The organism is Ochrobactrum sp. PL_is483 (genome assembly GCF_055816855.1).
Map to the genome: position 1 here is coordinate 1 of NZ_JBVPGS010000040.1, position 56,299 is coordinate 56,299.

The window sequence follows — 56,299 nt, forward strand, 5'->3', positions numbered from 1 at the left end:
TCCTGACAAAGACGCCAAAGGCAGCCAGCGCATGAGCGGCTGCAGCCGTTTGCAACGCCTCGCCAGTACAGTCACAAAACGCGACCCCCTCCCAAAAACAAAACCCGCCGAAAAATATCGACGGGTTTGTCAGCGGCCTGAAGCGCCGGTTTTCCGGCGCTTTTTGTTTGATGCAAGTGGCGGTCCATTAGGCTCTGGGATAAGAAGTGATCGGGATGGGGAGGGCAATATGAGTTTGATACACAACGAACGAACCAAGTTGCTGGCGAACAATCTTGATCGCCTTTCCACGGCGTTTCTCGCTGTCGGGGTTTTGGGCAAGACTTTTAATTTCACACCGGGGAGTGGACTGCTTGTGTCTTTTCTCGGCGTTGCAGCTTGGATTTTGCCGGCGATTGGCTTACATTTAGCGGCAAGGCGTGTTCTAGGGAGACTAAAGCCATGACGTCTGAAGTGTTCTTCTGGTATGTTTTCCCGTTGATCGTAGCGGCCGCTGCTTTTGGCTGGCTTTGGTACGACAAGCATTATAACGACCATTATCGCTGATCTGGCATAGCCTTATCAGAAGTCCGAGCGCCGGTTTTCCGGCGCTTTTTTGTTAGCGGTTGAGGCCGTTGGCGAGATTGCCGCGTATGTCGAGCAAGCGCGTGCGCAAATCTTGCAATTCATCGACAGGCTGACCAAGCGCGCAGAACACGTGCTCGGGAATGCTCTCAGCCTCCTTACGCAACTCCCGGCCCTCGTCGGTCAATGTAATGCGCACTTGCCGCTCGTCGCGGGTATCGCGCCGCCGTGCAATGCGTCCGGCAGCTTCAAGCCGCTTCAGCAACGGGGTCAGGGTTCCTGAATCCAGATTGAGTTTTGCGCCGATTTCCGAGACGGTCCGATCATCTTGTTCCCACAGCACGATCATGACCAGAAACTGCGGATAGGTGAGGTCAAGTTTGTTGAGGATGGGCTGATAGGCGCGCGACAGCGCATTCGCGGTCGAATAGATCGCAAAACAGACCATGTTGGATAGGTCGAGACTGGATTCCTGTTCGTCGCGCTTCATCGGGATAACTCCTTGGGAAATATATACATCAAGTGCAATCCAATTGTGCATCATATAATCGTGATATTATATTTCGCAAAATTAGATTGCGCGCAATTTAATAATCTGCAAGCTTGGTTGGGAAGATGAGCCAAAGGAGAAACCCAATGCCAATTCTGTATACCACCCAGTCCACAGCAACCGGCGGCCGTACCGGCAGCGCCAAAACCGCCGACGGACGGCTCAGCGTCGTTCTCGACACGCCGAAGGAACTCGGCGGCTCGGGCGGCGAGGGCACCAATCCCGAGCAGCTTTTCGCTTCCGGCTATGCGGCCTGCTTCCTCGGCGCGTTGAAGTTCGTTGCCGCAAAGGAAAAAGTTGCCATTTCAGCCGACAGCACGGTCACCGCGACGGTCGGTATCGGTCCGCGAGAAGATGGTACGGGATTCGGCCTCGATGTCGCGCTGCAAGTGGCCTTGCCGGGCGTAGACAAGGCGAAAGCAGAAGAGCTGGTTCAGGCAGCACACATTGTCTGCCCATATTCGCACGCAACACGCGGCAATATCGATGTTCGCCTGAGTGTGGCCTGACAGACATGGAAAAGGCGCCCGACGAGGGCGCCTTTTATGGTATTTTCCAAATTTTAGCAGGAAGCCATTTCGATGAACCCGGATATTCGCGAACTTCGCTCCACGTGTGAAAGAATGGAAGCGCGCTACCTTGCAAATCCAGTAATAAATACCTCATATCGCAGGCTTGCAGATCGCTTTGCCGCAGACCTCTCAGAAGAGCGAGACGTCTTGCTCAGCCGGTGCGCCGCTCTCATGGCGATCAAGTTCTTGAGGGATGATGGAGCGCTTTAAATCGCTCCCGTAAACGGCAGGCGACTACTCCGCCTGAGCTTCGATATTCTCCATGTCGTCGTCCGACAGGCCGAAATGATGACCGATCTCGTGAATCAGTACATGGGTGATGATATCGCCCAGCACTTCTTCATGTTCAGACCAGTAGTCGAGGATCGCGCGACGATAGAGCGTAATGCGGTTCGGGCCATCGCCGGTCTGAAGGCTGAAGCGTTCGCCGATGCCGCGACCTTCGAAGAGGCCGAGCAGGTCGAAAGGCGTTTCCAGCCCCATATCCTCGATGATCTGATCGTCGGGAAAGTCGGCGATCTGGATGATGATGTCGCCGCACAGCGCACGAAACTCCTGCGGCAGATGCGCAAGAGCTTCAATCGCGATGGATTCAATTTCGTCGAGCGAGGGCGAGAGTCGTCCCGCCCAGTCACCGCTTTGATCTTCTCGGGCCATTCCAGCCAATCGTGTCCTATTCAATGTCTCAGGCCACCGGGCTCTTGCAGGCCATATATAATGCTTTCAGTCATCATGCCCAGGGGCGCTGTTCGGCGCGTTTAGCCTCGAATGCGTCAATGCTGCCAGCCTTTTCCATGGTCAGGCCGATATCGTCGAGACCGTTGAGCAGGCAATGGCGCTTGAAATCATCAAGGTCGAAGGAAATGGTGCCACCATCGGGGCCGTGAATTTCCTTGGCTTCCAGATCGATGGTGAGGGTTGCATTGGCGCCGCGCGAAGCGTCGTCCATCAACTTGTCGAGGTCTTCCTGGGCGACCTTGATCGGCAGAATGCCGTTCTTGAAGCAGTTATTGTAGAAGATATCGGCGAACGAGGTCGAGATCACGCAGCGGATGCCGAAATCGAGCAAGGCCCATGGCGCATGCTCGCGCGAGGAGCCGCAGCCGAAATTGTCGCCTGCGACGAGGATCTGCGCGTTGCGGTAGCCCGGCTTGTTCAGGACGAAATCCGGGTTCTCCGTGCCGTCTTCGTTGAAGCGCATTTCGGCGAAAAGACCCTTGCTCAGGCCCGTGCGCTTGATCGTCTTCAGGTAATCCTTCGGAATGATCATATCCGTGTCGATATTGACGATCGGCAGGGGGGCAGCGACGCCTGTGAGCTTGGTGAACTTATCCATGTCCTGAACCTGTCGGTTGGGAATTTGCAATTTGCAAACTGGTTTACATCAGCTTGACCGAGAGTCAACGTTTGAGGCCGAAACTGCCCAATAGGTCGCAACTCCCGACCCGCCTTGCGAATTATCCGGCGCGCTTGCAAACGCGCCGGATCGTTCGACTGTCGGGTAATGCGCATAATCCTGTCTGTAAACGGCGTCAAGTTTTACGGATCATGCGTATGCGAGGCATTTTGAGTAATTATGCAACATTCAGTGCGACGCCGCCGCTCTCGCTGCCGGTCAGGCGGCGGGATTTGCCGTCGGTGCCGACCACGATCGTATAACGCCCCCGCCGCATTGAGAGGTTTGGCGACATAGCCACATCGATGGCAGGATCGAACCGCAAGGTGATACGCCACAATTCAGGCTTGATCGTTTCCTCGACTGCAATGATGCGGGCATCGAACGGCGTAGTGTGAAACATGCCGGTGATGCGCTGTCCGACGCGGTAGGGCGCGGTTTCGTCCGAAACGAAAGCGGGTTCCGCCTTGCTGCCATTGGCGGCAAGCGTGTTCCAGTCGCGTGTGCCGGACTGGCGTGCCACAAGGTCAAGCGCCTTGCCGTGGCTGATGGTGATGCCTTCCTCGCTCAGTGCCTGCCGCAGACGGCGGGCCTGATGCTTGAAGTCAACGTTATTGGTCCCAGCGATGATAGCTGTGGTCATTGTTTTCGCTCCTGGTTGTGAGCGGCGTTTTCATGAACGGGTGCCCGCATTGCCGTTTCTGCCGTCACCGGAACAGGAACGAGAAGTCAGAATGCTTTACCATGGCTTGGAAGCTGCGGGCGGCAGGTGCATTCAACCGAAGGCCGGAAAATAGGCGTGTCGACGCAGGATTTCAAGGCCCGGTCCGCAAGCGCTCTCTGTGCTTGCGCTGCCCGGCGGTTCAGTGCACAAATCGGGACATGAAAACCATTGCTCGTCCTCGCCGTTCCGTCCTGTTCGTTCCTGCCGTCAATGCACGGGCATTGGAAAAGTCGCTGACGCTTGCCGCCGATTGCGTGATCTATGATCTGGAAGATTCCGTTGCGCCGGAGGCAAAGGTTTTGGCGCGTGACGCGCTGTCGGCGCATTTTGCAAGCCATCCGAAGGCAGGTTTCGAACGCATCGTGCGGGTGAATACGGCGGAAACGCCATGGGGCAGGGACGATGTTGCGGCTGCGGCGAAAATGGGGGCGGATGCGATCCTCCTGCCCAAGGTCGAACGTCCGCAGGATATAATCGACGCGGCCAACCGGCTTGATCGTCACGATGCTGATCCCGCAGTTGGCGTCTGGGCGATGATCGAGACGGCAAGAGGCATTCTCAATGCCGACGAAATTGCGGTTCTCGGCCACCGTTCGGCGGTGCGGCTTGCCTGCTTTGTCGTCGGGCCGAACGATATTGCGCGGGAAACGGGCGTGCGCCCGCAACCGGGGCGACCCTATCTGATCCCCTGGCTGATGCAGATCATTCTTGCGGCGCGCGCCGGAGGGATCACTGTTCTCGACGGCGTTTATAATGATTTTCGCGACAGCGTTGGCTTCGAGGCGGAATGCGCGCAAGGTGCCGCCATGGGGTTCGACGGCAAGACGTTGATTCATCCCGGCCAGATCGAAGCGGCCAATCGCGCATTCTCGCCAACGGAAAGCGAATTGGCCTATGCCCGCGCCGTTGTTGATATTTTCGCCCAGCCCGAAAATGCCGGCAAGGGCGTCGTTTCGCTTGATGGGCAAATGGTTGAAAGACTGCATCTCGAAATGGCCGAGCGTTTGCTCGCCAAGGCGGGCGCAAAGTTATAACAGAGGAAGTACCAGCATGAAGTTATATCGTTTCATTACAGGCCCGGACGATTCCGCATTCTGCCATCGCGTCACGGCGGCCCTCAACAAGGGCTGGCAGCTCTATGGCTCGCCGACCTATGCCTTCAACGCCGCCACCGGCGTCATGCATTGCGGCCAGCCGGTGGTGAAGGAAGTCGACGGCGTTGATTACACGCCAGACATCAAGCTCGGCGAATACTGATGGCCGTGCGCCGCATCGTCGCCAATATCGCCGCCGGTGACCCGGCGGCGGCAAAGCGCTTCTATGGCGACTTGCTGGGCCTCGATGTGGCGATGGATTTCGGCTGGATCGTCACCTATGCCACCGATGCTGAGGCACGGGTACAGGTGAGCATCATGAGCGAAGGCGGGGCGGGCACGCCAGTGCCCGATCTTTCCATAGAGGTCGATGACGTCGACGCCGTGCTGGAACGCACCATCGCGCTGGGTTTCCCCGTCGAATACGGTCCGGCGGAAGAGGAATGGGGCGTACGCCGTTTCTTCACGCGTGACCCTTATGGGCGGCTCGTGAATATCCTGACTCACAAGAGTTGAAAAAGGCCGGTTTCCCGGCCTTTTTCCTTGTTCAGTTCAGTCCACGCTTTTCGATCATCGCGTCCGGTGTCGGCATCTTGCCGCGGAATGCCTTGTAAAGCTCTTCCGGGTCGCGGCTGCCGCCGGCGGCATAGATATGCAGCTTCAGTTTCGCTGCCAGTTCCGGGTTGAAGGCATCGCCGGTTTCCTCGAATGCGGAAAACGCGTCTGCGTCCAGCACCTCCGACCACATATAGGAATAGTAGCCCGCGGAATAACCGTCGCCCGAGAATACGTGGGTGAAGTGCGGCGTGCGATGACGCATGATGATTGCATCGGGCATGGAGAGCTTTTCCAGCGTCTTTACCTCGAAGGCGAGCGGATCAGCGATCTTTTCCGTGCCGGTGTGGAATGCCATGTCCACGAGCGCCGATGAGGTGAACTCGACCGTGTTGAACCCCGAATTGAAGGTGCGGGCGGCCAGTACCTTGTCCAACAGCGCCTTCGGCATGGCTTCTCCGGTGCGATAGTGCACGGCGTATTTTTCGAGAACCGCAGGAACAGTGAGCCAGTGTTCATAAAGCTGCGACGGCAGTTCCACGAAATCGCGGGAAACGGCGGTGCCAGCGACGGCTGGCCATGTCACGTCCGACAGAAGCCCATGCAGCGCATGGCCGAATTCGTGGAACAGCGTGCGTGCGTCGTCCAGCGAGAGCAGGGCAGGTTCACCGTCCTTTGGCTTGGCAAAGTTCATCACATTGTAGATGATCGGCTTCTGCCCGCCATCAAGCTTGTGACTTGATTGCAGGGAACTCATCCACGCGCCCGAACGCTTCGATGTCCGCGCGAAATAATCGCCAAGGAACAGGCCGCGTTCGCTGCCATCGGCGTTGAGCACCTGAAACACGCGCACATCGGGGTGCCATGCGGTAATGCCCGTCTTCTCCTCGAAGCGGACGCCGAACAGTCGACCTGCCACATCGAAAGCGGCTTCGATGATCTTTTCAAGCTGAAGATAGGGCTTCAGTTCCGCTTCATCGAAGGCAAAACGTTCGGCACGCAGCTTTTCCGTATAGAAGCGCCAGTCCCATGGCGCGACCTTGTGATTGCCGCCATCGGCTGCGATCAGACGCTCCAGCTCCACCTCTTCCTGGCGGGCTTTGGCGCGTGCCTTGTCCCAGACCGGTTCGAGAAGATCCATAACCGCCTTGGGCGTCTTGGCCATGGTGTCGTCAAGCTTGAAGGCGGCAAAGTTGGCGTAGCCGAGCAGCTGCGCCTTGCGCTCGCGCAGTTCCACCATTTCGCGCACGATTTCACGATTGTCGCTTTCACCGCCATTTTCACCGCGCTTCGCCCAGGCGTTGAACGCCTGTTCGCGCAAGCTTCGGTTCTGCGAGAATGACAGAAACGGCTCGACAATCGAGCGCGACAGCGTAACGGCCCATGCATCCGGCTTGCCGCGCTCGGCGGCAGCGCTCTGCATGGCGTTTTTCAGGAAATCGGGCAGACCGGCGAGGTCAGCCTCATCGGTGATGAACAGCGCCCAGCTCGATTCATCCTTCAGCACGTTCTGGCCGAAGCGGGCGCCAAGTCCGGCAAGCTTTTCATTGATGCCTGCGAGTTCCGTTTTGCCCGCTTCATCGAGCTTCGCACCTGACCGGACGAAACCTTTCCATGTCTTTTCAAGAACGCGCTTGGTCTCGGTGTCGAGGTCCAGCATGTCGCGGTTTTCATAAAGCGCGTCAATGCGGGCGAAAAGGGCAGGGTCCATCATGATGCGCGAATAATGACGCGACATTCTCGGCGCAATTTCGCGCTCCAGCGCCTGAATCGTGTTGTTGGTATGCGCGCCTGCACGCAGCCAGAAAATGGAGGAAACGCGGTCTAGCGCCTTGCCCGTCAATTGCAGCGCCTTCAGCGTATTGTCGATGGTTGGCGCGTCGCTCGCCCCGGCGATGACTTCCACTTCGGCAAGGTCTTCCGCCAGCGCCACATCGAAGGCGGGTGCGAAATCCTCGTCCCTGAACGCGGTGAAATCCGGCAGGCCCAGCGGTCCGCTCCAGTCTGTCAGCGCGTGATTGTGGGCGGTTTTGTCGGACATGATGAAGCTCCGGTTGAGATGGCATCGATATGCAGCAAATTAATAAGTCGTGACCCTATGCGCCGCCTTGCTACCAAGCAAGAGGGAAACCGTGGGAGCTAACTTGCGGGAAAACCGTTCCACATCGTCCGGCAGGGCTTGACTTTATGGGCGGCCAAGCGCAAATCACGCTCGCAGCCGGAATTCAGCGGCAGCATTTTCAACCGGAGTTTTATTCTCTTATGCCAAGCGACAGTCACAGTCGATTGTTTCAGCCGTCAAGGCAGTTCGTGATCTGATCGCTTGCGGTCGGCTTGCACGGTCTGCCTTTGACGGCGGATCGACAGAAAGGCAAGCCCCATGACCGGCCTTAAGACCGACAACAACTTCTCCCCGGAAGTACTCAATGTTGCCGACCTTCCTGCTGCTGCCATCGCAAGCCGCATTGCGGATATGCGTACCGGCGACGCAGTGGAACTCGTTAACGAACTCGATGCCGATGATGCAGTCGCCGTCATCGCCCAGCTTTCGCACGAAGATGCCATCCGCCTGCTCGATCAGCCGGAACTGCACCGTGCTACCGAAATCATCGCCACGCTCCCGCCCGGCCTCGTAAGTCTTTTGCTCGATGGCATGTCTGCGGACCGTGCAACCGACGTTTTTCAGGAACTGGAAGACGATGACCGCGCACGCCTGTTTCCCATTCTCGCGCCTGAGACCAAGGTCGCGCTGAAAAAGCTGATGGGCTATCCGCCGAATACGGCGGGTTCGCTCATGACTATCGAATTCATTGCCGTGCCTTCCAACTGGAATGTCGGCCAGACGCTGGAACATATCCGCAAGGTCGAGCGCACCCGCGAGACGGTTTATGCGATTTATGTGATTGATCCGGTCAGCCGCGTTCTGCTGGGCGTGGTCAGCCTGCGCCGCCTTATCATCCGCGAGCCGGACGAGCCGATCCTTTCGATTGCCCGCGATGACGAACCAATCACGATTTCGCCGCTGGCAAGCCGTGAGGAAGTGGCCCGGCTTTTCCGCAAGCATGACCTTCTGGCCGTGCCTGTGGTGGACGAAAGCCGCCACATCATCGGCATCGTGACCGTCGATGACGTGCTGGACGCCATGACCGAAGAGGCCAGCGAGGACGCTTACCGTTTCGGCGGTATGGAGGCGCTGGACAAGCCCTATATGCGCATCGGTTTCGGCGAGATGCTGAAAAAACGCGCTGGCTGGCTCGGCATCCTTTTCCTCGGCGAAATGCTGACCGCGAGCGCGATGCAGCATTTCGAGCTGGAGCTTGAAAAGGCGCTGGTGCTGACATTGTTCATCCCGCTCATCATGTCTTCGGGCGGCAATTCCGGCTCGCAGGCAACGTCCCTGATTATTCGTGCGCTTGCCTTGCAGGAAATCAGGCTCAAGGACTGGTGGCGCGTCGCCCTTCGCGAATTGCCAACGGGTCTGGCGCTCGGAAGCTTCCTCGGCGTCATCGGCATCATACGCATCGCCATCTGGCAGACGCTCGGCATCTATGACTACGGCGAACACTGGATTCTTGTGGCCGCAACCGTCGGCATGGCGCTGGTCTGCATCGTGACATTCGGCTCGCTGACCGGGTCCATGTTGCCGTTCATATTGCAAAGGCTCGGCTTCGATCCGGCCAGCGCATCGGCGCCTTTCGTTGCCACGCTGGTCGATGTGACCGGTCTTGTGATCTATTTCAGCGTCGCGCTGGTAATTTTGTCGGGCACGCTTTTATAACGGCCCGAATGCTTTCGGTGACAAAAAACTGACAGATTAGCCGTGTAAAAACGTAATGAAATCCGGGTTTTTCGGGTTAATTGGGGGGCAGTTTCGTGCTGCCCCTTTCTAAAAGGCAAAAAAACCTGTAAGAGCGCCGCATTGTTTTTCCGCGCGGGTCTGTTGGCGCGGCTCCCAACTCATATAGAAGTGATCTCCATATGGAATTGCGTAATATCGCTATTATCGCACACGTCGATCATGGCAAAACCACTCTGGTTGACGAACTTTTGAAACAGGCTGGCTCGTTCCGCGAGAACCAGCGTGTTGGTGAACGCATGATGGACTCCGGCGACATCGAGCGTGAGCGCGGCATCACCATTCTGGCCAAGGCGACTTCGGTTGTCTGGAAGAACACCCGCATCAACATTGTCGACACGCCCGGCCACGCCGATTTCGGCGGCGAGGTGGAGCGTATCCTGTCGATGGTGGACGGCGCGATCGTGCTGGTCGACTCTGCTGAAGGCCCGATGCCGCAGACGAAATTCGTCGTCGGCAAGGCGCTGAAAGTCGGCCTGAAGCCCATCGTCGCGATCAACAAGATCGACCGCCCGGATGGCCGCCATGAAGAAGTCGTCAACGAAGTGTTCGACCTCTTCGCCAATCTCGATGCGACCGACGAACAGCTCGACTTCCCGATTCTCTACGGTTCGGGCCGCAATGGCTGGATGGCGCTGAACCCGGACGGTCCGAAGGACGAAGGTCTGGCCCCGCTGTTCGACCTCGTGCTGAAGCACGTTCCGGCACCGAAGGTCGCCGAAGGTCCGTTCCGCATGATCGGCACCATCCTGGAAGCCGATCCGTTCCTGGGCCGTATCATTACGGGCCGCATTCATTCGGGCTCAATCAAGCCGAACCAGGCCGTCAAGGTTCTCGGTCAGGATGGTTCGCTGCTTGAAAATGGCCGTATCTCGAAAATTCTCGCTTTCCGCGGCATCGAGCGTCAGCCGATTGAAGAAGCACAGGCAGGCGACATCGTCGCTATTGCCGGTCTTTCCAAGGGCACTGTTGCCGACACGTTCTGCGATCCGTCGGTCAATACGCCGCTGGAAGCCCAGCCGATCGATCCGCCGACGGTCACCATGTCCTTCATCGTCAACGACAGCCCTTATGCGGGCACCGAAGGCGACAAGGTGACGAGCCGCGTCATTCGCGACCGTCTGCTGAAAGAAGCCGAAGGTAATGTCGCGCTGAAGATCGAGGAATCGAACGAAAAGGATTCGTTCTTCGTGTCCGGTCGCGGTGAATTGCAGCTTGCGGTTCTGATCGAAAACATGCGCCGTGAAGGTTTTGAGCTTGGCGTTTCGCGTCCGCGCGTCGTCATGAAGGACGGCGAGAACGGCGAAAAGCTGGAGCCGATTGAGGAAGTCGTCATCGACGTCGATGAAGAATATTCCGGCACGGTTGTGCAGAAGATGTCCGAACGCAAGGCCGAAATGGTCGAGCTGCGTCCTTCGGGCGGCAATCGCGTGCGTCTGGTGTTCTATGCGCCGACCCGTGGCCTGATCGGCTATCAGTCGGAACTTCTGACCGATACGCGCGGCACGGCGATCATGAACCGCCTGTTCCACGATTATCAGCCATACAAGGGCGAAATCGCAGGCCGCAGCAATGGCGTTCTGATCTCCAACGATCAGGGTGAAGCAGTGGCCTACGCATTGTTCAACCTTGAAGATCGCGGCCCGATGATCATCGACGCAGGCGTCAAGGTCTATCAGGGCATGCTGATCGGCATTCACAGCCGCGACAACGATCTGGAAGTCAACGTCCTGAAGGGCAAGAAGCTCACCAACATCCGCGCCGCTGGCAAGGATGAAGCCGTGAAGCTGACCCCGCCGATCAAGATGACGCTGGAACGCGCCCTGTCTTGGATTCAGGATGACGAGCTGGTGGAAGTGACGCCGAAGTCGATCCGCCTTCGCAAGCTCTATCTTGATCCGAATGAGCGCAAGCGCTTTGAAAAGAGCAAGTCGAGCGCTGCATAAGCCCGACAGCATAAAAGAAAACGGCGGTCCGAAAGGCCGCCGTTTTTGTTTGGAGAGTTTTATCGCTCGCCGCCCCTTGCCCTTCGAGACGCCGCCTGCGGCGGCTCCTCAGGATGAGGTGCTGGTGTTGCGTGAAGCGCTTACCGCTCGCCGCGGCGATAGGGCAGCATCAGCGCCTGCGGAACCCGCGCGCGGCGCGCCATGATGATCAGCGCCACAATCGACATGATGTAAGGGATCATGAGGAAAAGCTGGTAGGGCACGGCCTTGCCGTAAACCGTCTGCAATCGAAGCTGGAACGCATCGAACAGCGCAAAGAGCAGGGCACCCAGAAGGGCGCGAGCCGGTTTCCATGAGGCGAAGACGACAAGCGCGATACAGACCCAGCCGCGTCCCTGCATCATGGTGGGGAAGAACGAATTGAACGCCGAAAGCGTCAGGAACGCGCCGCCCACGGCCATCAGCGCGCTGCCGAACATGATCGTGAAAATGCGCACGCGGATCGGGTTGATGCCCTGCGCTTCCGCCGCATGCGGGTTTTCGCCGGTCATGCGGATGGCAAGGCCGAGAGGCGTGCGGAACAGGACGTAACCGAGCAAAAGCGCCAGCGGAACGGCAATCCATGTCAATGCCGTCTGTGTGCCAAGCACCTGTCCGATGAACGGGACTTCCGCAAGCCAGGCCGGATTGAGCGGCTGGAAAGGCGTGATGGACGGCGGTGTTGAGGACAGCGGCACCAGAAGCCGGAACAGGAAATAGGAAAGGCTTGAAGCAAACAGTGTGATGCCCAGGCCCACAACGTGCTGCGACAGGCCGAGCGGCACGGTGAGCGTCGCATGAAGCAAGCCGAACAGCGCGCCGGAAGCTGCCGCAACCGCTACGCCGGTCCATAGGTCCGCGCCGTTGAACACGGTCAGCCAGCCGATCATTGCGCCGAAGGTCATGATGCCTTCGATGCCGAGATTGAGCACACCGGCGCGTTCGCAATAAAGCGCGCCGAGCGTGCCGAAAATCAGCGGCGTGGCAATGCGCAGGACCGAAACCCACAGACCGGCGGAGAGTAGAATATCCATCAACTCGTTCATCGGGCGATCCTGTATTGTGTGAAGAACAGAGCAACCAGCATGGTCAGGAGCGACAGCGCGACGGTAACATCGGCGATGAAGCTCGGGATGCCGATGGCGCGGCTCATGCCGTCGGCGCCGACGAACATGGCGGCTGCAAAAAGCGCGGAGAAGATCGCGCCGATGGGGTTCAGATTGGCGAGCATCGCGACAATGATGCCCGAATAGCCGAAGCCGGGCGAAAGATCGGTCGTGACATAGCCCTTCACGCCCATGACCTGTATCGCGCCCGCAAGCCCGGCCAGCCCGCCGGAAATGCAGGCGACCTTTATCAGGGTTCTGGCCAAGGGCACACCGGCGAAGCGCGCAGCGGCAGGATTGAGCCCCGCAGCCTTGGTTTCAAGCCCGAATACGGTTCGCTTCTGCACATAGGCGATGATGAGCGCCAGAGCGATGGCAATCGCGATGCCGATATGGAGCCGCATGCCGGACATGATCTTGGGCAGCACGGCAGCATCGGGAACGGGTTCGGATTGCGGCCAGCCGAAGGCAAGCGGATCTTTCATCGGCCCTTCGATCATCATCGAAACGATGAGCACGGCGACGAAATTCAAAAGCAGCGTCGTCACCACTTCATCGACGCCAAAGCGCAGGCGAAGCCCGAGCGGGATCAGAAGAAAAATCATGCCCGCTATCGCTCCGACGATCAGCAGAAGCGGTATGAGGATGGCGGCTGGTAGCTGCAACTGCGTGCCGCAGGCGACCACCGCCAGCGCGCCCATATAGAATTGGCCTTCAGCACCGATATTCCAGAGTTTCGAGCGGAAGGCGACCGCGGCGGCAAGGCCGGTCAGCATCAGGGGCGTTGCCCGGGTGAGCGTTTCGGTGATCGAAAGCTTGTTACCGAAAGCGCCAATGGCGATCTGCCGGAAGGCTTCCAGAACCGGCGCACCGGCGGCGGCGATCAGTAATCCGGCAAGCACGAAGGCGGTCAGGACGGCGATGATCGGTGCCGTTGCCACCAGAGCCATGGGCCGTGTTTCGCGTCGTTCAATACGCATCAGTTCAGCCCCTTGTTGGTATTATTCTGCCATTCGCCAGCCATCATCAGGCCCAATCGTTGCGCATTGGCTTCTTCCGCGTCGATGGGCGGGGAAAGACGGCCCTTAACAATCGCTTGAACCCGATCCGCCAAGCCAATGATTTCATCGAGATCTTCGGAGATCAGCAATACGGCGGCGCCCTTGGCGCGCGCTTCCAGAATGCGGGCGTGGATGGCCGCGACGGCGCCTTCGTCAAGGCCGCGCGTCGGCTGCGCGGCGATCAGGATGCGCGGTGCGGTTTCCAGATTGCGGCCCAGAATTAGCTTTTGCATGTTGCCGCCGGAAAGCAGGCGAATGCGGCTGTCGGGCGTGCCGCCGCGCACATCGAAATCCTTGATGATGCGGTTGGTAAATTCCCGCGCTGCCGTGCGGTTGACCAGAAGTCCATTGGAAAACTGCGGATCGCGCACGCGCTCCAGCACCGCATTTTCCCATAGCGTCAGATCGCCGATTGCGCCTTCGGCATTGCGGTCTTCCGGGATGCGGCCAACACCCGCCGCCACAAACTGGCGAGGGTCGAATTTCGTGACCATCTGCCCGAACATTGCAAGCTCGCCGCTTGCCGGTTGGCTGAGGCCGGAAACGAGACGTCCAAGCGCTGCCTGGCCGTTGCCCGACACGCCGATGATGCCAAGCGTTTCGCCGGCGCGAACGTGGAAATGGAGGTCGGAAAGGCGGGTGGCCCCATCTTCAACGACCATTACATTCTTTGCTTCCAGCAAGGTCTCGCCGGGTGTGGCCGCAGCGCGTGCAGGGCGCGAAACGCGACGGCCGACCATCAGTTCGGCGAGTTCTTCTTTTGAAGTTTCGAAAGCCTTGCGTTCGGCGACAAGCTTGCCGCCGCGCAGGACGACAACGCGGTCGGCTGCCGACATGACTTCATGCAGCTTGTGCGAAATGAAGATCAGCGACAGGCCCTGACGCGCCATCTCCTTGAGCGTTGCGAACAGGCTTTCCGCTTCCTGCGTGGTCAAAACGGCGGTTGGCTCGTCGAGGATCAGTATGTCGGCGTTGTTATAGAGCGCTTTCAGAATTTCGACGCGCTGCTGCTCGCCCACCGACAGATCGCCCAGCCGCGCGTCGGGATCGACCTGCAAGCCGAAGCGCTTTGCAATCTGGGCGATTTTGGTGCGCGCAGGCCCGTGCGCGGATTTGAGCTTCCACAGGCTTTCGGTGCCGGTGATGATGTTTTCAAGCACGGTAAGATTGGGCGCCAGCGTGAAATGCTGGTGCACCATGCCCACGCCCGCATCGATTGCAGCGCGGGGTTTGCCCTGCGGGATTTCCGCGCCCTTGACGAAGACGCGGCCTTCATCCGGCACATAATGGCCGAACAGGATATTCATCAGCGTGGTCTTGCCTGCACCGTTTTCGCCAAGAAATGCAAGAATTTCGCCGCGTTCGAGTTTGAGCGAAATATCGTCATTGGCGGTCAACGGGCCAAAGCGCTTGGTGATATTTTGCAGTTCAAGGACGGTGGAGGTCATGGGAGAGGCCCGTGCAGGAGGGCGCGCCGGTGCTGGAACGAGCGTTGAAGCACCGGCGCGGAGGCAGGATTATTTCGGCTCTTCGGCGTTCAGCTTGAGCGTAAAGGTGCCGGATTTGATCTCGTTGCGGCGCGCTTCCATCTTCGCTTCCGCTTCCGCCGGTGCGATGCCCTTGACATAGATGATGTCGTTGCCGCCTTCCTTCATCATGCTGAAAGGCGTGTAGTCCTTGCCCGCAGGCTGTCCAGCCTTCACGTCCGCGATCGCTGCGTTAAGGATTGGCCCGAAGTTCCAGATTGCATTGGCAAAAACCGTATCGGGATAACGCGGCGTATAGTCGGTCAGCGAACCGATGGCCTTGATGCCGCGCTCCTTGGCGGCATCTGCCGTGCCGATGCGCTCGCCAAACAGAATGTCCGCGCCGGAATCGATTGCCGCAAGCCCGGCCTCGCGCGCCTTCGGTGGATCGAAGAAGGTGCCCATGAAGGAGGCGACGAATTTCGCGTCGGGCCGGGTTTCGCGCACGCCGTCCTGAAAGGCGTTGATCAGCATGTTGATTTCCGGGATCGGCACCGCGCCGACCGAGCCGAAGATGCCGGACTTGCTCATCGCGCCCGCCAGCATTCCGGTGAGATAGCCAGCTTCGAAATTCCAGGTGCCGAACACGCCGAAATTGTCGCCCTGCGGCTTGCCGGAGGAACCCATGACGAAAGCCGTCTGCGGATAGTCGCCCGCTACCTGCCGTGCTTCACGCTCGACGGCGTAGGATTCGCCCACGATCAGCTTGATGCCCTGTTCGGCATATTCGCGCATGGCGCGGGGATAGTCGCTCGCCGAAACGCCTTCGGAAAAAACATAGTCGATCAGGCCAGCATCATTGGCCTGTTGCAGGGCGGCATGAAGGCGCGAGTTCCAGGCATTTTCAACCGGCGAGGCGTGGATGCCTGCGACTTTCAGCTTTTCATCGGCGGCGAAGGCGCGGGTGGTCATTGCCGTTGCACCAAGCGCTGCCGACATTGCAAGAAAATCGCGGCGCGTGAAGTTCGATGTCTTGATGATTTTGGTCATTTGGTCAGGGACCCCTCATGTGTGTTTTCGGCGCGCGGGTGCGCGCAGCCGGTTGCTTCGTTTCGACGTGCGTATGTCATGAGCAACGATTTCCATCATTGCCCAAACCGCCTTTAATTCAAGAAGATTCTGGAGCATTTCCCGCAAAAGTGTGAAACGGTTTTGCGTTGGAAAATGCGACAAAACAAATAGTTAGAGCGGTTCCGGTAATTCAGTAAAAAACAGGAACCGGCTCTAAAGCTGGCCGACTGGCGCGTAATCAGCCCCGTCAACCGATGCCGGACGGCCTTCGAGATTGAGCGTGCTGACGCGCTGCGGGGTTTCGGCGATCACCTTGCCGCGCTTCACGACCTTGAGGCGGTTTGCCTTGAGCCGCAGCGCTTCAATCGGATCGCGTGCCTGCAACACCACGAAATCCGCATTGCAGCCCTTGGCCAGACCGTAGCCTTCGAGGCCGAGCGCCTTGGCCGAGTTGACGGTCAGCGCGTCGAAAACCTGCCGCTTGCCTTCGATGGACGTCATCTGCGCGACATGGATTGCCATGTGTCCCACTTCCAGCATGTCGCCGGAACCCATCGAATACCACGGGTCCATCACGCAGTCGTGGCCGAAGGCGACATTGATGCCCGCCGCCATCAGTTCCGGCACGCGGGTCATGCCGCGGCGCTTCGGATAGCTATCGGCGCGGCCCTGCAGCGTGATGTTGATAAGCGGGTTTGGAATGGCGTTCATCTGCGCTTCCGCGATCAGCGGAATGAGTTTCGAGACGTAATAATTGTCCATGGAGTGCATGGAGGTGAGATGCGAGCCGGAAACGCGGCCCTGCAGTCCGAAGCGCATGGTCTCGGCGGCCAGCGTTTCGACATGGCGCGACATCGGGTCGTCGCTCTCGTCGCAATGAATATCGACCGGCAGGCCGCGCTCGGCGGCGATGCGGCACAGCGCTTCCAGCGAGGCTGCGCCGTCGGCCATGGTGCGTTCGAAATGCGGAATGCCACCAACGACATCGAGACCCATGTCGAGCGAGCGGTTGACGAGATCGACCGCGCCCGGCGACCGGTAATAGCCGTCCTGCGGGAAGGCGACCAATTGCAGATCGATATAAGGCTTCACCTTCTCGCGCACCTCGATCATCGCTTCTGCGGTGAGAAGGCGCGGGTCGCTGACATCGACATGGCTGCGGATCGCCAGCAGGCCTTGGCTGACGGCCAGATCGCAATAGCGCAATGCGCGCTCGACCATGGCTTCGACGGTCAGCATCGGCTTCAGTTCACCCCAGAGCGCGATGCCTTCCAGAAGCGTGCCGGAGCGGTTGAGGCGCGGCAGGCCGAGCGACAGGGTCGCGTCCATATGGAAATGCGGGTCGACGAAAGGCGGGGTTACGAGCCGGTCGGTTGCGTCGATTTCCTGAGCCGCCTGATGCTCGCCCCTGGATGGGATAATGTCGGCAATCTTGCCGTCCTTGACCAGAATGTCCTGCTTCTCGCGACCGTCGGGGAGATTGGCGTTTCTCACGATCAAATCGAACATCGGCGGGACCTTTCATCTGGGTATGCAAGAACCGAGCCCAAAAGAAGGGCTCATTTTTCAATTGCCTTATACTCTATAACCGGTGGGCGCAATGGCGGGAAATACCAAAACTCAATGAGTTTGGCTCATCGAGTTTTGGTCAAGCCCGTGCGGCGATTGAGCATTTCCGGGCGTGATGCGTCAGCATCTTAGCGCCCGGATAAAGTCTGGAAGGGGTCGTCATCCTCAATGGAAAATGTTAGGGCGCAAACGTTATTGTTTTCGGGATTGCCATGTTCACGATCAGCCGCGTCGAAACCTTCAGCCAGGAGATCAAGAAGAGCCGGTTTCTGGCTATTGCCGCGCCTGTTGCGAACGAACAGGCGGCGAAGGATTTCTTGAGCGAGCATTCGGACCTTGCCGCCACCCACAATTGCTGGGCGTGGCGCATGGGGCAGAGCTATCGGTTCAGCGACGATGGCGAGCCGAGCGGCACGGCGGGCAAGCCGATCCTGCAAGCCATCGATGGCCAGCAGCTCGACAACATCGTGGTGGTGGTTACGCGCTGGTTCGGCGGCATTCTGCTGGGCAGCGGCGGCTTGATGCGCGCCTATGGCGGGACTGCCGCGACCTGTCTGCGGCAGGCCGAAAAGACCGAGGTCATTCCGCTGATCGGCTTCTCGCTCGCCTGCGATTTTTCCGACCATGCGCTTTTGAAGGCACGTCTCACTGCGGTCGACAATCTCGCCATTGCGCAGGAAAACTTCACCGGAACCGGCGTCGAGATAACGGGTGCCATGCCCATTGCCGCGCAGGATGATGTCGCGCGGCTCGTGACCGATCTGACGCGCGGCAAGACAGTTATCAAGTTCGACGACTAGATCATGCCGCCCGTATATTGCTGGCGTTTGTTTTCATACATCAGCAGGTCGGCGCGCTTGGCGACGGTTTCCAGCTTTTCGCCGGGCAGGCTCGTGGCCGTGCCAATGGAAAGATTGAGCTTGAGCTGCGAATAATACTGGTTGTTGATATCCACCAGCCGCTGGATGTCCTCGACCATCGCTTCGGCGCCGCGCTCGTCCACATAAGGCAGCACGACTGCGAATTCGTCACCGCCGATGCGGGCCGCATGGCCCGGCTGCTTTACTGCCTCATTCAGCACTTCACCAAGGCGCCGCAGCAACCCGTCACCCGTGGCATGGCCCCATTGATCGTTTGCGGCCTTGAGGCCGTTGAGATCGATAATGATGATCGAGATGGGCGTATGGCCCTTGCGCTCAAGCCGGTTGAGTTCATCGACATAAAAGGCGCGGTTGTGCAGCTTCGTCAGCACATCGTGCTTGCCGAGATATTCCAGATAGGCTTCCGCCTTTTTGCGGGCAGTAATGTCGGTGAGGGCGACTTGCACCAGCGACCAGTCCTGCTCATGTCCCGGCAGGACCGAGAATTGCAGCAGCACATGCCGCTCGGTGCCGTCGAGGGCGTAATTGACCACTTCGCGGCGCTGGAACAGCAAGCCGTTCCACAAGTCGATCAGCTGCTCGCGGAATGACGCCTCCATCTCGTCCTTGAAGATGTGCGGCAGGTTTTGCAGCAGGGTTTTCTTGTCGGGCGCGAGGAAGAGGGCAAGCGTTTCGGAATTGACTTCGAGCACGCGGATTTCGCTCATGCACTGGCGCACGAATTCCGGATGCACGTCGGTGAATACACGAAAATCTACAATACCGCGCTGGCGCACATCGTCCATCAACTGCTTGATGCGGCTGAAATCCTCGACCCAGAGGGAAACCGGCGAATGCTCGAAAAGCCCCTGCGCATGCTGCTTGTGGCGGTCCTGTTCGCGGCGGGCATTTTCGCGGGCGGTCACGTCCTCGATGGAAAGCAGCACGCGCTCCCATGAATGTTCGTAGCCGGGCAGAACGACACCCTTCAACTGAATGTCGAGCCGCTTGCCGCCGAGCGTATAGTTGATGGTGTCGCTGGAAAAGGCATTGCCACCATTCCACAGTTGCACCATCTCGTCGATATGCGGGTCCAGCATGTCGTCGCGGAACACGCGTTCCAGATTCGCGACCAGATGGTCGACGCTATCGGCCTCGAAAAGCGAAAGCGTCTTGCGATTGACCTTCAGCACCCGGATATGGCTTGTGCAGATGCGCAGCCGGCTCGTATCTTCGTGCAGGAACGCCCGCAGATCGGTAACGCCCAGCGCACGCCATTCTTCGAACTGCCTGCGCAGGCCGCTATAGTCCTCAAGCCACAGGGAGATTGGCGCGAGGTCAAAAATATTGGCGCTGTCGCTCAGGGCAGACTCGATATTCATGGATTTCCGTTCCAACTTTTTGCCGAAACACGTGTCCAGGTTGGGGCCGTCTCACAATGTTCGGGATGCGTTGTCCGTCCCATCGGGAAAAGCCGCGATGGTTATTTGGCCGCCTTATATTATGGTTATCTTGCATAAACTAGGGGTTTTATGACTTGCTGTCTCAGCTTTGTGCGCAAAGACGAAAAAAGGGCGGCCCAGCGGACCGCCCATTCATAACCCAAATTTCGCCGGTAGAGGCCGGGTTCGCTCAGTTGCTGATTGGCAGGCGATGCCGCACGAGGGTTGTCCAGTAGGAGCAGCCCCAGGCGATCACATCATCGTTAAAGTCGTATTTCGGGTGGTGCAGATTGGCGCTCGGGCCGTTGCCGATGTTGATCATCGCGCCCGGCACCTCGTTCAGCATGAAGGCAAAATCCTCACCGCCAAGCGTTGCGGGCATGTCGCGCGTGACGCGCTCCGCACCTGCAACGGCTTCGGCGGCAATCGCCGCAAGCTCGGTCTCCTGTTCGTGATTGACGGTCACGGGATAGTTGCGCTGGTAGTCGAGCGTGGCCTTTGCTCCGAAAGCATCGGCAATGCCTTGCACGGCGCGGGTGAGCTTTTCCTCGATATGGTTGCGCACTTCCTCGCGCAGCGTGCGCACCGTGCCGGTCAGGCGGATTTTCTGCGGAATGACATTGAACGCATCGCCGCCCTGAATGGTGGTGATCGAAATCACAGCCGAATCCAGCGGATCGATGGTGCGTGCCGTCAGCGTCTGGATCGCCTGAATAAGCGCCGCCGTCACCGGAATGGGGTCGATGGTCTGGTGCGGAGAGGCCGCATGTCCGCCAACGCCTTCAATGGTGATATCCAGCACATCGACCGATCCCATGATCGGGCCGGAATTGATGGTGAAATGCCCGACCGCAAGGTTCGGGCGGTTGTGCATGCCGTAGACTTCGTTGACCGGCCAGCGCTTGAACAAACCGTCGTCAATCATCGCCTTGGCGCCTGCGCCGCCTTCTTCGGCAGGCTGGAAGATCACGATGACCGTGCCGTCGAAGGCCCGGCTTTGCGCCAGTTCGCGGGCAGCGCCCAGAAGCATGGTCGTATGGCCGTCATGGCCGCAGGCATGCATCTTGCCCGGCACTTTCGACGACCATTCAGCGCCGGTTTCTTCGAGGATCGGCAGGGCGTCCATGTCGGCGCGCAGGCCGATGGCCCGGCCCGAACGGTTGGACTGGCCGCGAATGACGCCGACGACGCCGGTGCGCCCGATGCCGGTCACCACCTCATCGACACCCGCAGCACGCAGCGCCTCGGCCACCTTTTCGGCGGTGCGGTTGACGTCATAGAGCAGTTCCGGATTCTGGTGCAGGTCGCGGCGGAAGGCGACCAGTTCTTCAATCTGGTTCGAAGTCCAGTTTTCAACCGGCATATCAGGCTTCCTTGTCTTTGGATTCGAGGCGGTAGCGGAAATCGCAGTGGCTTGCGCCCTTCATGATGGTCTGCGTGCGCTCCAGCTTCATGTCGGGGTTGTAGCCGATGCAGAAATCGCCATCGCGATTGCAGGAGAGCAGGTGCCCGATATGGCCAAGGCCCATCTCGCGATACATTTCCGAATAGCGGCAGCGCGTCACGTTGAAATCGAAATGATCTTCGCCCTGCGAAATCACGTCGATTTCCAGTGCGTTTTCCTTCGTCCACAGCGGCTGGATATCGGCAAAATCCTGTATGGTCGGGGTGCGGCCAAGCTCGTCGGCAAAGCTTTTGCCCTGTTCGATGGCCGAGCGGCTGACTGCTTCGCCGATTGCGGCTTGCGCTTCGTCCTCGCCGGAGCGCTCGCGAATAACTTCGTAGACATTCTTGAGAACCAGCGCCTCGATGCGGCGGCGTTCGAGAATTGACATTTGATTCATGGACCTGACCTTTCACATGAATATTCAATGAGATGCGTTAGAGATTTGGCTCGGTGAGATCCTTGCGCCGAAGCCATGCGAGATAGAACGGTGCGATTTTTCGGGCGACTTTATGAAAAGGCAGCGGCGCCGGTTCCGAGACAGGCAAGGCAAGTTCCTGCACAGGCTCGCCATCCAGTGCGCGCGCGAATTCCCGGCCAAGCGATGTGCCAAGCGCAACGCCGCGACCGTTACAGCCGATCCATGCCCAGCCATTGGGGCCGAGTTGATGGACACGCGGAAAGCGATCCCACGTCATGCCGATATAGCCGCTCCAGACATGGGTGATTTCCGGTTCGCCAAGGGCCGGAAAGGCTTCCGCCATGTTGCGCGCCGTCTTGCGCCTGACGCGCTCAGCCACGTTGAAATCGCCCATCACAACGCCGCCGGTAATCAGCCGGTTGCGGGCATCGTAGCGGAAGAAGCGCAGGTCGCCGCGTGTGTCGGAAACCGCCTGCCTGCCGGGCAAGATCGTTGCGCGCAGATCGTCGCTGACCGGCGCTGTCGCCATCTGCCATGAGAGCACCGGCACGATGGTGCGGGCAAGGCGCGGGGCAAGCCCTTCGCGCAGTTCGCCGGTATAGGCGTTGGTAGCAAGCAGAAAGCCCTTGGCGCGCACTGTGGCGCTGGCGGTCTTCACCTCCCAATGATCGCCCGTTTGAGCATAGGCGACCACCGGACTTTGCTCGTGGATGATTGCGCCGTGGCGTTCGGCAGCCGCGGCAAGGCCGCGCGCGAAAGCCAGCGGATTGATATGCCCGCCGGTCGGGTTGAACATGCCGCCATACCAGAAATCGCTGCCCAATAGCTGCGATGTTGCCGTGCGGTCGAGAAACTCTGCCGGGAAGCCGAAGCGCTTCCACGCTTCCACGCGACTTTGCGAAAGTTTTACCCGGCCCGGCGAATGGGCAGGCTGGAACCAGCCGTTCTGCTCAGCCTCGGCCTCGATGTTTTCATCGCGCACGATGGAAAACAATATGTCGGCGCTGTTGCCGATCAATCGGGCAAAACGCTCGCCCGAAGCACCATAACGCTTGGCAATGGCATCCGGCTCGGCGGCGGTCATGGTCGGGATCACCTGGCCATTATTGCGCCCGGATGCGCCCCAACCGACGGCTTTGCCTTCCAGCAGGATGACGCGCTTGCCGCGCTTTGCCAGATGGAGTGCCGCCGAAAGCCCCGTAAAACCGCCGCCGACAATGACAATATCGGCTTCCGCATCTTTTGTGAGCGCGGGGGCGGGTATGCGTTCGGGTGCGGTTGCGGCCCAGATGGAGGGTGGAAATTCTACTTTTTGCATGGCTTCACGCATTTTCAAAACGGGGTGGCGTCCAGCTCTTGCCGGGGATGGAGGCGAGCAGGCGCTGTGTATATTCATGTTGCGGGTTGGCGAAGACTTGCGCCGTCGGCCCGGTTTCGGCGATCTCGCCCTTCGACATCACGATGACGCGGTCGCAAAGCTGGGCTGCGACGCGCAGATCGTGCGTTACGAAAAGCAGCGACAGGTTCAGCCTTTCGCGCAAATCGGCCAGAAGCCGCAGCACTTGCGCCTGCACTGAAACATCGAGCGCAGAAACCGGTTCGTCGGCCACGATGATGCGCGGCTCAAGCGCCAGTGCGCGGGCGATGCCGATACGCTGGCGCTGCCCGCCCGAGAATTCATGCGGGAAACGGTCGGCGGCAGCGGGCGAGAGCTCGACCAGTTCCAGCAATTCACGTGCCTTCGCGTGGGCTTGTTCTTTCGGCACGCCATGGACGATCGGACCCTGCGCGATCAGGTCCACGATGCGACGGCGCGGATTGAGCGAGGCCATCGGGTCCTGAAAGACCATCTGGATATCCTTGCGCATGGCGCGCACTTCGCGCGGGCTGGCGCTCAGAAAATCGCGGCCATTCACATCGACCTTGCCGCTATCGGCTTCCAGCAGTCGCGTCACGATCCGCGAAACGGTCGTCTTGCCGGAACCACTTTCGCCGACGACGCCGAGCGTTTCGCCCTGGCGCAGTTCGAAGGAAAGGTCCTTCACGGCGGAGACGGCGCTGCGCTTGCCGGTCAGCAAGCCGCCGCGCGCCCTGAAGGTTTTGCGCAAGGCGCTCGCCTTGAGAATGATCGGCTGCGCGTCTCCCGCTGGCTTCGGTTCGGGCGGCGTGAGGGCTGGAACCGAGGCAATCAGCGCCTTTGTATAGGCGTGCTGCGGGTGGTTCAGCACTTCATTTGCCGGGCCTTCCTCGACCAGTTCGCCGAGCCGCAGTACGGCGACGCGGTCGGCGATTTCCGCGACCACGCCGAAGTCGTGCGTGATGAACAGGATGCCGGTATTATGCTCGCGTTGGAGGTCGCGGATCAGCTTCAGGATTTGCGCCTGCGTGGTCACATCGAGCGCGGTGGTCGGCTCGTCGGCGATGATGAGGCGCGGTTTCAGGATCAGCGCCATGGCGATCATGACACGCTGACGCTGGCCGCCGGAAATCTGGTGCGGGTAGGCGTTATAGGCGGATTCCGGGTCAGGAATTTTCACCTCTGCCAGCATGTCGAGAACGGCGGCGCGGCGCTCCTTGCGGCCGAGTTTCGTGTGCAGGCGCAGCACTTCATCGATCTGCCAGCCAACCGTCTTCTGCGGGTTGAGCGCGGTCATCGGCTCCTGAAAAATCATGCCGATGCGGTTGCCGCGCAGCTTCTTCATATCGGCTTCGCTGAGCGAATAAAGATCAGTGCCTTCAAGCCTGATCGTGCCATTGGTCACGCGAACATGCGGTTCCGGCAGAAGACGCATGATCGCGCCTGCCGAAAGCGACTTGCCGGAGCCGCTTTCTCCGACGAGGCAGACGATCTCGCCGGGGTTGATGGTGAGTGAAAGGTCTTGCAAGGCAAAAGGCCGGTCGGCGCCTTTCGGCAGCGCGATTTGCAGGTTTTTGATTTCAAGAACGGGTGCGGCGGTCATTATTTCTTCTGCCTCGGATTAAGCGCGTCGTTCAGGCCCTCGCCAAGCAGGCTGAAGGACAGGACGGTGAGCAGAATGGCGATGCCGGGAATGACCGAGCAGAACCAGTCGGTGCGCAGCACGGCGCGGCCCTGGCCGATCATGTTGCCCCAGCTCGCATAGTTCGGATCGCCGAGGCCGAGGAAGGCGAGCGCGCTTTCCATCAGGATGGACGTGGCCATCACCACGGATGCGAAGACGATCACCGGCGGCAGGGCATTCGGCAGGATTTCGCGGAAGATGATCGAGACATTGCCGACGCCCAGATTGCGCGCTGCGTCGATGAATTCACGCTTGCGCAGCGCCAGAAATTCGGCGCGAACCATGCGCGCAGGCGCGGTCCATGAGACGATGCCTATGCAGATGATGATATTCTCGATGGACGAGCCGAAGATTGCCACCAGCGCCAGAAGCAGCACGAAGCTCGGCACGGTTTGAAAGGCTTCGGTGATGCGCATCAGCACATCATCCACCCAGCCGCCATAGTAGCCCGCGAGTGCACCGATGACGATGCCGATGATGATCGAGATCAGGGTCGCGACCACGCCGATCAGAAGCGAGATACGCGCGCCGTGAAAGATGCCAGCCATGATGTCACGCCCGAGCTGATCGGTGCCGAGCGGCGTGGCCGCATTGAGAAATGGCCAGACAAGCGGATCGCCAGCGCGGCGCAGCGGGTCGCCGGGCGCAATGACATCGGCCAACAGCGCGATCAGAACCACGGCGATGAAAAGGACAAGGCCCAGCACGGCAGCGCGGTTGCGGCTGAAGCGCTGCCACAGAATTTTCGTGCGGGAGACCTGCGGGCGGGTAAGGGAAAGGTCCTGTGAAGTCATGACAGTTCGATCCTGGAATCAAGCCGCGCATAGATGAGATCGGTGATGAAATTCACGATCACCACCAGCACCGAGCACAGGAAGATGATGCCCATCAGCGTGTTGAGGTCGCGCTTGATCACGGATGTATAGGCAAGCTGGCCGAGGCCGGGCAGCGAGAAGATCGTTTCGATCACGACCGAGCCGCCAAGCACGGTAGAAAATTGCAGGCCGAGCAGCGTGACGACAGGCAGGAAGGCGTTGCGCATGATGTGATGAAACATCAGCCTTGCGCCGCTGGCGCCCTTGGCGCGCGCGGTGCGCACATAATCGAGGTCGGCCACTTCCAAAACGCTGGTACGCATCAGGCGCATGTAGAAGGCGAGATAGATAAGCGAAAGCGCCGTTGTCGGCATGACGAGATGGACGGCAATATCCCAGACATTCTTCCAGCCGGTATAAAACCCGCCAAGCGTCTTGTAACCGCCGACCGGCAGCCAGCCGAGCTTGACCGAAAAGATGAACATCAGGATGAGGCTGAGGAAGAAGCTTGGCATGGCGTAGAAGACAAGGCCGAGCGTGGAAATCGCATTATCGGTCAACGAGTAGGCGCGCCGCGCCGCAAAGGCACCGAGCGCGATGCCGAAAATGAAGGCCACCGAAAGCGAGGAAACCATCAGCAGGAGCGTCGGCACGAGGCGGGCTTTCAGAACGTCCAGCACCGGCTGTTCATAGACATAGGACCAGCCGAAATCGAACTGCGCCAGCTTGGTCATGTAAATCCATAGCTGCGTCCAGACCGGCTGGTCGAGGCCATATTCAGTGCGCAGATTGGCGACGAATTGCGGGTCTGCGCCGCCCATGTCGCCGACAAGCGCGTCCACCGTATCGCCGGGGGCAAGCTTGATCAGCAGGAATGACCCGATCATGATCAGGAGAATGACGGGGATGGCCTGCAAGATGCGCCGCAGCGCAAAAGTCAGGATCGGGGGCAGGGGCATTGCGGATTATCCTGCAAGATATTCATTTCGGCATTCATAAAACAGGGGAGCCGCCGCCGGTTGACCGGCAGCGGCTAGGCCTTGCTTATTGGTCGATCCACAGATCATACCAGCTGGAGGAATCCCAGCGCGGCGTGTTGTGGTGGTTCTTCAACACCTTGTTGGTCACGCCGACGAACGGATGTTCGATAGCGAAGATGACCGGTAGGTCCTTCATCTCAAGCTGCTGGATCTGGTGGTAGAGATCGGCGCGCTTGGCCGGATCAAGCTCGGAAGCGGCCTGATCGATCAGGCTGTCCATCTCGTCGGACTTGTAGCCGAACTGGTTGGACCATGCCGTGCCGACCGGAGCGCCGGAGCGCAGCCAAACCGTGGTGGAAACCGCCGGATCGGAGCGGAACTGGTGCCAGCCATTGGCCGTATCGAAGTCGTGATCGCGATAGACGCCGTTGAGGAAACCCGGCGCGTCGTTGGTGAGAATCTGGACGTCGATGCCGACTTCCTTCATCGCCTGAGCGTAATATTCAGCCCAGAGCTGCGTATATTCGCCCCAAGGTGCCGGACGGTGGCGGAGCTTGAAGCGGATGCCATCGGGGCCGGCGGGATAGCCCGCTTCATCGAGAAGTTTCTTCGCCTTTTCAACATCATACGGGTAAGTCTGAACCTGATCCGTATAGTTGGCGCCACCGGTACTGGGGATCGGGCCGCGACCCGGCTTGGCATAGCCGCGCATGATGGTCTTGATCGCGAAGTCGATATCGAGCGCGTGATAGATCGCCTGACGAACCTTCAGATTGGCGAGGATCGGATTGCGCAGGTTGAACTCGATTGTCGAGTGGGCGACATTGTTCTCAAAACCCTTGGTGCCGGTATCGAAGCGGCCATCCTTCTGGAGACGTTCGGTATCCGACATGGAAATGCCGTTGAAGGCTGTTTCCATCATTTCGCCTGCTTCAAGCGCTGCGGCGGCAGCGGCCTTGTCCGGCATGAAACGCCAGATGATGCGGTCGAGATAAGGATATTCCTTGCCGCGCCAGTAATCGTCATTGCGTTCGGCAATAATGTGCTGGCCGCGCTCATATTCAACGAATTTGAACGGTCCCGTGCCGATTGGCGCGGCGTTATACTTGTTCTTCAGAATATCCGTGCCCTCATAAAGATGCTTCGGCACCGGATGGCCGAGATCGGGCATGGCGGCGACGAGCAGTTCGAGCGGCATCGGCTTGGAATAGCGGAACACGGCGGTGTGCGGATCGGTGCAGTCCACGGCTTCCAGATTGGCCTGGAGCGTGGTCGAATAGTTGAGCTGCGTCTTCCAGAAGTTCATCGCGGTATAGGAGACGTCATCGCAGCTGAAAGGCTTGCCGTCATGCCAGCGCACATTCTCGCGCAGCTTGAAGGTGATGGCCTTGCCGTCTTCCGAGGAAGACCAGCTGGTCGCCAGAACCGGCACATATCCTTCATAGGTGCGGTCGATCAGCGGCTCCATGATGCGGCCAGTGATCTGATAGACGCCGGTCGAGGCGCGCAGCGCAGGGTTAAGCACACCCTGCTCGGTATTCATATGGACGATGACAGTGCCGCCGCGCTTCACTTCTTCGGCGTGCGAAGGCGCCGTCGCAAGCGAAAACGCCGCAACAAACAGGCCAAGGCCAGTCTTTCTGATATGCATTCTCTGTTCCCCTGAAGGACGTTGAGGGAGGGCTTTCAAGCCTCTTTTCCCGCAGGTCCCAATATTGTTCAAGCCCCTGAAATTGCTCGAAAAGCTGCTTCAGAAGGTCTTTATTCTACACAAGCACTGGCATGCTAGAATGCGTGACGATATTGTCAAGATAAACTAATATGAAGCACAAATTTAGAAAAATATATCAGCGGTTTCGCGCCAATAAATGTGTATTTTTCTGATGAAGATCGGCGGTAGGCCGGTTTCCCGCAAAATAGCGGGCAAACCGGCGGCGGCGATGAAATTGAAAAGGGAATTTTGCATGTCTCATCCGGTCAAGGGCGTCGATCATATTTTCCTGCTGGTCGATGATCTGGAGAAAAGTGCCGCGCACTATCGCCGTTTCGGTTTTACGCTGAGCCCGCGCGGGCTGCACAGCAAGGAAAAGGGCACCGGCAATTACACCATCATGTTTCCGGAAGATTATTTCGAGCTGCTCGGCATTGTAACCGAGACGCCGGGCAATCTGCACCAGCGCGAGAAACTGGCAGCGCAGGGCGAGGGGCTTCATGCCATCGCCTGCCGGATCGACAATGCGCGAGACGCCAAGGCGGAACTGGGCGCTCTTGGCATCACGACGGGCGAAGTCGGCGCTTTCCAGCGCCCTGTGGAACTGCCGGGCGGCGGCGAGGGTGTCGCGGCTTTTGAAACCGTTTCCTTTGCCGACAGTGAAGTGCCGCAAGGCATGGTGTTCATGTGCCAGCACAAGACCCGCGAGACCGTCTGGCTGCCGGAACTGATCGAGCATCCAAACGGCGCGAACGGCCTTTCCGCCATTATTGCCATTTCGTCCGACCCGCAAACAGCCGCCAAGGGGTTCGCCCGGCTGTTCGCGGATGGGAAAGCTGAGGCACAGGATGGCGGCTGGAAGATGTCAACCGGCCCGCGCTCGGCTGACATATGGGTTGTGACCAACGACCGGGCGGCGGAAATCTATCCCGGTGTCGATTTCAGCAAAACGCCGGGTCAGGCCTTCGCGGTCCTTCGGGTCCGTGTCGCTTCGCTGGACAAGGCGCAGGGCGTTCTTCAAGCCAACGGCGTTTCTTACGTGGCGACACCAGCAGGCATCGCCGTGCTGCCGCAGAATGCCAGCGGCACGCTTCTGGAATTCTCCGAGCGCTGATTGGAGCCGCTTTGCCAAACATGCGCTAAATTAGGCAAAGTTGATCCCAATCAATGACATCCGGCTCCGAATTGGGTTGATGGGGCAGGCGCGTGTTCCATATCGCTTGTGGGATGCGTTGCATTGCCATTCACCAACCACGCAGGAAAGGATGAATCATGTCGGCAAACGGTAAGGTCGCGCTTGTCACAGGCGCAGCACAGGGCATTGGGCGCGGCATCGCATTGCGACTGGCCAAGGACGGTTTCGATATCGCGCTGGTCGACCTGAAGGCCGACAAGCTTGATGCGGTGCGGAAGGAAGTCGAGGCGCTGGGCCGCAAGGCGTCCACTTTTTCCGCCGATGTCAGCAAGCGCGATGATGTCTATGCCGCGATTGACCATGCGGAAAAGACGCTTGGCGGCTTCGATGTCATCGTCAACAATGCCGGTATCGCGCAGGTTCAGCCGATTGCCGACGTGAAGCCGGAAGAGGTGGAGCGGATTTTCCGGATCAATGTCGATGGCGTCCTGTGGGGCATTCAGGCGGCGGCGGCCAAGTTCAAGGCGCGCAAGCAGAAGGGCAAGATCATCAATGCCTCTTCCATTGCTGGCCATGACGGGTTTGCGATGTTGGGCGTCTATTCGGCGACAAAATTCGCGGTGCGCGCGCTGACACAAGCCGCCGCCAAGGAATATGCAAGCGCCGGGATCACGGTCAACGCCTATTGCCCCGGCATTGTCGGCACCGATATGTGGGTCGAGATCGATGAGCGCTTCTCGGAAATCACAGGCGCGCCGAAAGGCGAGACCTACAAGAAATATGTGGACGGCATCGCGCTTGGCCGCGCCCAGACGCCGGACGATGTGGCGGCTCTGGTGTCGTTCCTCTCAAGCCCGGATTCCGACTATATCACCGGTCAGGCCATCCTGACCGACGGCGGTATCGTCTATCGCTGACTGTATCCGTCCCGCGCCTTTCAGGGTGCGGGACGGACTATTTTGTCGCCTGATAATCAGGCTTTCGCCTTCAGCGACTTGAAGATGTTGAAGGCGATCACCACCACAATGCCGATCAGAATGGCGAGCACTGCTTGCAGAAACGACGTTGCGATCCATTCGAAAGCGCCTGAAAACCGGGTGTTTTCGGTCGGCAGGTGGGACACGATGGAATGGATGAAGGCTTCAACGCCGTGCACGCCGATGGAATCCAGCCCGTGAACGATGATGCTGCCGCCGACCCACAGCATGGCGACGGTGCCGACCGTGCTTAGAACCTTCAGCACGATGGGCATGCCCGCGACCAGCCCCTTGCCGAACTGTTTGCCGAAGGCCGTATGGCTGTTGCGCACCAGCGAGACGCCCATATCGTCGAGCTTCACGATGAAGCCAACCACGCCATAAACGGCGAAGGTGATCAGAATGCCCACGCTGGCGAGAATGGCCGCCTGTGTATAAATGCTTGAAGGCCCCAGCCCGGCCAGCGTCAGCGCCATGATTTCCGCCGAGAGGATGAAATCCGTGCGGATCGCACCGTTGACGGTCGTTTCCTCGATCTCCTTGGGCGTCGCGCCCTTGGTCTCCTCATGTTCCTCTTCCTTGTGCGGAATGAAGAACTCCACCAGTTTTTCCGTTCCTTCAAAGGCCAGATAGACGCCGCCGATCATCAAAAGCGGCATGATGAAGGATGGCGCGAAATAGCCGAGGATGAGCGCCAGCGGCAGCAGGAAGATGAGCTTGTTGCGCAGCGATCCCTTGGTGATCTTCCAGATGACCGGCAATTCGCGTTCCGGCTTCAGCCCCACGACATATTTCGGCGTGACGGCGGTGTCGTCGATGACGATGCCTGCCGCCTTGGCGCTGGCCTTTGCCGTCTGTCCTGCAACGTCATCAAGGGAGGCTGCCGCCATTTTCGCAATGGCTGCGACATCATCGAGAAGCGCGAACAAGCCTGACGCCATGGGGAACCTTTCTATATTGCTTTTGCAAGTAGCTAAACTTTGTCGGGGCGCTACGTCCAGATGAAAAATCATCGAGAGTTATTGTCTCTAAAATCGATACAATCTGTGTATGATTGTCAATATTTCAATATGCATTCTGATGGTTATATTGGCAGTAACACAACAGGAGAGATCGCCATGCTTAATCAGATCAAGGGGCTCCATCACGTCACCTCGCTTGCCGCTGATGCGCGTTCCAATAACCGGTTTTTTACCGATGTTCTGGGGCTGCGCCGCGTCAAGAAGACCGTCAATTTCGACGATCCGAGCGTCTATCACCTTTATTATGGCGATGAAGTGGGCACGCCCGGCACCATCATGACCTATTTCCCGTTTCCCGGAATTCCGCGGGGCCGCGAAGGCACCGGCGAGGTAGGGACGACTGTTTTTGCCGTGCCGCAGGGTTCGCTTGGTTTCTGGAAGGACCGCTTTGCGCAGTCCGCTATCAAGGTCGAGTCCGAAGATGAAGCCTTTGGCGAGAAGCGCATCCATTTCCGTGGGCCGGATGGCGACAGTTTTGCCCTGGTGGAAGTGAAGGACGATCCGCGTGCGCCCTGGCTGCATGACGGGATCGATGCCGATCACGCCATTCGCGGCTTTCATTCGGTTTCGATGCGGCTTCGCGACGAAGGCGCTACAGCCGAATTGCTGAACTATATGGGATATCAGAAGCTTGATGCGAAAGATGGCATCACCCGTCTCATCATGCCGGAAGGCAATGGCGCGGGCGTTATCGATCTGGAAACGCTGCCGTCAGTCGGTCGCAACCAGAAAGGTGCCGGTTCCGTGCATCACGTGGCCTTTGCCGTCGATAATCGCGAGAAGCAGCTGGAAGTGCGCAAGGCGCTGATGGATACGGGCTATCATGTGACGCCGGTCATCGACCGCGATTACTTCTGGGCCGTTTATTTCCGCACGCCGGGCGGCGTGCTGTTCGAGGTGGCGACCAGTGAACCCGGTTTCGACCGTGACGAGGATACGGCCCATCTCGGCGAGGCATTGAAGCTGCCGACGCAGCACCAGCATCTGCGCGACTATCTCGAAGAACATCTCGACAAGCTTTGAAACGTCGGGACAGGAGATCGGATATGACCATTCAAACCTATGAGCACCGGCTGAAGGCCGGTGCGAACGGCGCGCCGCTTTTCATCGTGTTTCATGGCACCGGCGGCGATGAGAACCAGTTTTTCGGCCTTGCGGAACAGCTTCTGCCGGAAGCGACCATCGTGTCGCCGCGCGGTGACGTGTCGGAATATGGCGCCGCGCGCTTCTTCCGCCGCACGGGCGAGGGCGTCTACGATATGGAAGACCTTGCCCGCGCCACCGACAAGATGGCCGGGTTCATCGCCGGGCTTGTGGCAGAACACAAGCCGTCGGAAGTGATCGGGCTTGGCTATTCCAATGGGGCCAACATCATGGCGAACCTTCTGATCGAGAAAGGCCGGATCTTTGACAAGGCGGCGCTTCTGCATCCGTTGGTGCCGTTCAGGCCGAAGGACAATCCGGCGCTTGAGGGCGCGAAAATTCTGATGACCGCTGGCCGTATGGACCCCATCTGCCCGCCGGATCAGACGGAAGCGCTCGCGCAATATTTCGAGCGCCAGAAGGCCGATGTCGAGCTTGTCTGGCATCCGGGCGGGCATGAATTGCGCCAGACGGAACTGAGCGCCGTGCAGGCGCTGCTTGGGAAGTAAAGCATTTCCAGCAAAAGTGCGAAGCGGTTTTGCGTAGGATAATGCGTGAAAACAAAGCATTTCCAGCAAAAGTGGGCACCGGTTTTGCGTCTGGAAATGCGTTGGAAAAAAAGCATTTCCAGCAAAAGTGGGCACCGATTTTTGCGTCTGGAAATGTGTTAGAAGAAAAAACCGCCGTTCAGAATTGAGCGGCGGTTTTTTGCGTCGGCCCCTCTTGTAAATATCATTATATAATATACTTAATTGTATATTGATAATGAGGTGCCGTGATGGAAGCGATGTCGGGCGGTGCGCCAGCCCATGAAAACAGAATGACGCGCGCGGAAATGGAGGGGCGGGCAACCGAAGTTGCCGAGCTCCTGAAAACGCTGTCGCATCCGGCGCGGCTGATGCTGGCCTGTACGCTCGCAGAAGGAGAATATTCGGTCGGGGAGCTGGAGGAGGCGCTTGGCATTCACCAGCCGACGCTGTCGCAGCAGCTCGGCGTGTTGCGCGAAGCTGGCATCGTCGAAACCCGCCGCGACGCCAAGCAGATTTTCTACCGCCTGACGGAAGCGCGGGCCGCGCAGCTTATCGAGGCTCTTTACGGCATTTTCTGCACACCGGAGGTCCGATCATGATCGCAACCTATCTGCAATCGCTGGCGGGCGGCATGTTGCTCGGCCTGTCTGCCATTCTGCTTCTCGTCTTCAACGGACGCATTGCCGGCATCAGCGGCATCGTCGGGCGTCTTCTTGGCGGCAAACAGATACCGGTCAATGCGGTCTTTGTGGTCGGCCTCGTTCTCGGACCCGTTATCTATGCGGCGATCTATGGTTCCTTTCCGCCGGTGACGATTGCCATGTCCTGGCCTGTCATTGTCGTGGCAGGGCTTCTGGTCGGCATCGGGACTCGCATGGGATCAGGCTGCACCTCCGGTCATGGCATTCTCGGCATGGCGCGGTTTTCCAAGCGTTCGATAGCCGCAACGCTCACTTTCCTCATAACCGGCATCGTGGTCGCCAGCATTTCAGGAGCATTGCTATGAAACAGTCGGCTTATGCACGTCTCGTCGTGACGCTGTTTGCGGGCGCGATCTTCGGTTTCGGCCTGTCGCTGTCCGGCATGATCGACCCGTCGCGCGTGACGGGCTTCCTGAACGTCACCAGCGGTCATTGGGATCCGAGCCTTGCCTTCGTGCTGGGCGGCGCTCTTCTGGTGGCTATCCCCGGCGTGATGTTCCAGCGGCGCATGGCGCGGCCCGTGCTGGATCAGTCCTTCCATCTGCCGGAAAAGACGGAAATCGACCGGCGGCTGATTGTCGGTTCCGCCATCTTCGGCGCGGGCTGGGGGCTGGCGGGCTTCTGCCCCGGTCCGGTCATCTCCGCGCTATCGATGGGCCTGCCGCAGGTCTGGCTTTTCGTCGCGATGATGGTGGTGGGAATGATTGTCCATGATCGCATCATGGTGAGCTCTTCATAGAGCGCTAGAAGAACAAAGGGAGGCGCTGCGCCCCCCTTTGTCGCCATGTTTAGTAGAGAACGTTCTTGGCTTCAGGCTTGTCGATATTGTCCTTGGTCACGACAACAGCGCCCGTATCAACGAACTTCTCGACCTTTTCCTTGTTCAGCACTTTCAGCAGGGTTTCGATGCCCTTTTCGCCCATCTGGTAGGAACCCTGAACGACGATGGCGTTGAGCGTGCCGTCCTTGACGAATTCCTGCAGGTCCTGATTGCCGTCGAAGCCGATGGCAGTCAGCTTGCCGGACTTGCCTGCCTGCTTGATCGCGCGGCCCATGCCGATGGCGGTCGGTTCGTTGGCGCCGAAGATGCCGACGAGATCACCATTGGCCGCCAGAGCGTCGGTGGTCTGGTTGAGCGCGGTCGCCATCTGCGACTGCGAGTAATAGGGGCCGACGATTTCCAGCTTGGAATTGGCCTTGATGTAATCCACGAAGCCGCCGACGCGGCCGATTTCAGAACCTGCGCCCGCGACATAGGACATGACGGCGATCTTGCCGGTGGTGCCTGCCTTGTCGATCAGGGCTTTCGCCGCGGCTTCGCCAGCCTTGCGGTTATCGGTGGCGAGGAAGGACTGGTAATATTTGTCGCCGCCATCGGCGAGCTGCGAGTCGATGATGACCACCGGAATGCGGGCTTCCCATGCCTTCTTCACGGCAGGCGTCAGCGCGTCCGGATCGGAAGGCGCGAGCAGGATCGCATCCACTTTGCGGTTCACGGCATTTTCCACCATGTTCACCTGATCGGCGATTGCCGATTCAGCCGCCGGACCCTGAAAGGTCATGGTGTGATCCTTGGAATCCTTGATCGCAGCTTCGGCGCCCTTCTGGACGTTCTGCCAGAAGGTCGAGTTCACGGTCTTCACGATCACGGCGATTTCGCCCGCCGAAGCGCCTGCCGCTCCTGCTAGCACAAAGGCCGAAGCCATCAATGCAGACACCAGTTTACGCATGTTTTCCTCCTGTTATCGAGCTCTTGGCTCTACCCTTGCCGGAATGCCCCGCATTCCGTCTCCCCTGTCATCGGCGGTTGCGCATCTGGTCGATCCATACGGTGACCAGAATGACGAGGCCGATGATGATCTGCTGCGTGAAAGCGGAAATGCCGTTCATATTGAGGCCGTTCCGCAGGATGCCGATGACGAACGAGCCGATGAACGTGCCCGAGATCGTGCCGACGCCGCCGATGAGCGACGTGCCGCCGATGACCGCGCTCGCAATGGCGTCAAGCTCATAGGCAACGCCTTCATTGGGCTGTGCGGTGACGAGGCGGGACATGAGAACGCAGCCTGTCAGACCCGCCAGCGTTCCCGAAACGATATAGGTGAAGGCTGTCACGCGGGCGACATTGACGCCGGAAAGCCGCGCTGCCTCGGCATTCGAGCCGATGGCATAGATGTGGCGGCCAAGCACGGTGCGGTTCAAGACGAGCGCGGCCGCAATCGCGATCACGATCATCAGCACCACCGGGTAGGGGATGCCGGGGAAGGTGACGACCGGAAAGCCCTGTTCGTCGATGCTCTCGATGCGGAACAGCGAGCCGTTGCCGAGCACGCCGAAGGATTCGCCAAGGCCGGAAACAGCGCGCGCGCCGGTGATCTGGAGCGCGACGCCGCGCGCGATCAGCATCATGCCAAGCGTGGCGATGAAGGGCGGCAGCTTGAGCCTGGTGATGACGAAGCCGTTGATGAGGCCGCAGAGCGATCCCGTCAATATGCCGAGCAGCATGGCGAGCGGGATCGGCAGCGACAGCTCCTTGACCGCAAGGGCGGCCACCACGCCCGCAAGCGCCAGCACGGAGCCGACCGAAAGATCGATGCCGCCGGTGATGATGACATAGGTCGCGCCGATGCCGAGCAGCGCGATGGATGTCACCTGCAAGGCGATGGTCATCGCATTGTTGACGGTCATGAAGGCGCTGCTGGTGACGGAAAAGATCGCCGCCAGAATGATCAGGCTGCCGACAGCCGCAAATTTCTGGATGATGTCCTTCTGGCGGTCGCTGAGCCCTTTGGATTTTGCCGTCTGCTGGGGCTTGTCGGTGGTGATTTCGGCCATTACTGCGTCCTCATTTGTCCTGCCGGCCCCGACCGGAGGCATAGGTCATGATTTCTTCCTGCGTTGTCGCAGCCGTGTCGAGGACCGCGGTAATGCGCCCCTCGTGAAAGACCGCCACGCGGTCCGAAAGCCCAAGAATTTCCGGCAGTTCCGAGCTGATCAGCACAATGCCGATGCCTCTTGCGGCCAGCTCGTCCATGATCTGGTAGATCGCGAATTTCGCGCCCACATCGATGCCGCGCGTCGGCTCGTCGAAGAACATGATGCGCGGCTCGCGGAACAGCCACTTGCCGATGATAATCTTCTGCTGGTTGCCGCCCGAAAGCAGGCGGACGGGCTGGGCCAGCCCCGGCGTCTTGATGTTGAGAAGATCGACATAGCGCTGGCTTGCCTGCCGGTGGCGCTCGAAATCGATGACGCCATAGGAACTGCTGACGGCTTCCATATTGGCAAGCGTCAGATTGGCGTCGACCGGCATCTTGACGGCCAGTCCCTGCGCCTTGCGGTCTTCCGACAGATAGGCGATGCCTGCCTCGATGGCGTCACGCGGGCTGGCGATCGAAAGTGTTTCGCCTTCAAGCACGATTGTTCCGGCATCATGCGGATCGGCACCGAAGATCGCGCGCGCCACTTCCGTCCGTCCCGCGCCCATCAGCCCGGCAAAGCCGAGGATTTCGCCGCGCCGCAGTTCAAAGCCGATATTCTCGAAGACACCGCCCCGCGTCAGCCCGGCGACGGAGAATATCACTTCCTCCGTCGGCTTTCGCGTCGGTTCGGGAAATTTCTCGTCCAGCGAGCGCCCGACCATTCCGGCCACGATCTCATCGACGGTGACATCGTGGAAATCCTTGGTCCAGACGTAGCGCCCGTCGCGCAAGATGGTGACGCGGTCGACAATCTCCGCCATTTCATCGAGGCGATGCGAGATATAGACAATGCCGGTGCCCTGCGCCTTCAGTTCCCGGATGACCCTGAACAGGAGCTGCGCTTCCTGTTCAGTCAGGGAGGAGGTCGGCTCGTCCATGATGAGGACGGAGGCGTTGAGCGACAGCGCCTTGGCGATCTCGACCATCTGGCACTGGGCGACCGAAAGGTTCAGCACCTGTGTCGACGGGTCGATCTTGACGCCAAGCCGGTCGAGGCAGCGCTGCGCGTCTTCCTTCAGCTTGCGGCGATCCACGAAGAAACCGCGTTTCGGCTCGCGCGCAAGATAGATGTTTTCGGCAACGCTCAAGTGCGGAATGAGGTTCAGTTCCTGATGGATGATGGCGATGCCCGCCGCTTCCGATTCCAGCGTGGAGCCAAAGCGAACCGGCTGGCCGCGATAATGGATCGTCCCGCCATCGGGCTGATAGACGCCGCTGACGATCTTCATCAGGGTCGATTTGCCCGCACCATTTTCACCGCAGACGGCATGAACCTCGCCCGCCCGCAATTCAAAGCTGACGTTCGACAGGGCTTTGACGCCCGGAAATTCCTTGGAAACGGAATCCAGCTTCAGCAATACAGGCGCAGCATCCGCGCGCGCTGACGCTGACGGCAATCCTCCCATCGCGCTTCCTCCTCGCGCAAAGTTTCGTCAACTATCGACAGAAGAAGTAGAAGGCACGCGGTTTCTGGTCAAGCCAATTTTGTGCAGGCAGCAAAAAACTCGTTAGGATGGGGAGGCTCGCCCCTGAATTGCTGCTGTCAGCCCTGATTGGTCTGACCAAACTTCTGTTTCTCTGTTTTACCTGCATTCCGGAACATTTATCGGAAGGACGGCCAAAGGACAGGCTTTCCGCACGGAAACGGGCCGGAAGAAAGCGCGTCATGACTGTAATTCAGGCAGTATCGCAGTATTTTATGCGGGGCGCCTCTGGAAAGAGGGTGCTTTCCTTTCTATTATTAGAGCATTTCCAGCAAAAGTGCGAAGCGGTTTTGCGTAGGATAATGCGTAACAAAAAGGATAGAGCGGTTCTACGAATCCGTTTTAACTGGAACCGCTCTATATTCCGATTATCTGATCCTGAGGGGCAGTTTTGTATTTTGAAATAATTACGGTCGTGCTGTTGACGATCCTCAATGGCGTTCTCGCCATGTCGGAACTGGCAGTAGTTTCCTCCCGCCCGGCACGACTGAGGGTAATGGCTGACAAGGGCAGCCGCGGCGCCCGCATGGCTATTGAGCTTGCCGATAATCCAGGCCGTTTCCTGTCCACCGTGCAAATCGGCATTACGCTGGTCGGCATTCTGTCTGGCGCATTTTCCGGCGCGACGCTGGGCGCCCGCCTGTCGGGCTGGCTTCTGGGGCAGGGCCTTTCGCCAGCCCTTGCCGATGCGCTTGGCGTCGGCTCGGTCGTTGTGGTCATTACCTATCTGTCGCTGATCGTCGGTGAACTCGTGCCGAAGCAGATTGCGCTGCGCGCGCCGGAGGCGGTGGCAAGCCGCGTCGCCCCGACCATGACGCTGTTGTCGAAAATGGCGGCGCCGCTCGTCTGGCTTCTCGATACATCGGGCCGTCTGGTCCTGAAACTGCTCGGCCAGTCGGGCAAGACGAGCGATGGCGTGACCGATGAGGAGATCAAGTCCGTTCTTGCCGAAGCGCACAGCGCCGGTGTGATCGAGACCGAGGAATCCCGCATGATCGCGGGCGTTATGCGCCTCGCAGACCGCACCGCGCGCGGGTTGATGACGCCGCGCATGGACGTCGAAATGGTCGATATAGAAGACAGTTTCGATGAAATCCGCGAGCAGTTGCACACTACCAGCCGCTCACGGCTTCCGGTGCGCGGCGAAGATTCCGATGAGGTGATCGGTGTCCTGCATGTGCGCGATTTTTTCAACCAGCTGTCCTCAAGGGGGAGCGTCGATCTGCGCGAGATCGTCCGGGACGTCCCCGTCGTGTCGGATTTTTCCGATGCGCTGGACGTGGTGGAAGCCATTCGCGGCACGCCGACACATATGGTGCTCGTCTATGACGAATACGGCCATTTTGAAGGCGTGATTACTGCAGGTGACGTGATCGAGGCCATTATCGGCGCCATGCAGGAAGAGGACCATATAGAGGAAAAGGCGATCGTGCGCCGGGCGGATGGTTCCTATCTCGTCTCGGGCTGGATGCCGATTGACGAGTTCTCGGAATTCCTGCGTTTCCAGATCGATGATGAGGCGGAATACAACACCGTTGCCGGGCTGGCGCTTGAGGAACTCAAGCATCTGCCGGATGTGGGCGAGACCTTCGTCAAGAACGGTTGGGTGTTCGAGATTGTCGACCTTGACGGACGCCGCATCGACAAGCTGCTGCTGACGGCGGAAGAACCCGCGACCGAGTAGGCCTGGCTATCAATGCCGGTTTTTGAGAACAGGCAGGATGGGCATGCCGGGTGGTATGCCCCATCCACCGAAGTAATTCTATCGATTGAACCGCTGGACCATTGGCATTTTAGATAAAGTGCATGTTATATTTGGCAGCTGGGGGCAGGTTTTCTGCATTCCTTTCTGGTCGGAAACTCGGGGGCGTCCCGATCGGGAAAAGCTGAACGTGCTCTGGCCGGTGGTTGCGTATCAATGGGGTCGAAAACTGCATATTGGCTTCAACTGGTCAGGTCGGCCTATGGCAGCCACGACAGTCCGATAGCCGACAAAATCCTTGCGGACCAGCTCGGGGAGATTTGCGAGGGCGCGCGCTTCTCAATGCCCATCAGTACGATTCTTTCGGGGCTTATCGTGCTGGTCCAGAGCGCCGCCGGGCATTTCTGGGAATCGATTGTCTGGTTCGCGCTGGTGAATATCGTCAACGCGCTGCGTTTCTTCGAGGCAATTGCCCATACCCGCCGCACGGCACCGATCGGGAATATTGCGGATTTGCAGCGCCAGATCAGGCGGTTCCAGCTTCTTGCCGCCCTGTCCGGCTTTCTGTGGTCCGGCGTCGCTGTGCTCTCCAACGGCTTCACGGACCCGCAATCGCCGGTCTACCTCGTCATACTTGCCGGCATCTGCGCAGGCGCTGTTACCTACGGCTCGTCCTATGCGTCCGTTGCCATCAATTTCATAACGCCGCCGCTTGTCGTGACGGCGGTGTGCCTGGTCGTGCACGCAGACCTGCATAGCGGCGTGATCGTGGTTTCCGTCGTCCTGTTCTGGTGCGGGCTTACACGCGGCGCGCTTCTGGGGCAGAACCGTTTCATCCAGACAAGCAGGCTGAAGCACGAGGCCGAGCAACTCGCTGACGAAATGGCGCTCAAGTCGCAGGAAGACCCATTGACGGGCCTTTTCAACCGGCGCGGGCTGGAAACCTCCATCCGGCTGTTTCCGCCAAGGGACGGTCCCTTCATTGTCATGCTGATCGACCTCGACGGCTTCAAGTCCGTCAATGATACCTATGGTCACAAGGCGGGCGACGATCTCCTCGTTTCCATCGCGCAGCGCATCCGCCAGATTTCGCCCGAACGGTCCATTCTGGCGCGCATTGGCGGCGACGAATTCGTACTCGCATATCCCGAGCCGTCGGCGACTATCGAGGCGGGGCTGGTTGCGGCGCGCATCATTGGCAGCCTGAGCGCCCATTATGAGGGCATCCTGTCGGTCGAGATCGGCGCCTGCGTCGGCATCTGCCGGCTGGAGCAGCTCGACCCGGTGGAAATGCTGCTGCGCGCCGATTTTGCGCTTTATGCGGCCAAGAAACGAGGCCGCAACGAATATTACTTTTTCGAAAAACGCCTGCAACATGAATGGGAACGCAAGCAGAGCATCGAGCGTGATCTGCGCATCGCCATCGAGACCGGGCAGATACAGACCTTTTTCCAGCCGGTGGTGGAGCTATCCAGCGGGAACATGGTGGGCTTCGAGGCCTTGCTGCGCTGGGATCATCCGCAGCACGGCACAATCGCCCCGCCGGAAATTATCGATGTTGCCTGTGAGGTGGGCGTGGTGCGGCAGCTCACGCATAATGTGTTCTTCAATTGCTGCGAGATGATCGACAAGCTCATGGAAAGCGGCCGCAGCGATTTGACGGTCGCCATGAACCTGTCGCCGCGCGAACTGTCCGGAGGGCGCATTCCGCACGAAATCCTGTCCCAGATGGAAAAGCGCAAACTGCTGGTCTCCATGCTGGAAATCGAGATTACCGAGGAGGCCCCCATCGACCAGCGCGGAATGAATGACAGCCTGAGCGCGCTGGCGAATGCCGGTGTTTCCATCGCGCTCGATGATTTCGGTACCGGATTTGCCACCTTTGCTTCCTTGAAGAAGGGCCTTGTCACCAAGATCAAGATTGATCAGGTGTTCGTGCGCGGTATCGCGGGATCGGAGGGCGACCAGCACATCGTGCGGGCGATGGTTGCCCTGGCCGACGCCCTCGGCGTCAAGGTCACGGCTGAAGGGATCGAGACAGAAGACGATCGCAATATGCTGCGCAGCCTCGGCTGCGGCAGCGGGCAGGGGTTCCTGTTCGCCCCCGCCTTGCCGATGGGCATGGCTCTGGATGCGCTTGGCCGGTCCGGCGCGCGGCTTGACCAGGCTTTACGATAAAGCTTTAACTTTCGCGCGTTCTTCCTCAACCGGCTCTCGCTTGCAGGAGCCTAGGGGCAGGGAGAGAAAACGCTGAATCTGTCCGGAGGGAGGAAACTTATGGCAGGCGACGACGATGCTTCGAAGCTGATTGACGGGCGCATTGCGGAACTTGGCGACTGGCGCAGCGAAACGCTTGCCAGAATGCGTGCGCTGATAAAGCGGGCTGATCCGGATGTCATCGAGGAATGGAAATGGCGCGGCGTCCCGGTCTGGTCGCATGACGGCATCATCTGCACCGGCGAGACTTACAAGAAGGTCGTGAAGCTGACTTTCGCCAATGGCGCGGCGCTCGACGATCCGGCTCATATATTCAATGCCAGCCTTGAAGGCAATATGCGCCGGGCGATCGATATAGGCGAGGGCGAAACGATCGACGACGGCGCTTTCGTCGCGCTCGTTCGCGCTGCCATAGCGCATAATCAGGCCAAAAAGGCGCGAAAAAAATCCGGACGCGGCTGACCGGATTTATCAAAACCTGTGAGAAATTTGCAAAATATGCCAATTTCTTTCAGGTTTTTATGCAATGTAGCCCAGTATTTTTCCGCATTTTTATTTCTATTTTATTAGTATCAACTAATATAAATAATAATGGTTTCATTTATTGATTTGAAATTCCTTTTTCCTATCGTATAGGTTCAAAGAATATTTGTCATCCGGTCTATGATATTTGGATGAGTGGGTAAGAGAGGAATATTCGGATGTGTATTGCCTGTAATCCCGGCATGGTGGCTTATCTGCGGTCCACGGCGTCAAGGCGCGATTTTCTCAAATATCTCGGTGCCGCCGCCGCGACGTCGGCCTTCGCCTGTTCTTCGCCGGGCATGGCGTTTGCGCAGCAGGCCGCGACACCCGCAGGCGATATCATCTTCAAGGGCGGAACGATCATCACGATGAACGATCAGGCGCCGCGTGCCGAAGCGATCGCCATCCGCGGCAACAAGATACTGACCGTGGGCAAGCTGGATGACGTGCAGTCCGCCATCGGCTCCGGGGCGCAGGTGGTGGACCTTCAGGGCCGCACCCTGATGCCGGGCCTGATCGATCCGCATATGCATTTCGTGTTCACGGCCTTTGAGGACTGGATCGACGTCAGCCCGATCACGACGCCGGATTACGCGACCGTCTGGTCAAAGCTCCAGAAGGGTGTTGCCGACGCCAAGCCGGGCGAATGGGTGCGCGCGCAGCAGTTCGACGCCAGCATCACCCGCGACGCCAAAATTCCGACGCTGGCCGAATTGGACGCTCTCGCTCCCAACAATCCGTTCTTCATGCAGGAAAGCAACGGTCATATAGCCTATGCCAACAGCGCTGCTTTCAAGGCTGCAGGCATCACGCGGGATACGCCCGATCCATCGGGCGCGCGCTTTGTGAAGGACGCCAGCGGCAACCTGTCCGGGCGTCTTGAAGAAATGGCGGCGCAGCAGGTGTTCCTCGGCGCCATGCCTTCGCCGACGGCTGCGGACATGGTCGGCCGTGTTCGACGTTTTGTGGATCATGCAAGTTCCGTCGGCTGCACCATGCTGCACGATTGCGGCATCGGCATCATGGCAGGCGCACAGGACCTGAAAATCCTCGATGCGGCTCTGGGCGACGGCAAGGCTCCGGTGCGCTATCGCGGCATGCTCGTGTCGACGATCATGGACGAATGGGAAAAGGAAGGAATCAAGCCGGGTCGCGGCAACGACCTTTTCCGCGTCGATGGCATCAAGGCCTGGGCCGACGGGTCCAATCAGGCGCGGACCGGCTATCAGCGCGAGAATTACCTCGGCACCGACGCGCGCGGCGCTTTGAACTACAGCCTTGAACAGGTGACGGATGTCATCCGCCGGGCGCATGAAGGCGGCTGGCAGGTTGGCGTTCACGCCAATGGCGACGCAGCCATCGACATGGTTCTGGATGCCTATGAGGCCGTTCTCGGAAAAAACTCGAACAGCGATCTTCGTCATCGCATCGAGCATTGCAGCGTCTTCCACCCTGAACAGATGGTCCGCATGAAGGAGATGGGGCTGTCGCCATCCTTCCTGATCGGCCATGTGCACTGGTGGGGCAAGGCGTTCCGCGACCGTCTTCTGGGGCCGGATCGTGCCCGCTTCTATGACCCATGCGCTTCGGCACTCGCGGCGGGCCTCAAGATTTCGCTCCATTCCGACTGGAACGTGACGCCAATTGAACCGCTGCGCTATGTCGAAAACGCGGTCACCCGCGTCATGAACGAAGGCGGCGATGTGTTCTTCCCGGAAGAATGTATCCCGGTGGATGCAGCGCTGCGCGCCGTCACCATCGATGCGGCCTGGCAGTGCCATATGGAAGACCAGATCGGTTCGCTGGAAACCGGAAAGTTCGCCGACTTCGCCATTCTGGAAGAAGATCCAACTGCACCGGGTGTGAAGATCGGCAAGATCAAGGTCAGCGAAACCTGGATGGACGGCACCAAGCGTTACGCTGCCTGACGAACTTTAGAGCATAATCCGACCGGAGTGAAACGAGGATCGATAAGATTATGCTTGAAATAGAAGAAGTTACAGCGCCGATCTGATCCAATCAGATCGGCGCTCTAACGCAGCGGCAGCTGGCTTGGAGCATTTCCAGCAAAAGTGGAAACCGGTTTTGCGGCTGGAAATGCCTAGAAACAAATAGATAGAGCGGTTCCAGCAAGCCGGAACCGCTCGAGCGCTGACGCGGCGCCATCAAATCATACCGACCGGGTCAGGCCGCCATCCACGCGCAGGTTCTGGCCCGTAATGTAGGCGGCGCCATCCGATGCGAGGAAGGCGATCGTCGCGGCGATTTCCTCGCTCTTGCCATAGCGCTGCATCGGAACGCTTGCGCGGCGCTCTTCCACCTTCAGCAGGCTGTCGATCCAGCCCGGAAGAACATTGTTCATGCGGATATTGTCGGCAGCATAGGTGTCGGCGAAAACCTTGGTGAAAGAGGCGAGACCGGCGCGGAACACCGCCGAAGTCGGGAACATGGCGCTTGGTTCGAAGGCCCATGCGGTCGAGATATTGATGATGACGCCGGATTTCTGCTTCTGCATTGTCGGCACCACGAGACGGGACGGCCGCACCGCATTGAGGAAATAGGTGTCCATCCCCTTGTGCCAGTCCTCATCGGTGATGTCGAGGATTGGCGCGCGCGGACCGTGGCCTGCGCTGTTGACCAGCACGTCGATACGGCCCCATTTTCCCAGAACCTCATCCACCAGACGCTTCAGATCGTCATTCGACTGGTTTGAGCCGGTAACGCCGATGCCGCCCAGTTCCTGCGCCAGCGCTTCGCCCTTGCCGGAGGATGAAAGGATTGCGACCTTGAAGCCGTCCTGCGCCAGCCTGCGTGCGGCGGCTGCGCCCATGCCGCTTCCGCCAGCCGTCACAATCGCTACTTTTTCTACTGTCATGATGTTTTCCTTTCCGGGAAAGGTTGCCCGAGACGGCAACCGCCAACAATCATTCCTTCCATTTATAACGGAGAACCATTGTCCTGACGAACGAAAATGCGTAACATCAGGCAATAGAAAATCTATCGGTTTTGGTTCATGAAAAGACTTCCCTCGCTCAACGGTCTGCGTGTGTTCGAAGTCGTCACGCGGCATCTGAACTTCCGTCTGGCGGCGGAGGAACTTGGCGTGACGCAGGCGGCGGTGGCCCAGCAGATACGCGGCCTTGAGGCGGAGCTTGGGCTGATACTCTTTGAGCGCCAGCCGCGCACGCTGGTCATGACCGAACCGGCCCGTTCTTATATCGCCAGTGTGCGGCGGGCGTTTGACCTGCTTTCGGAAGCGACCGAAATGCTGCGCCCCGAGCCGCAGCACCTGACTGTCAGCGTGACGCCGACCTTCGCCTCGAAATGGCTGATCCCGCGATTGGCCGAATTTACGCAAGCGCATCCCGATATAGAATTGCGCATTGTCGCCAGCGACAAGGTCGCCAATTTCCAGACCGATGCCGTCGATCTCGCGGTGCGCTATGGCGAGCCGCCATTCGGTCCGGGGCTGAATGCGGAGCTGCTTTTCGAGCATGTGATTGTCGCCATCGCAAGCCCGGTGCTGGTCGAGAGGCTGGGTGATCCGGGCCTGCCGGAAAATCTGGAGCGCTATCCGCTGCTGCACGATGCGCATAATTTCTGGCCGCGATATCTGGAAAAGGCTTTTCCCGGCGGTATGTCGGCTTCGCCGAAAAACACCCGCTTCAACCAGACTTCGCTTGCCATCGATGCGGCAATTGCCGGGCACGGGCTGGCGCTGGCAAGCCGCTTTTTCGTGGAAAAGGATATTGCGGCGGGCAGTCTCGTGCAGGCGCTGGCCACCGAATTGCGGGTCGGCGCGGACTTCTATGCGGTTTCACTGCGAAAGCCACGCCATCCGCAATCCGTGGAGGCGGTGAAGGATTGGCTGAAAAGCGCATCCCGAAAAGTGTGAAACGGTTTTCGGATGAGATGCGCGTCGATACAAACAAGGCGCATCCCGAAAAGTGTGAAACGGTTTTCGGATGAGATGCGCGTCGATACAAACAAAGCGCATCCCGAAAAGTGTGAAACGGTTTTCGGACAAGATGCGCGCAGAAATAAAGCGCATCCCGAGAAGTGTGAAGCATCAGGTTGATGGTTCGGGCACTTCCAGCCGGGTTTTCTGGCTGCGTGTCGGTATGGTGATGCAGACAAGGCAGGCCACAACCAGAACCACGCCGAGCCAGCCGGTGGCGGAGAGCCTTTCACCCACGATCACTGCCGCGAAAAACGCGGCCACCACCGGCTCGAACAGCGTCAGCGTGGTAGCGACGCTCGTTTCGACCCGGCTCAACCCATAGCCGAAACACACATAGCCGAGAAACATTGTCACGAAGGCCATATAGAGCCCCACCGCAGCATTGTTCCACGAGGCGAGAAACGGTCCGCCGGTGGCGATCAGAATCGGCATGAGCAACAGTCCGCCAACGCCGAATATAGCTCCCATGGCGGTGGTCGAGGCCATGCCGCCCTGCATCAGCTGGCGCGCGCATGAGGAATAGACGGCATAGGTAAGGCCCGCCACAAGGCCAAGCAGCGAGCCGGTCAGGGTGGCGCTTCCGGTGGCATGGGCGCCGCCGTCCTCCGACAGGCTGAGCATCATCATGCCGATAATGCCGATGATTGCTCCCGCCAGCCAGCGTAGCGATGGGCGAAAGCCGCTTTGCCTGTATTCGACAGCCGCCGAAAGGAGCGGGGCGGAACCGAGCGAAATGACCGTTCCGATGGTCACGCCTGCAAGCCGCATCGACGCATAAAAGGCGAGCGGATAAAGGGCGACGCAGATTGCTCCCAGCATCAGCCCGCGCCATTGATGGGCGAGCGCCTTTCGCGATGCGATGATGCCGCGCCAGGCGATTGCCGCCTGCGCCAGCCCGCCAAGTCCCATGGCGGCGGCGCCGATTGCGACCGCGCTGACTTCCGGCGCGAAGGTCGCTGCCGTTCCGGTCGTGCCCCAGATCGTGGACGCGACGAGGATAGCTGCCACGCCCAGAAAATAGTCCCTTGATGATTGCATTTTACCCCAGCCGCAAAACTGTAGCCACCATCGCCCTGGCTTCCCCGAGGCGGGCGCTGTTTCCCTCAAGCCCTGCGCGCATGATTGCTCCTTCCAGTATGAAGGAAAGCTGCACGGCCAACTGGCTGACCCGTTCCGGATTATCGGGGATCAGGCCGTTCAGATGCTCCACAAGCAGGTGCTCCACCTGTTCCTTGTGTTTTCTGACCGCTTCCCGTCCGGGGTCGCCAGCGGGCAGTTCTGCTGCCGCATTCAGCAGGCCGCAGCCGCGAAACCCGTGTTCATAGGCAAATTCCGCGTGATCGCGATAAGCGTCGAAGATGGCCAGTATCCCGTCCATCGGGTTTGCTGCCTGTTCGAGCCGCTTTTCATAGAGGCCAAGCCATTCGGCGTGGCGGTGCTCCAGATAGGTGGCCACCAGCTCCGCCTTGGAGGCGAAGTTGTTGTAGAGGCTCTGCTTCGCCACGCCTGCGCGCTGGATGATCGCGTCGATCCCGGTGGCTGAAATGCCCTCGTCGTAAAACAGTTCCGCCGCCGCTTGCAGAAGCCGCTCGCGGGCTGGTTTCGAACTTGTCGTTGCGGAATCGCTCATAATTCGTTGCCTTGATGATTAGGTAGACCAGTCTACCTAATCGGGAGGCCGAGTCAATTCCGCGGTAGCCGTGCCGTCTTGATGTGAACTGATTTGTATCCGCATGGGATCCTGCCGGACAGCCGAACAGACCTGTCAATTGTCAGGGAAAGGCATATCGAAACACGTCGTTCAAATAGGCCTGGTTCTGAATCCGGAAATGCGTTGTTCCAATTCGTTCAAAGCCTTGGGACGTATAGAAATTGATTGCGGAGGTATTTTCCGAGTTCGTGGTCAGCCATACGGAAGGAACATTCGCATCACGTGCGTGGCGCAAAGCTTCCTGCAGCAGTGCTCGTCCAATCCCGCTTTTTTGATGTCGAGGCTGGACGTAAAGGGTCGAGATTTCCATGGTCGAACAATTATCTATCGGAGCGGAGCTTTTTGAACTAATCCGAGTGAAGCCATCCAGACCCTCTTTATTCTCCGAAACGACAATATGTTCATCGGAGTCTTCGATGAGGTTCCGGAATTTTTTCTCCGTGAACTCGCTTAAAACGTAATCGGCAAAAAATGCGTTCACGCCTTGGCGGATGTAGGTGCCTAGCCAAACCTCAATCGAGATGGCTGCGAGAACAGAAGCGTCAGAAATTTGTGCTGTTCGCAAGCCCATGGGCAAATGTACTCCAACAGGAAAAATAATAATCAAGAATAAAGGGTTGGCTCAATATTTACAGCACATATAAACGTTGATGGGATGTCGTGACAAGTTTGGCACTATCCCCCTTGTCCCGTGGGAGAGATTCACGTATCCGCTATGTGAGGCAGATGGAACGGGAGGTCGTCCGGTGCCGCAGAGAATTTCCCCCCTGGCGCCTTTCCAGTACAAGACATTCCGGGCGCTGTGGTCAGCTACACTGGTTTCCAACCTTGGCGGTCTGGTGCAGACGGTCGGCGCTGGCTGGATGATGGCAACCATCGCCCATTCGGACGATATGGTTGCACTGGTGCAGGCTTCGACAACCCTGCCTGTGATGATCTTTTCGGTCGCAGCCGGTGCCCTGGCCGATAATTTCGACCGCCGCCGCATCATGCTGACAGCGCAGGTCCTGCTTCTGTTCATTTCGGTTGCATTGGCGGTTTTTGCCTATCTTGGCATCCTGACGCCGTGGATGTTGCTCAGTTTTACGTTCCTCATCGGCTGCGGCGGGGCCTTGCACAATCCTTCGTGGCAGGCGTCGATGGGCGACATCGTGCCTCGCACCGATCTGCCTGCGGCGGTGGCGCTCAACAGCATGAGCTTCAATCTCATGCGCAGCATTGGTCCGGCTATCGGCGGTATCATCGTTGCGGCGGCCGGTGCGGCTTTTGCCTTCATTTTCAATGCGTTCAGCTATTGTGCGCTCATTCTGGCGCTGTGGCAGTGGAAGCCTGAAACGGTCAAGTCCACCTTGCCGCGCGAAACGCTGGGACCGGCCATGATCGCTGGGCTGCGTTATGTCGCCATGTCTCCGAACCTTCTGAAAGTGATGTTCCGGGGCTTCCTCTTCGGCCTGTCCGCCATTGTCATTCTGGCGCTTCTGCCGCTCGTCGCCCGCGATCTCGTTCACGGAACGGCGCTGATCTACGGTATCATGCTGGGTTTCTTCGGGCTTGGCGCTATTGGCGGCGCGTTGCTCAGCGCCCGGCTGCGCGAGCTTCTCGGCAATGAATGGCTGGTGCGCGGCGCTTTCATCGCGTTCGCGGTCAGTTGCGGCCTGCTGTCGATCAGCCGGAACATGTGGCTGAGCTGCATTTTCCTGCTGCCTGCCGGTGTTTCGTGGGTTCTGGCGCTGTCGCTGTTCAACGTCACCGTGCAGCTTTCCACGCCGCGCTGGGTGGTGGGGCGCGCGCTCGCGCTTTACCAGACCGCGACCTTCGGCGGCATGGCGGCGGGCAGCTGGCTCTGGGGTGCCGTGGCGGACGAATATAGCGTGCCGGGCGCGCTTCTGGCAGCCGCCGTCGTGCTCGTTTTTGGCGCGCTGATCGGGCTTCTCCTGCCACAGCCTGACTTTGAGGCCCTCAATCTCGATCCGCTCAACCGTTTCAGCGAGCCGCAGCTTCGGCTTGATCTTCGTTCGCGCAGCGGCCCGATCATGATCATGGTCGATTACAAGATCGCGCAGGAAGATGTTCCGGCGTTCCTTTCCGCCATGGCCTTGCGGCGGCGCATGCGCATCCGCGACGGTGCCCGGCAGTGGGTGCTGCTGCGCGATCTGGAGAACCCGGAAACCTGGACGGAAAGTTATCACGTGCCGACCTGGGTGGAGTATGTCCGCCATAACCAGCGTCGCACCCACGCCGATGCGGAAGTGTCGGAAAGGCTGCTCGCCTTGCACAAGGGAGACAAGCCGCCGCTCGTCCATCGCATGATCGAAAGGCAGACTGTGCCGGTTCATGATGACATGCCTCTGAAGGCGCATCTGGACCTCTCGTGAGCGGCGATTTCAAATTGAGGCAAAACCGGGATTTGCGCCAAAACCTGCGTTTTTCGCATCGAAATTTGTGGCGAAGGACGGATTATTTTGTGGCGAAATAAAGGCTAGAAGCCCAGACGCTCCCGCAGGGCTTTTCGGTAGGATCGTGACACGGGCCATGATTGATTGATGCCGCGCATCCTGACCAACCATTTGTCGATTGTGCTTCGGTCTATGTCGGAGACGTGCAGGGCGTTTACGAATGCCGTGCGGTGAATGCGGAAAAACAGGCTTGCCGGCAGAATGCCTGCCCATATGCCAAGCGGCCGGGAATCAAGAATTGCAGAACCGTCGGCAAGCCAGACCTCGCTGTAATTGCCTGCCGAGCGGACCCCGATGATCTCCTCGGGTGAAAACCCGCGCATCACGCCGCGTTTGCTGACATAGATCACCGATGTCGGGTCGGGTTCCTCGCAGGAAGCTTGTCTATTTTCGGGCGTCGCGTATTTCGCCTGGGCGATCAGGCTTGCGCACTGGAACATCGCCTTGATTTCCGCGCGGGACCAGCGCCGGATTTCCTCTGTCGTGTCGAAACCGATTATTCCGCGCAGCCGATCGTGATGAAAAAGCGGGATGCTGAGAATGCTTTGATTGCCCTGCCGCAGAAATTCCGCCTGAAGCGCGCGTGCGCTGCGCGGCAGTCCCTTTACATCATGAACCGCGACGGCCCGCCCTTCGGTCAGGTAGCGGTGCAGCCATGCAATAAGCGTGGTTGGAGCCTGCTGAAGCTCGGAAATATAGGCTACCGTATCGCCCTTGCACCATTCATGCGTGTTGCGAAACCGCAGGAGGTCAGGCCCATATTCGATCATCCATGCCCGGTCTGACCGTGATGCATTGCCGACGGCGGCGAGGAATTCCGAAATGGCCTTCTCGACGGGCTTCCTGAGCAGGTACAAGGCACAAACATAGGGCCAGTCGAGCGCCGGTGCTTCCGCACACTCGGTCTCGGAATAAATCCGGTAGGCGCCAGCCGTGCTGTCCAAACTGTCTCCCCTGATGTTGCGGTATCAATATCCGCCGTCCGGCCATAGCCGGACAGTATATTGAATATAATTGCCCGCTATTTGCAATAGAGCTAAAGCAAGCAATGCAACCGCTGTGACAGGTGGCTTATCTTTCCGTATGGGAGATGAGCTGGAATGGAGCGCCCGCAAAGCGGCTGAAATCTCCAGAAAGCTCAAAAAAAAGCCTCGGTATGTGTGGTGATAGCATAATCATACCGAGGCTGCGCATTTGCCTGATTCCGCCGAAGCGTGCGCCACACCAGATTAAGGATCATTGCGACAGAAAGAAGTCTTTCTTCGATCCTGTATGGAATGGCTGTGGATCAATTAATCCGAAGCCAAATTGCTCGCATATCGCATGTATTTTATTTCAAATACTGCGTGCGCCAACTTTGATTTAACTTCCGTTCAGCCGATGTCTTCGACTTGATCGAGATACTGACCGTATCCTTCCGCTTCCATCCGGTCCTTCGGAATGAAGCGAAGCGAGGCCGAGTTGATGCAATAGCGAAGACCGCCGCGGTCTATCGGGCCGTCAGGGAAAACATGTCCCAGATGGCTGTCGCCATGGGCCGAGCGCACTTCGGTGCGCACCATGCCGTGAGACATATCGGTCAGTTCGGCGACATTGGCGGGTTCGATCGGCTTGGTGAAGCTTGGCCATCCGCAATGGGATTCATATTTGTCGGACGAGGCGAACAGCGGCTCGCCGGAGACGATATCGACGTAGATTCCCGGCTCCTTGTTATAGAGATATTCGCCGGTGCCGGGGCGCTCGGTGCCGCTTTCCTGCGTGACGCGATATTGCTCCGGCGTGAGCTTCGCAATCGCTTCGGGATCTTTTCTGTAGGTCATGATGTGCGCTCCCTTGATAGGTGCCCTGAATCTAGGCTGTAGGAAGCAACTATTCCAGTCCCGCGCAAATGACGAACTGTTGAAGAAACCCGGAAAAAACGAACTTACCGGCTGATCCGAACGCGCGGGAAGATTTCCATGGTCAGGTAATGCTCGTCGAAGCTTGAAATGTGAACGAGCGCGGAACGGTTCAGAAACTCGACTTCATTATTGCGGAAAACCAGAAGGTCGTCCTCGCGCAGTTCGCGCAGCATACGGTTGATATGGATCGGCGTAAGCCCCAGCGCATCGGCCAGTTCGCTCTGCGTCAGCGGGCAAAAGAAGCTGTTCTCGTCGCCCGTGCCGTTGATGCGGGCCCGGTGGCCAAGCTCCAGCAGAAGATGCGCGATGCGCACGAGCGCGCTGCGGCGGCCGATGCTGATGAGATGCTCGATGAGAATGGCCCGCTGCCGGGCCATCAGTTCCATGAATGTCATGGCAAGGCGCGGCGATTTGAGCAGGCTTTCGGTGAGATGGTCCAGCGAGATTTCGAGGACGGAAAGCTCCGTAACCGAAATCAGCGTGTAATAGTTGAAGCCCAGCCCGGTGCGGAAACCCAGAAAATCGCCTTTCATGGGGAAATCGAGGATCTGGCGGTCGCCATCGGGCAGGTCGCGATAGATGCAGCCCCAGCCGCTCTTGATGATGTGAACAGAATTGGCCCAGTCGCCCTGGCTGCTGACGACAGTGTGCGATGCGTAGTTCTTTGATGTTATTGGCAGGGCCCCGAGCACGCCGAGATCGCTTTCTTCAAAGACCGCGCCTATGGGGGCGCTTTCCAGAAAATGGCGCAGCGTTTTTGCTTCGTCGGCATTTATCACCATTGAGCCTACCTGCCGTTTCGCCCAGCAAAGGAAATATAAATTTTAAGTCTGGTATCCCCGCGTTCTTTCCCCGCTCTCGCCCGGAAGCAGGGCTTTGCAAGAGTGTTATCGAGGGAGCGTGTTTTGGCAAGGTAGTAATTTCTACCACTAATTGGGTATATATCCGCGCTTCTACTAAACCATATTTTCCTGAAGTCCTTAATCTAGGTTAATGACACTGAAGCAAATGCGAGGCAGTATCTCGGTGGTCTGATAACAATAAATAAGAATTTTTTGGCGAGTCAAATATATCTAATAATTACTAGGAATAGTAGGCTGGATAAGTATCCGCTAAAACTGTACAAAAATTATGGAGTATTTTTTATACAACAGGGTAGAGGGCGAGCAAATGAACATTTCTCCACAGTTTAGCAACAGAACCACTGAATTAAAGAATAACGGTTTGGGGGTAGCGAAAGACACTTCCTTTAAGCCTGAACTGCCGAGCGACAGCGTGCTGCCGCTGCTGGTTATCATAGACAACCGCGCACTGGATCGCGAATGTCTTGCGCACGGGCTGACGAACCACAGCATCGAAATGTCGATCGCCACATTCAGCTCGTTCGAGCAGTGGCAGCATCAGCGCCGTGGCCGCACGGCGGGCGCGGTGCTTTTCAACATCGGCGGTCAGAAGGTTTCAGACCCGGCGGTTGGTAATTACCTCAATCGCATTGTCACGGATTGCGCTCCAGCGCCTGTCATTCTCCTGGCCGACAAGGAAGAAATTTCTCAGGTTCTCAAGGCGCTCGACCATGGTGTGAAGGGCTATATTCCGACATCGGTCAATGTGAATGTCTGCGTCGAGGCATTGCGGCTTGCCATGGCGGGGGGAACCTTCGTTCCGGCCAGCAGCGTGCTGGCTCTGCGCCATGCCGCCGATCCGAACTCACAGCGGCTGCAACCTCTTGGCGGCATGTTCACCCAGCGTCAGGCCGAAGTGGTCAATGCGCTGCGCCGGGGCAAGGCGAACAAGATCATCGCCTATGAACTGAAGCTGCGGGAAAGCACCGTGAAGGTTCATATCCGCAACATCATGAAGAAGCTGAAGGCGTCCAACCGTACCGAAGTGGCGTGTATCATCAACGAGCTGTTCCCGTCGGAAACATCGTTTGCCGATCTGCAATAGGCCATTGGCGGGCGTTTGCCAGCCGGCGCATTGAACTATTCCGTGAAGGAGAATTTGGGTGATTATCTCCGACGTTTCGGCAGGAAACGGGCGGCAGCCGGTGGCTGACCTGCTCGACACAATAAGACGCAGAAAAATGATGCTGATCGTGCCGGTGGTCGCGGGCATCGGCGTGGGTTTTGTGGGCTACCTTACCGCGCCGGTCAGTTATGTGTCGGAGTCCGTGCTGGTGCTGGATATGCGCCGCTTGCAGGCGCTTCCCAATGAAACTGCAATCACGCCGTTGCCACAGGACAGTCCGGTGCTGCGTTCCGAACTCGATATCATCAATTCCCGCATGATGGCGCGCAAGGTCATCGACATCCTGCAAGCGGAGAACATTGCCGTGCCGACGGAATTCCGTTCGCGCACGGTGCTGTCGTCCGCTTCAGATACGGGTTCGCGCGCCAAAGGTGCCCGGGATGCCGATCCTGCCTTGCGTGAACGCCAGCAGATAGACCTGCTTCTTTCGCGGCTGCGCGTCACCAATGACGGGCGGTCCTATACGATCTTCATATCCTACCGCGCTTCCGACCGGGTTTATGCGGCGCAGGTCGCCAACGCCTTCGCCACCGCCTATCTCGACCATCAGATTGATGTGCAGCAATCGGCGACACGGCGCATCAGCGAGTGGCTTGGCGACAAGCTGGGCAACTTGCGCAGCGACCTTGAAAGTGCGGAACGTGCGGCGGAAGAATTCCGCCAGAAGTCACGGCTTGCAGGCGATCAGGGACAGATCAGCTTTCAGGCCCAGCGCGTGGCGGCGCTGAACAGCGAGATTGTCGCCGCGACGGGCGCCGTTTCGCTTGCCGAGGCGCGGTTGCGCACGGCGGAAGAACTCAAGAGTAACGATGAAGCGCCTGCACTGGCCGAGGTTCTGGCCTCGCCCGCCATCCAGACCTTGCGCAGCGAGCAGGCGCGCGTCGAGCGGCAGCTTGGCGAGTTGCAGTCGAACGGGGCGCTGAAGAGCGCCGAAATCCCGGTGCTGAAGGCTGAACAGGAAGCGCTGAAACAGCAGATTTCCAGCCAGGTCGGCGAAATCATCAAGAGCCTCGGCAACGAAATCCAGATAGCGCGCCAAAGGCGCAGCGGACTGGAAGAGGCGTTGAGAAAAGCGGAGGCTGATCTTGCCGAAGCCAATCAGGCGCAGGTGAAAGCCGTGCAGCTTGACCGGGAAGCCAATGCCAGCCGCACGGTCTATGAAAGTTATCTGACGCGGTACAAGCAGCTGATCGAGCAGGACGGCATGGCCGCGCCCGAAGCGCAGATGATTTCTCCGGCGGAACCGGCAATGGCCAAGGCCAGCCCCAACTTGCCGAACTGGCTGTTGCTGGGGCTGGGGCTTGGCGGGCTGGTAGCACTTGCGGGCACGATGCTTAAGGAAACATTCGACAAGATCAGGCCCGCGCAGACGGCTTCGCTGATGCTGCCGGGCATTCCGGCAGCGACGCTGCTGCCGGTTTCGCCGCAGATGACCGTGCCGCTTCTTGTCAATCGCGGCCTAGACCCGGCAAGCCCGTTCGGTCGGGCGATCAAGTCCGTGCATGATCGCCTGCGGGCTTTGACCCGCGGTCGGGATTCGCT

At 58.8% G+C, this 56,299-nt stretch carries 52 protein-coding genes and 1 pseudogene (1 of these 53 cut by a window edge); 24 read left to right on the forward strand and 29 right to left on the reverse strand.

Going from position 1 to position 56,299, the window contains the following annotated elements:
- Positions 1-445 (forward strand): hypothetical protein (locus AC0TNJ_RS18235; RefSeq protein WP_473771940.1); only part of this gene is annotated, 445 nt, incomplete at its 5' end.
- Positions 446-598: 153 nt separating this feature from the next.
- Here the strand turns inward: AC0TNJ_RS18235 and AC0TNJ_RS18240 are convergent.
- Positions 599-1,054: a MarR family winged helix-turn-helix transcriptional regulator gene (locus AC0TNJ_RS18240; RefSeq protein WP_473771941.1), complete on the reverse strand. Its 456-nt coding sequence runs from the start codon at positions 1,052-1,054 to the stop codon at positions 599-601.
- A gap of 146 nt (positions 1,055-1,200) precedes the next feature.
- Here AC0TNJ_RS18240 and AC0TNJ_RS18245 point away from each other — a divergent pair, with 146 nt between their 5' ends.
- Positions 1,201-1,623 (forward strand): organic hydroperoxide resistance protein, encoded by a 423-nt coding sequence (locus tag AC0TNJ_RS18245; RefSeq protein ID WP_010658490.1) that lies wholly within the window; start codon positions 1,201-1,203, stop codon positions 1,621-1,623.
- Between the two features lie 297 nt (positions 1,624-1,920).
- Here the strand turns inward: AC0TNJ_RS18245 and AC0TNJ_RS18250 are convergent, their stop codons facing one another.
- The 3 genes from AC0TNJ_RS18250 to AC0TNJ_RS18260 form a co-directional block, all read right to left on the reverse strand.
- Positions 1,921-2,343, reverse strand: a complete 423-nt coding sequence (locus tag AC0TNJ_RS18250) for a metallopeptidase family protein (protein ID WP_122002567.1) — start codon at positions 2,341-2,343, stop codon at positions 1,921-1,923.
- 73 nt (positions 2,344-2,416) lie between these two features.
- Positions 2,417-3,022 (reverse strand): 3-isopropylmalate dehydratase small subunit, encoded by a 606-nt coding sequence (leuD, locus tag AC0TNJ_RS18255; RefSeq protein ID WP_122002566.1) that lies wholly within the window; start codon positions 3,020-3,022, stop codon positions 2,417-2,419.
- Positions 3,023-3,260: 238 nt separating this feature from the next.
- Positions 3,261-3,725 carry a glyoxalase superfamily protein gene (locus tag AC0TNJ_RS18260; RefSeq protein WP_122002565.1) on the reverse strand — a complete coding sequence of 155 codons (465 nt, stop codon included), beginning with the start codon at positions 3,723-3,725 and terminating at the stop codon, positions 3,261-3,263.
- A 169-nt stretch (positions 3,726-3,894) separates the two neighbouring features.
- On the opposite strand from AC0TNJ_RS18260, the pseudogene AC0TNJ_RS18265 reads away from it, so the two are divergent.
- The 3 genes and pseudogenes from AC0TNJ_RS18265 (at position 3,895) to AC0TNJ_RS18275 (ending at position 5,416) form a co-directional block, all read left to right on the forward strand.
- A pseudogene (locus AC0TNJ_RS18265) lies at positions 3,895-4,840 on the forward strand (HpcH/HpaI aldolase/citrate lyase family protein).
- Positions 4,841-4,856: 16 nt separating this feature from the next.
- A complete protein-coding gene (locus AC0TNJ_RS18270; protein WP_002965766.1) occupies positions 4,857-5,063 on the forward strand; it encodes a DUF1737 domain-containing protein in 207 nt (68 codons plus the stop codon).
- A complete protein-coding gene (locus AC0TNJ_RS18275) occupies positions 5,063-5,416 on the forward strand; it encodes a VOC family protein (protein WP_473771942.1) in 354 nt (117 codons plus the stop codon). The genes AC0TNJ_RS18270 and AC0TNJ_RS18275 overlap by 1 nt, the downstream gene beginning before the upstream one ends.
- Before the next feature lie 31 nt (positions 5,417-5,447).
- Here AC0TNJ_RS18275 and AC0TNJ_RS18280 read toward each other — a convergent pair whose 3' ends face one another.
- The gene (locus AC0TNJ_RS18280) at positions 5,448-7,496 is read right to left on the reverse strand and encodes a M3 family metallopeptidase (RefSeq protein WP_473771943.1); all 2,049 of its coding nucleotides are present in this window, start codon (positions 7,494-7,496) and stop codon (positions 5,448-5,450) included.
- 339 nt (positions 7,497-7,835) lie between these two features.
- On the opposite strand from AC0TNJ_RS18280, the gene mgtE reads away from it, so the two are divergent.
- A complete protein-coding gene (gene mgtE, locus AC0TNJ_RS18285) occupies positions 7,836-9,233 on the forward strand; it encodes a magnesium transporter (RefSeq protein ID WP_473771944.1) in 1,398 nt (465 codons plus the stop codon).
- A gap of 200 nt (positions 9,234-9,433) precedes the next feature.
- A complete protein-coding gene (gene typA, locus AC0TNJ_RS18290) occupies positions 9,434-11,257 on the forward strand; it encodes a translational GTPase TypA (RefSeq protein ID WP_122002560.1) in 1,824 nt (607 codons plus the stop codon).
- Between the two features lie 140 nt (positions 11,258-11,397).
- Here the strand turns inward: typA and AC0TNJ_RS18295 are convergent, their stop codons facing one another.
- The 5 genes from AC0TNJ_RS18295 to AC0TNJ_RS18315 all read right to left on the reverse strand — a co-directional run bounded on the left by AC0TNJ_RS18295 (position 11,398) and on the right by AC0TNJ_RS18315 (position 17,509).
- On the reverse strand, positions 11,398-12,342 hold the full coding sequence (locus AC0TNJ_RS18295; RefSeq protein ID WP_473771945.1) for an ABC transporter permease: 945 nt from the start codon (positions 12,340-12,342) through the stop codon (positions 11,398-11,400).
- On the reverse strand, positions 12,339-13,382 hold the full coding sequence (locus tag AC0TNJ_RS18300) for an ABC transporter permease (RefSeq protein ID WP_473769227.1): 1,044 nt from the start codon (positions 13,380-13,382) through the stop codon (positions 12,339-12,341). Before AC0TNJ_RS18300 ends, AC0TNJ_RS18295 begins: the two co-directional genes overlap by 4 nt.
- Positions 13,382-14,911, reverse strand: coding sequence for an ABC transporter ATP-binding protein (locus AC0TNJ_RS18305; protein ID WP_473771946.1), 1,530 nt, complete (start codon positions 14,909-14,911; stop codon positions 13,382-13,384). Before AC0TNJ_RS18305 ends, AC0TNJ_RS18300 begins: the two co-directional genes overlap by 1 nt.
- 69 nt (positions 14,912-14,980) lie before the next feature.
- Positions 14,981-15,979: a BMP family protein gene (locus tag AC0TNJ_RS18310; RefSeq protein WP_122002556.1), complete on the reverse strand. Its 999-nt coding sequence runs from the start codon at positions 15,977-15,979 to the stop codon at positions 14,981-14,983.
- A gap of 234 nt (positions 15,980-16,213) precedes the next feature.
- Positions 16,214-17,509: an amidohydrolase family protein gene (locus tag AC0TNJ_RS18315; RefSeq protein ID WP_473771947.1), complete on the reverse strand. Its 1,296-nt coding sequence runs from the start codon at positions 17,507-17,509 to the stop codon at positions 16,214-16,216.
- A 272-nt stretch (positions 17,510-17,781) separates the two neighbouring features.
- Here AC0TNJ_RS18315 and AC0TNJ_RS18320 point away from each other — a divergent pair, with 272 nt between their 5' ends.
- Complete coding sequence (locus AC0TNJ_RS18320; protein WP_473771948.1) at positions 17,782-18,369, forward strand: IMPACT family protein; 588 nt, start codon at positions 17,782-17,784, stop codon at positions 18,367-18,369.
- Here AC0TNJ_RS18320 and AC0TNJ_RS18325 read toward each other — a convergent pair.
- The 8 genes from AC0TNJ_RS18325 to AC0TNJ_RS18360 all read right to left on the reverse strand — a co-directional run bounded on the left by AC0TNJ_RS18325 (position 18,366) and on the right by AC0TNJ_RS18360 (position 28,223).
- Entirely contained in the window at positions 18,366-19,811 is a 1,446-nt protein-coding gene (locus AC0TNJ_RS18325; RefSeq protein ID WP_473771949.1) for a sensor domain-containing diguanylate cyclase, read from the reverse strand. The two genes, AC0TNJ_RS18320 and AC0TNJ_RS18325, sit on opposite strands and share 4 nt — an antisense overlap.
- A gap of 250 nt (positions 19,812-20,061) precedes the next feature.
- Complete coding sequence (locus AC0TNJ_RS18330) at positions 20,062-21,234, reverse strand: M20 aminoacylase family protein (protein ID WP_075041547.1); 1,173 nt, start codon at positions 21,232-21,234, stop codon at positions 20,062-20,064.
- Between the two features lies 1 nt (position 21,235).
- Positions 21,236-21,715, reverse strand: coding sequence for an L-2-amino-thiazoline-4-carboxylic acid hydrolase (locus AC0TNJ_RS18335; RefSeq protein ID WP_473769233.1), 480 nt, complete (start codon positions 21,713-21,715; stop codon positions 21,236-21,238).
- Between the two features lie 37 nt (positions 21,716-21,752).
- Entirely contained in the window at positions 21,753-23,054 is a 1,302-nt protein-coding gene (locus AC0TNJ_RS18340; RefSeq protein WP_473771950.1) for an NAD(P)/FAD-dependent oxidoreductase, read from the reverse strand.
- 4 nt (positions 23,055-23,058) lie between these two features.
- A complete protein-coding gene (locus tag AC0TNJ_RS18345) occupies positions 23,059-24,696 on the reverse strand; it encodes an ABC transporter ATP-binding protein (protein ID WP_473771951.1) in 1,638 nt (545 codons plus the stop codon).
- The gene (locus AC0TNJ_RS18350) at positions 24,696-25,571 is read right to left on the reverse strand and encodes an ABC transporter permease (protein WP_473771952.1); all 876 of its coding nucleotides are present in this window, start codon (positions 25,569-25,571) and stop codon (positions 24,696-24,698) included. Before AC0TNJ_RS18350 ends, AC0TNJ_RS18345 begins: the two co-directional genes overlap by 1 nt.
- A complete protein-coding gene (locus AC0TNJ_RS18355; protein ID WP_473771953.1) occupies positions 25,568-26,551 on the reverse strand; it encodes an ABC transporter permease in 984 nt (327 codons plus the stop codon). Before AC0TNJ_RS18355 ends, AC0TNJ_RS18350 begins: the two co-directional genes overlap by 4 nt.
- 85 nt (positions 26,552-26,636) lie before the next feature.
- On the reverse strand, positions 26,637-28,223 hold the full coding sequence (locus AC0TNJ_RS18360; RefSeq protein WP_122002547.1) for an ABC transporter substrate-binding protein: 1,587 nt from the start codon (positions 28,221-28,223) through the stop codon (positions 26,637-26,639).
- Positions 28,224-28,536: 313 nt separating this feature from the next.
- Between AC0TNJ_RS18360 and AC0TNJ_RS18365 the strand changes: the two genes are divergently transcribed.
- A complete protein-coding gene (locus AC0TNJ_RS18365; protein ID WP_473771954.1) occupies positions 28,537-29,397 on the forward strand; it encodes a VOC family protein in 861 nt (286 codons plus the stop codon).
- A 158-nt stretch (positions 29,398-29,555) separates the two neighbouring features.
- On the forward strand, positions 29,556-30,335 hold the full coding sequence (locus AC0TNJ_RS18370; protein WP_122002545.1) for an acetoin reductase: 780 nt from the start codon (positions 29,556-29,558) through the stop codon (positions 30,333-30,335).
- A gap of 56 nt (positions 30,336-30,391) precedes the next feature.
- Here AC0TNJ_RS18370 and AC0TNJ_RS18375 read toward each other — a convergent pair whose 3' ends face one another.
- Positions 30,392-31,336 carry a DUF808 domain-containing protein gene (locus AC0TNJ_RS18375; RefSeq protein WP_473771955.1) on the reverse strand — a complete coding sequence of 315 codons (945 nt, stop codon included), beginning with the start codon at positions 31,334-31,336 and terminating at the stop codon, positions 30,392-30,394.
- A gap of 177 nt (positions 31,337-31,513) precedes the next feature.
- Between AC0TNJ_RS18375 and AC0TNJ_RS18380 the strand changes: the two genes are divergently transcribed.
- The 6 genes from AC0TNJ_RS18380 (at position 31,514) to AC0TNJ_RS18405 (ending at position 34,530) form a co-directional block, all read left to right on the forward strand.
- Positions 31,514-32,440, forward strand: coding sequence for a VOC family protein (locus AC0TNJ_RS18380; protein ID WP_473771956.1), 927 nt, complete (start codon positions 31,514-31,516; stop codon positions 32,438-32,440).
- Between the two features lie 23 nt (positions 32,441-32,463).
- Positions 32,464-33,069 carry an alpha/beta hydrolase gene (locus AC0TNJ_RS18385; RefSeq protein ID WP_473771957.1) on the forward strand — a complete coding sequence of 202 codons (606 nt, stop codon included), beginning with the start codon at positions 32,464-32,466 and terminating at the stop codon, positions 33,067-33,069.
- A 41-nt stretch (positions 33,070-33,110) separates the two neighbouring features.
- A complete protein-coding gene (locus AC0TNJ_RS18390; RefSeq protein ID WP_473771958.1) occupies positions 33,111-33,257 on the forward strand; it encodes a hypothetical protein in 147 nt (48 codons plus the stop codon).
- Between the two features lie 81 nt (positions 33,258-33,338).
- Positions 33,339-33,689, forward strand: coding sequence for a sulfite-sensing transcriptional repressor BigR (gene bigR / locus AC0TNJ_RS18395; RefSeq protein ID WP_473771959.1), 351 nt, complete (start codon positions 33,339-33,341; stop codon positions 33,687-33,689).
- Positions 33,686-34,096 (forward strand): YeeE/YedE family protein, encoded by a 411-nt coding sequence (locus AC0TNJ_RS18400; RefSeq protein ID WP_473771960.1) that lies wholly within the window; start codon positions 33,686-33,688, stop codon positions 34,094-34,096. Before bigR ends, AC0TNJ_RS18400 begins: the two co-directional genes overlap by 4 nt.
- Positions 34,093-34,530 carry a DUF6691 family protein gene (locus AC0TNJ_RS18405; RefSeq protein ID WP_473771961.1) on the forward strand — a complete coding sequence of 146 codons (438 nt, stop codon included), beginning with the start codon at positions 34,093-34,095 and terminating at the stop codon, positions 34,528-34,530. The genes AC0TNJ_RS18400 and AC0TNJ_RS18405 overlap by 4 nt, the downstream gene beginning before the upstream one ends.
- A 49-nt stretch (positions 34,531-34,579) precedes the next feature.
- On the opposite strand, the gene AC0TNJ_RS18410 is transcribed toward AC0TNJ_RS18405, so the two are convergent.
- From AC0TNJ_RS18410 to AC0TNJ_RS18420, 3 genes are all read right to left on the reverse strand, one after another.
- Entirely contained in the window at positions 34,580-35,521 is a 942-nt protein-coding gene (locus tag AC0TNJ_RS18410) for an ABC transporter substrate-binding protein (RefSeq protein WP_122002538.1), read from the reverse strand.
- Between the two features lie 67 nt (positions 35,522-35,588).
- A complete protein-coding gene (locus AC0TNJ_RS18415) occupies positions 35,589-36,626 on the reverse strand; it encodes an ABC transporter permease (protein ID WP_063620495.1) in 1,038 nt (345 codons plus the stop codon).
- A gap of 10 nt (positions 36,627-36,636) precedes the next feature.
- On the reverse strand, positions 36,637-38,178 hold the full coding sequence (locus AC0TNJ_RS18420; protein ID WP_473771962.1) for a sugar ABC transporter ATP-binding protein: 1,542 nt from the start codon (positions 38,176-38,178) through the stop codon (positions 36,637-36,639).
- 469 nt (positions 38,179-38,647) lie between these two features.
- On the opposite strand from AC0TNJ_RS18420, the gene AC0TNJ_RS18425 reads away from it, so the two are divergent.
- The 4 genes from AC0TNJ_RS18425 to AC0TNJ_RS18440 all read left to right on the forward strand — a co-directional run bounded on the left by AC0TNJ_RS18425 (position 38,648) and on the right by AC0TNJ_RS18440 (position 44,628).
- Complete coding sequence (locus AC0TNJ_RS18425) at positions 38,648-39,940, forward strand: hemolysin family protein (protein ID WP_473769245.1); 1,293 nt, start codon at positions 38,648-38,650, stop codon at positions 39,938-39,940.
- A 360-nt stretch (positions 39,941-40,300) separates the two neighbouring features.
- Positions 40,301-42,136: a putative bifunctional diguanylate cyclase/phosphodiesterase gene (locus AC0TNJ_RS18430; protein ID WP_473771963.1), complete on the forward strand. Its 1,836-nt coding sequence runs from the start codon at positions 40,301-40,303 to the stop codon at positions 42,134-42,136.
- Between the two features lie 99 nt (positions 42,137-42,235).
- Positions 42,236-42,637: a DUF1801 domain-containing protein gene (locus tag AC0TNJ_RS18435; protein WP_473771964.1), complete on the forward strand. Its 402-nt coding sequence runs from the start codon at positions 42,236-42,238 to the stop codon at positions 42,635-42,637.
- Positions 42,638-42,876: 239 nt separating this feature from the next.
- Positions 42,877-44,628, forward strand: a complete 1,752-nt coding sequence (locus AC0TNJ_RS18440) for an amidohydrolase (protein ID WP_473771965.1) — start codon at positions 42,877-42,879, stop codon at positions 44,626-44,628.
- 242 nt (positions 44,629-44,870) lie between these two features.
- Here AC0TNJ_RS18440 and AC0TNJ_RS18445 read toward each other — a convergent pair whose 3' ends face one another.
- Positions 44,871-45,575: an SDR family oxidoreductase gene (locus AC0TNJ_RS18445; protein WP_473771966.1), complete on the reverse strand. Its 705-nt coding sequence runs from the start codon at positions 45,573-45,575 to the stop codon at positions 44,871-44,873.
- Positions 45,576-45,713: 138 nt separating this feature from the next.
- Between AC0TNJ_RS18445 and AC0TNJ_RS18450 the strand changes: the two genes are divergently transcribed.
- On the forward strand, positions 45,714-46,595 hold the full coding sequence (locus AC0TNJ_RS18450; protein WP_473771967.1) for a LysR substrate-binding domain-containing protein: 882 nt from the start codon (positions 45,714-45,716) through the stop codon (positions 46,593-46,595).
- 174 nt (positions 46,596-46,769) lie between these two features.
- On the opposite strand, the gene AC0TNJ_RS18455 is transcribed toward AC0TNJ_RS18450, so the two are convergent.
- From AC0TNJ_RS18455 to AC0TNJ_RS18465, 3 genes are all read right to left on the reverse strand, one after another.
- The gene (locus AC0TNJ_RS18455; RefSeq protein ID WP_473771968.1) at positions 46,770-47,699 is read right to left on the reverse strand and encodes a DMT family transporter; all 930 of its coding nucleotides are present in this window, start codon (positions 47,697-47,699) and stop codon (positions 46,770-46,772) included.
- A gap of 1 nt (position 47,700) precedes the next feature.
- A complete protein-coding gene (locus tag AC0TNJ_RS18460) occupies positions 47,701-48,291 on the reverse strand; it encodes a TetR/AcrR family transcriptional regulator (protein ID WP_122002528.1) in 591 nt (196 codons plus the stop codon).
- Between the two features lie 142 nt (positions 48,292-48,433).
- Positions 48,434-48,943: a GNAT family N-acetyltransferase gene (locus AC0TNJ_RS18465; protein ID WP_122002527.1), complete on the reverse strand. Its 510-nt coding sequence runs from the start codon at positions 48,941-48,943 to the stop codon at positions 48,434-48,436.
- A 175-nt stretch (positions 48,944-49,118) separates the two neighbouring features.
- Here AC0TNJ_RS18465 and AC0TNJ_RS18470 point away from each other — a divergent pair, with 175 nt between their 5' ends.
- Positions 49,119-50,747: an MFS transporter gene (locus AC0TNJ_RS18470; RefSeq protein WP_122002526.1), complete on the forward strand. Its 1,629-nt coding sequence runs from the start codon at positions 49,119-49,121 to the stop codon at positions 50,745-50,747.
- Positions 50,748-50,851: 104 nt separating this feature from the next.
- Here AC0TNJ_RS18470 and AC0TNJ_RS18475 read toward each other — a convergent pair whose 3' ends face one another.
- The 3 genes from AC0TNJ_RS18475 to AC0TNJ_RS18485 all read right to left on the reverse strand — a co-directional run bounded on the left by AC0TNJ_RS18475 (position 50,852) and on the right by AC0TNJ_RS18485 (position 53,511).
- Positions 50,852-51,772: a LytTR family transcriptional regulator DNA-binding domain-containing protein gene (locus AC0TNJ_RS18475; protein ID WP_473771969.1), complete on the reverse strand. Its 921-nt coding sequence runs from the start codon at positions 51,770-51,772 to the stop codon at positions 50,852-50,854.
- 429 nt (positions 51,773-52,201) lie between these two features.
- Entirely contained in the window at positions 52,202-52,648 is a 447-nt protein-coding gene (gene msrB, locus AC0TNJ_RS18480; protein ID WP_473771970.1) for a peptide-methionine (R)-S-oxide reductase MsrB, read from the reverse strand.
- A 104-nt stretch (positions 52,649-52,752) separates the two neighbouring features.
- On the reverse strand, positions 52,753-53,511 hold the full coding sequence (locus AC0TNJ_RS18485; protein WP_473771971.1) for a Crp/Fnr family transcriptional regulator: 759 nt from the start codon (positions 53,509-53,511) through the stop codon (positions 52,753-52,755).
- A 388-nt stretch (positions 53,512-53,899) separates the two neighbouring features.
- On the opposite strand from AC0TNJ_RS18485, the gene AC0TNJ_RS18490 reads away from it, so the two are divergent.
- Positions 53,900-54,676, forward strand: a complete 777-nt coding sequence (locus AC0TNJ_RS18490) for a LuxR C-terminal-related transcriptional regulator (RefSeq protein WP_473771972.1) — start codon at positions 53,900-53,902, stop codon at positions 54,674-54,676.
- Positions 54,677-54,734: 58 nt separating this feature from the next.
- Positions 54,735-56,299, forward strand: partial view of a GumC family protein gene (locus AC0TNJ_RS18495; RefSeq protein ID WP_473771973.1) — the 5' portion only. It continues 628 nt past the right edge of the window; 1,565 of the gene's 2,193 nt are visible here — the first part of the coding sequence; the start codon lies at positions 54,735-54,737; the stop codon falls past the right edge of the window.

Bases quoted from the DNA above. Each gene is read 5' to 3' on its own strand.
- AC0TNJ_RS18240 (WP_473771941.1), bottom strand. From the start codon at position 1,054: ATGAAGCGCGACGAACAGGAATCCAGTCTCGACCTATCCAACATGGTC.
- AC0TNJ_RS18245 (WP_010658490.1), top strand. From the start codon at position 1,201: ATGCCAATTCTGTATACCACCCAGTCCACAGCAACCGGCGGCCGTACC.
- AC0TNJ_RS18250 (WP_122002567.1), bottom strand. From the start codon at position 2,343: ATGGCCCGAGAAGATCAAAGCGGTGACTGGGCGGGACGACTCTCGCCC.
- leuD (WP_122002566.1), bottom strand. From the start codon at position 3,022: ATGGATAAGTTCACCAAGCTCACAGGCGTCGCTGCCCCCCTGCCGATC.
- AC0TNJ_RS18260 (WP_122002565.1), bottom strand. From the start codon at position 3,725: ATGACCACAGCTATCATCGCTGGGACCAATAACGTTGACTTCAAGCAT.
- AC0TNJ_RS18270 (WP_002965766.1), top strand. From the start codon at position 4,857: ATGAAGTTATATCGTTTCATTACAGGCCCGGACGATTCCGCATTCTGC.
- AC0TNJ_RS18275 (WP_473771942.1), top strand. From the start codon at position 5,063: ATGGCCGTGCGCCGCATCGTCGCCAATATCGCCGCCGGTGACCCGGCG.
- AC0TNJ_RS18280 (WP_473771943.1), bottom strand. From the start codon at position 7,496: ATGTCCGACAAAACCGCCCACAATCACGCGCTGACAGACTGGAGCGGA.
- mgtE (WP_473771944.1), top strand. From the start codon at position 7,836: ATGACCGGCCTTAAGACCGACAACAACTTCTCCCCGGAAGTACTCAAT.
- typA (WP_122002560.1), top strand. From the start codon at position 9,434: ATGGAATTGCGTAATATCGCTATTATCGCACACGTCGATCATGGCAAA.
- AC0TNJ_RS18295 (WP_473771945.1), bottom strand. From the start codon at position 12,342: ATGAACGAGTTGATGGATATTCTACTCTCCGCCGGTCTGTGGGTTTCG.
- AC0TNJ_RS18300 (WP_473769227.1), bottom strand. From the start codon at position 13,382: ATGCGTATTGAACGACGCGAAACACGGCCCATGGCTCTGGTGGCAACG.
- AC0TNJ_RS18305 (WP_473771946.1), bottom strand. From the start codon at position 14,911: ATGACCTCCACCGTCCTTGAACTGCAAAATATCACCAAGCGCTTTGGC.
- AC0TNJ_RS18310 (WP_122002556.1), bottom strand. From the start codon at position 15,979: ATGACCAAAATCATCAAGACATCGAACTTCACGCGCCGCGATTTTCTT.
- AC0TNJ_RS18315 (WP_473771947.1), bottom strand. From the start codon at position 17,509: ATGTTCGATTTGATCGTGAGAAACGCCAATCTCCCCGACGGTCGCGAG.
- AC0TNJ_RS18320 (WP_473771948.1), top strand. From the start codon at position 17,782: ATGTTCACGATCAGCCGCGTCGAAACCTTCAGCCAGGAGATCAAGAAG.
- AC0TNJ_RS18325 (WP_473771949.1), bottom strand. From the start codon at position 19,811: ATGAATATCGAGTCTGCCCTGAGCGACAGCGCCAATATTTTTGACCTC.
- AC0TNJ_RS18330 (WP_075041547.1), bottom strand. From the start codon at position 21,234: ATGCCGGTTGAAAACTGGACTTCGAACCAGATTGAAGAACTGGTCGCC.
- AC0TNJ_RS18335 (WP_473769233.1), bottom strand. From the start codon at position 21,715: ATGAATCAAATGTCAATTCTCGAACGCCGCCGCATCGAGGCGCTGGTT.
- AC0TNJ_RS18340 (WP_473771950.1), bottom strand. From the start codon at position 23,054: ATGCAAAAAGTAGAATTTCCACCCTCCATCTGGGCCGCAACCGCACCC.
- AC0TNJ_RS18345 (WP_473771951.1), bottom strand. From the start codon at position 24,696: ATGACCGCCGCACCCGTTCTTGAAATCAAAAACCTGCAAATCGCGCTG.
- AC0TNJ_RS18350 (WP_473771952.1), bottom strand. From the start codon at position 25,571: ATGACTTCACAGGACCTTTCCCTTACCCGCCCGCAGGTCTCCCGCACG.
- AC0TNJ_RS18355 (WP_473771953.1), bottom strand. From the start codon at position 26,551: ATGCCCCTGCCCCCGATCCTGACTTTTGCGCTGCGGCGCATCTTGCAG.
- AC0TNJ_RS18360 (WP_122002547.1), bottom strand. From the start codon at position 28,223: ATGCATATCAGAAAGACTGGCCTTGGCCTGTTTGTTGCGGCGTTTTCG.
- AC0TNJ_RS18365 (WP_473771954.1), top strand. From the start codon at position 28,537: ATGTCTCATCCGGTCAAGGGCGTCGATCATATTTTCCTGCTGGTCGAT.
- AC0TNJ_RS18370 (WP_122002545.1), top strand. From the start codon at position 29,556: ATGTCGGCAAACGGTAAGGTCGCGCTTGTCACAGGCGCAGCACAGGGC.
- AC0TNJ_RS18375 (WP_473771955.1), bottom strand. From the start codon at position 31,336: ATGGCGTCAGGCTTGTTCGCGCTTCTCGATGATGTCGCAGCCATTGCG.
- AC0TNJ_RS18380 (WP_473771956.1), top strand. From the start codon at position 31,514: ATGCTTAATCAGATCAAGGGGCTCCATCACGTCACCTCGCTTGCCGCT.
- AC0TNJ_RS18385 (WP_473771957.1), top strand. From the start codon at position 32,464: ATGACCATTCAAACCTATGAGCACCGGCTGAAGGCCGGTGCGAACGGC.
- AC0TNJ_RS18390 (WP_473771958.1), top strand. From the start codon at position 33,111: ATGCGTGAAAACAAAGCATTTCCAGCAAAAGTGGGCACCGGTTTTGCG.
- bigR (WP_473771959.1), top strand. From the start codon at position 33,339: ATGGAAGCGATGTCGGGCGGTGCGCCAGCCCATGAAAACAGAATGACG.
- AC0TNJ_RS18400 (WP_473771960.1), top strand. From the start codon at position 33,686: ATGATCGCAACCTATCTGCAATCGCTGGCGGGCGGCATGTTGCTCGGC.
- AC0TNJ_RS18405 (WP_473771961.1), top strand. From the start codon at position 34,093: ATGAAACAGTCGGCTTATGCACGTCTCGTCGTGACGCTGTTTGCGGGC.
- AC0TNJ_RS18410 (WP_122002538.1), bottom strand. From the start codon at position 35,521: ATGCGTAAACTGGTGTCTGCATTGATGGCTTCGGCCTTTGTGCTAGCA.
- AC0TNJ_RS18415 (WP_063620495.1), bottom strand. From the start codon at position 36,626: ATGGCCGAAATCACCACCGACAAGCCCCAGCAGACGGCAAAATCCAAA.
- AC0TNJ_RS18420 (WP_473771962.1), bottom strand. From the start codon at position 38,178: ATGGGAGGATTGCCGTCAGCGTCAGCGCGCGCGGATGCTGCGCCTGTA.
- AC0TNJ_RS18430 (WP_473771963.1), top strand. From the start codon at position 40,301: ATGCCCATCAGTACGATTCTTTCGGGGCTTATCGTGCTGGTCCAGAGC.
- AC0TNJ_RS18435 (WP_473771964.1), top strand. From the start codon at position 42,236: ATGGCAGGCGACGACGATGCTTCGAAGCTGATTGACGGGCGCATTGCG.
- AC0TNJ_RS18440 (WP_473771965.1), top strand. From the start codon at position 42,877: ATGTGTATTGCCTGTAATCCCGGCATGGTGGCTTATCTGCGGTCCACG.
- AC0TNJ_RS18445 (WP_473771966.1), bottom strand. From the start codon at position 45,575: ATGACAGTAGAAAAAGTAGCGATTGTGACGGCTGGCGGAAGCGGCATG.
- AC0TNJ_RS18450 (WP_473771967.1), top strand. From the start codon at position 45,714: ATGAAAAGACTTCCCTCGCTCAACGGTCTGCGTGTGTTCGAAGTCGTC.
- AC0TNJ_RS18455 (WP_473771968.1), bottom strand. From the start codon at position 47,699: ATGCAATCATCAAGGGACTATTTTCTGGGCGTGGCAGCTATCCTCGTC.
- AC0TNJ_RS18460 (WP_122002528.1), bottom strand. From the start codon at position 48,291: ATGAGCGATTCCGCAACGACAAGTTCGAAACCAGCCCGCGAGCGGCTT.
- AC0TNJ_RS18465 (WP_122002527.1), bottom strand. From the start codon at position 48,943: ATGGGCTTGCGAACAGCACAAATTTCTGACGCTTCTGTTCTCGCAGCC.
- msrB (WP_473771970.1), bottom strand. From the start codon at position 52,648: ATGACCTACAGAAAAGATCCCGAAGCGATTGCGAAGCTCACGCCGGAG.
- AC0TNJ_RS18485 (WP_473771971.1), bottom strand. From the start codon at position 53,511: ATGGTGATAAATGCCGACGAAGCAAAAACGCTGCGCCATTTTCTGGAA.
- AC0TNJ_RS18490 (WP_473771972.1), top strand. From the start codon at position 53,900: ATGAACATTTCTCCACAGTTTAGCAACAGAACCACTGAATTAAAGAAT.